We start from the raw sequence: 57,671 nt of genomic DNA on the forward strand, positions 1-57,671 counted from the left end.
CGGGTTTTGGGTAATTATGCTCATGTTGTAAAAGTCATCACCTTAGCACCGGAGTTAGATTTGACTGGTGAAGTAATTCCATATTTGCGTTCTCTGGGGATTACTGTCAGTTTAGGGCATTCTCAAGCAACAGCTGTCCAAGCGCAACGTGCTTTTGAGCAGGGTGCAACGATGGTAACCCATGCTTTCAACACCATGCCAGCGTTACATCACCGCGAACCAGGATTGTTAGGAGCAGCAATTATTCATCCTGATGTGATGTGTAGTTTTATTGCTGATGGTAAACACGTTTCGCCCACGATGCTGCAAATTTTACTTCGCGCTAGCTATCAAGAAAAAGGGCTGTTTCTTGTCAGCGATGCTCTTGCACCTTTAGGGCTACCCGATGGCGTGTATCCTTGGGATAGTCGGCAAATTGAAGTTAAAAACGGTACGGCACAACTGGCGGATGGCACTTTGTCGGGGACGACTTTACCCTTGTTGGTGGGAGTGCAAAATTTGGTGAAATGGGGAATTTGTGACGTAGAAAGTGCGATCGCTTTAGCTACTAATGCGCCTAGACAAGCGATTGGTTTACTAAGAATTGCCAAGAGTCAACCTGCTAATTTATTACGCTGGCATTGGGATGAGACTACAAAAGAATTAACTTGGCAACGATTATTTACTGTAAGCTGAAATGCAGGCTTGAGATTCGAATGACCAAATAATTACGAATTACAAATTAGTAATTATTTGGTCAAGTGGCGTGGGTTGGGGGGATTGAGTTTTATCTGAACCGTATTGGAATGACTTGTATATCCGATGAATTAGCAGATTAGCTTTTATGTCTAATTACAGCAAGCTCAAAGCCTAACTCTTGAAGAGCAAATACGCTTAATTGAAGAATGCTGTTGTCGAAATAGCAAATGCGTAGGCGTAGCCAGCCTTCGGCATCGCCGAAATAGCAAATGCTGTTGCCAAAAGAGCAAATGCGATCGCCTTATAGAAAACCTCAAAACAAAGCATAGACGCTCCTTCGGCTTGTCGTTAGACATCGCCTGTTCTGGAAGAGAGAGCGTTAGCGTAGCTTACCGTAAGTATCACTGTGTATATTTGACTTAAAGACAAAAAAGTATAATAGTGAGCATCAAACCCCTATTTGTTAAAATATATTTATCATTAAACAAAAATAACTTATCTTGTGGACTCTACATTTAACTGGAAACCGGAACAGACTTTACTAGAAAAAGTCACAAATCTGGCTAGTCAACGAGGACAATCTCCTGAATCAATTGTCAGTGAAGCTGTTAAGGTATATCTCGAAACCCAATTGCTAGAACCAGTTGATAATGCTGTGTCTGACCCATTAATTGGCTTATTTGCAGGAACACCTGATTTGGCTACAAATTCTGAAGATATTCTCCAACAGGAAATTACTGAAAAATCTGGTTGGACGTGGAAATAACCTCAGTGGTGGCTGATACGGGTTTTGTTGTAGCATTGTTGAACCGTTCGGATGCAATGCACAGTATTGTTGCAACAGTATATATACAACAAAAACAAATTCTGTTACCACAAACAGTATTGGCAGAATTAGCTTATTTAGTAGGACGTAATCCAGGTGTAGCGACAGTTATAGCTTTTTTGCAAGGACTATCTGCGAGTCGATTTAGTTTAATAGCTTTAACAGACCAAGATGTAATTCGTGTGGCAGAAATCTTGGATGAGTATGCAGATAGTCGGATTGATTTTGTAGATGCAAGTGTTATGGCTATAACTGAACGCTATGGTATTAAAAAAATATTTACCTTAGATCAGCGAGATTTTAGATTATTTCGACCTCAGCACTGCGATAGCTTTGAGATTTTGCCTTAAAGATAAATAATAGTTAACAAAAGAGCGATCGCCTTACAGAAAACCTCAAAAACAAAGCGATCACCTGTTGTGAAAGAGGGAGTGCGATCGCCTTGCAGAAAACCTCAAAAGTAAAACGATACTTATTGGTTGGTATCTCTATTGTGGCCGACACCAAAATGCACTCAAATAATCTTGATGGGGATCGAGATTAATAAATTTTGTAGCTGCCTCTTGCACTTCTCTTGCAGCGTGTCCCCAAAAAGCAACATGAACTCTGAAGCCATCATTAGTCAAATCATCTATGCAAGGCATATAATCTTTGTCGCCTGCTGCAATAACGATTATGTCATTTTCTTTATCGATTATTTTGCCTGAATCTTTTCCAATTTGGTAAGCAATCGCAGTATCGACTTTTTTCTCTTTACCTTTTGAACGTTCGTAGGTTTGAACATCAAAACCTTTGCTTTTAACGTAATCCCAGAAGGTATCTTTGGGCGGAGGTGATCCCCAAAGTCTAGTTCCGCCAATCTCTGACTTTTCTGTGCCGCATAAAAATTCATGCAAGCGACCGTAGTCCATATACCAGTCGTTATCAAATATTTTCAGATTGATTGCTTCATAGATATTACAAACTCCATCAATTCTCTTGTTTATAGCAGATAGCCGTCGGCCTTCTATAAAAAGGTTAGAATTGTCTACGTAGGTAAAAATTTTCATTTAGTGTCTTTACTCTCTTTGCTAAATGCACACTAACTATGTAATATAAAAAACTTATATTACTGGATTCTACTCTACTACCTGAAAATTGCTGTAAATTTCAATTACTCAAAAAATAATTCTTTACAATTTATTCTAAACCAACGTCATAACTTGCTCATATTCTTCTTTATGGCTTTGCAAAGCATCCCAAAGATCGACTTTTTGCTGAAGATTGAGCCAAAGTCTTGGGCCATTTCCTAAAGCTTTACCAAGACGTATTGCTATATCTACTGTAATTGAGCTTTGACCATTAATAATTTCCTGAATTGTTTGATTAGATACTCCTAAAATTTCTGCAAAATTTGCGGTATTAATATCTAAATCATCTAAAATATCTGCAACTACTTCGCCAGGATGTATTGGTCTTACTAATCTATCATCAGTAATATCTTGCCAATTATCCATAATTAATACTTCTTACTTAATAATTTGGTTAACCTTATTTAGCATGGTCTAGCCAATTAATATCATATTAACACAGAAGTTAATGATAATCTTCCAGATTGACATCATAAGCATCACCATCTTCAAATTTAAAAGTTATACGTCAGTTTGCTGATACCTTTATTGACCAAGTTCCTTTCCTATCTCCTTTTAATTCATGCAAATCATAACCGGGTAATCTAATATCTTCTACAATTATAGCAATCGCCAAAGCCGTTAGGACAGTTTGCGGAAAACGCGTTTTCAACAGCGTACTTTGTGATTTTATTGCTGTCCTAAGCTCACTGTCCGTTGCTATAACGCTGAGTCTATAACTTCAAGTCTGATTCTAATTTTCTTTTCTAAGTTTGCAGGAACTCCTTTATTAAAATTTTCTCTAAACAAATTTTCTAATGCTTTATTTTGAAATGTCTGAATCATTTATATTTCATTTTTTAACCTTATCTCATTGTTAAGGCAGGCATAACGCCTGCCCATGTAATCTTACTCTATCCCTTCAATCCGGTCTTCAACTTCTTGGTACAACTCGCGCAGACGATCTAAATTCTCCTCGCTAGTCTCCCAATAACCGCGTCCATTCACTTCCAACAAAGTTGATACAACCTTGCGGAAAGAATGGGGATTAAGGTTCAGCAACCGTTTTTGCATTTCTTCATCTTTGATGAAGGTTTCGTTAGTATCCTCATAAATCCAGTTATCCACAGCGCCGGCTGTCGCACTCCAACCCATTGTATTTACCAATCGTTTGGAGAGTTCGCGCACACCTTCATAACCGTGATTCAGCATCCCCTCGTACCATTTGGGATTTAATAATTTGGTACGCGCATCTAAGCGCACGGTTTCTGATAACGTCCGCACTTGAGCGTTAGCTGTAGTTGTATCTGCAATATAAGATGCTGGTTTTTTACCATCATTCCGTAGACTTGCCACAAGCTTAGTGGGATCGGAATCAAAGTAGTGGGAAACGTCCGTCAAGCTAATCTCGGAAGAATCCAGATTTTGGAAAGTTGCATCAGCAGTTTTCAATGTACTTTCAAAAATCTGTCGAGATTCGTCCATTATTCCGGGGTTATCGGAATTGAATGAGAAGGATTTCCGGTTGAGATACATGTCCTGTAACTCGGCTTCACTATCCCAAGTGCTGTTTTCTACCGCCAAGTTGATATTTGACGAGTAGGAACCAGAAGCGTTGGAGAAAACGCGAGTCGCTGCTTGACGCAGATTAATCCCCATATCCTCAGCTTGCTGCAAAGCATGTTTGCGAACAAAGTTCATTTCTAAGGGTTCATCTGCCTCAGCTGCCATCTTCACGCCTTGATCTAGGAGGTTCATTTGATTGATGAACAAGTCGCGGAATACACCAGAACAGTTGATTACCACGTCAATTCTAGGGCGTCCCAACTCTTCTAGAGATATCAATTCCAACTTGTTCACCCGTCCCAAGGTATCGGGAACCGGACGCACGCCCACCATCCACATAATTTGCGCTAGGGATTCACCGTAAGTTTTGATGTTATCGGTTCCCCAGAGGACGCAGGCGATAGTTTCTGGCCATTTACCTTCGTTTTCTGCCTTATTACGTGCCAAAAGCCTGTCTACGACAATTTTGGCTGATTGTACTGCTGCTGTTGTGGGGATGGATTGGGGATCAAGAGCATGGATATTTTTACCCGTGGGTAATACATCCGGGTTGCGGATGGGATCACCACCAGGGCCGGGTAGGATGTACTCGCCTTCTAAACCTCTGAGTAATGCTCCTAGTTCGTTATCAGCACAAACTTGCTGGAGGCAGAATTCCAAATACTCAAACAGGGGTTTGAGTGTGGCTGTGTCAACTTTGGGATAACCTGCTTTATGCAATGCTTCTACCCAAGGTTCCTTTTTGCCCATGTTGAAGAAATTCAACCGGGAAACTAGAGAAACTCGTCCTTCTGCGTCGGTTTGCTCTTGGACAAGGGCGGTAACTGCTGCACGGGTTGCTAAGGTGATATCTTGCAGTAATTGGACATCTTCTAAAATGCCTCTGTCGTTACTTTGGTAAATATCGTCAATGTTACGCCCAATGCTGTTGGCGATAATTCGCGGTAAACCAACAATTTCTTCTTCTTGACGATCTAAGCTGGCAATGTTGACCAGAGTTGCGATCGCTTCTTCTGCACTTGGTGGTTTCCCAATCACGTGTAACCCACAAGGCAACAACCGTGACTCAATTTCCATCAACCTGCGGTAGACATTGCCAACAATATTATCCCGCTCATCGCCACTCATCTGTTTGGCATCGGTTTCTGGCAGATTAATATCCTTATCCAGATTCACGATCCGGCATTTATCCATAATGCTGTTAACAATGGAAATGCCGCGTCCACTATCTTTTAAGGTTTGGTAGGAAGCAATTAACTCGCTGAGTTCCTTCAAACCTTTATACAAACCAGCATTTTCTGCCGGAGGTGTCAAGTAGGAAATTGTTTCAGCATAACTCCGACGTTTGGCAATTGTCGCCTCACTCGGATTATTAGCTGCATAGTAATACAAGTTGGGAATTGAGCCAATCAAGTTATCTGGATAACAATCACCAGACATCCCCATCTGTTTACCTGGCATGAATTCCAAGGAACCGTGTGTACCAAAGTGCAGTACAGCATCAGCTTTCCAAACTTGCTCTAGGTAAGTGTAGTAGGCAGCAAAACCGTGGTGAGGACTAGCTGAACGGGAGAACAACAGTCGCATCGGATCGCCTTCATAACCAAATGTGGGTTGGACACCGATGAAGACGTTACCGAATTGCTTACCATAAATCAGCAGGTTTTGCCCATCACTGTTGAGATGTCCGGGAGGTGGGCCCCAGTTTTCTTCTAGACGTTGAGAGTAGGGGGTGAGTGCCTCATACTCAGGAACCGACATTTTGTAAGCAATGTTAAGTTCAGGGCTGTTGTACTGCGCTTGGGCGTCATGGATGACTTCTTGCATCAACGCTTCGGCTGATTCTGGCAATTCGGGTAAGTCGTAGCCATTATTCTTGAGGGCTTTCATCACCTCATAGATGGAACCGAATACATCCAAGTAAGCCGCAGTTCCGACGTTGCCTTTATCTGGTGGGAAGCTAAAAACGGTGATGGCAACTTTCTTATCAAGCTTCGGCTTGCGACGGAGGTTAGCCCATTTTAAGGCGCGTTCAGCTACCGCTTCAACCCGATCGCGCAGGGCGATCGCTTTGCCTGTAGTCCCATCCCTACCCGATAAGATAATCGGCTCAATTGCCCCATCTAATTCCGGAATCGCAATTTGCAAAGCTACTTGAATTGGATGTAACCCTAAATCGCTATCCATCCACTCTTCTGTGGTTTGGAATACTAAGGGTAATGCCACCATGTAAGGACGGTTTAAGCGTTTAAGTGATTCAATTGCTTTGGGATGGTCTTGTCTAGCTGGCCCACCCACTAAAGCAAAACCAGTCAGCGATATCACTGCATCTACCAACTGTGTGTTGGTAGTCGGTTCGTAGAAGTAGGCATCCACAGGCTTGGAGAAATCCAAACCACCAGCAAACACAGGTAGTACTCGTGCGCCTAGTGCTTCCAACTCCTGCACCATTGCTACATAATGGGCATCATCCCCTGTAACTAGGTGAGTGCGTTGCAATACTAACCCGACACAAGGAGCTAGGGGATCTTTGAGATCGCTAGAAATATCCTTACGAGCTGTATACCAATTGAGGTACTCTCTAACATCTTCAAACATACTAGGAGCCAAAGGATGCCAAATCCCTAAATCGGGATAGACCACTGGCTGTTGATATGTCGAAGATGCAAAACTTTGTTTCTCTAAATCTTTTAATACATATTTATCAGCTAGCATCAACAAGAAGTTTTCCAGGTTTTCTGGAGAACCACCTAGCCAATACTGAAAACTGAGCATGAAATTTCGGGCATCCTGTGCCTTGTCCATTGGAAGAAACTTCAGCACTTGTGGTAGAGTACGCAAAAGCTTCAGCATCCCATCTTGGAATCCCGCACCGGATTTTTCTTTGCGTTTCCGCATGAATTGGGCGATCGCACTTTTTGACTGACCCAACTGTGCTAAGGAAAAGCTGCCCATTTTACTTAGGCGCATTACTTCTGGCATGGAGGGAAAGACAACGGAAACGTCTAAGCGATCGCGGTGTGGTTCTACTGCTGCTACTACTTTTTGTGCTAAGTCCTCGATGAAAATGAGGGAAGCGATGAAGATATTCGCACTCTCAATTTCTCGTTTGAACTCTTCGTAGTTCTCTGGGTCGCGGAGTTCCTCAATCAAGTACCCGCTGATTTCAATCGCCAAGTTGGGATTGTTCGCGTTAATCGTGCGAACCGCTTGCGACAATGCACTCTGGTACTGGGACTCAAGCACGACATAGACCACCTTGATTAAATTACGTCCGCGTAAGTTATCAGGCGCAATGTGTCTAATGGTGGACTTGACGTGTGTGAACATGCTTCTTCGGCTCCTTTGATGCGTGTTCTCTACTAGAAGTTCCTCGCGGCATCAGCAGCCCCAGGTAACTTCTTATTTTTCGGCAATATGTGTTTTTTATCAGAAAACACTTACCCATTGGGCATTTTCTCGTGTATCTGACACAAATCGATATAAAAAACAAAATATTTCTTTGTAATTGTTGACTATGGTTAAAAGTATTAGCTCACTTATTTGTAAATTTTTTGTAATATCTATATAGTTTTAATCGTTAAATAGTTATTTAAAGATGTTATCGGGCTAGAAATATTAGACGCTTCCAAAAGAATCGATAATCCACGTTTTCTAGATTATTCGATTTCTACATAATAGAGATTTGAGAGTGTTAGCGCACAGCTTGTCGTATCTTTGAAGCGATCCTGTTTTAATCAAAGACACTAAGAAACAAAGATAAAAATATCTAACCTTCGCGCACCATCCAAACCAATATTCCCAATAGTATTTCCACTGGGGGAACGGTATAATCGTTTAAATCAATACTCAGTGTTTGCCCTTCTAATTTCAAAAATCGCCAAGCCGTGCCACTGCTGACGCTGCCATAAATTGTCTTAATTGGTATATTATTAATTTCATTGAATTTTTGTGCAGCAATCATTTCTGCTGCGCATTGCCCTAAACCCGGTTTTAAATCACCTTTTTTCGCTTCTATAATCACGATGACAGGAGCTTCAATAAATATTTGTTCGGGTGAGCGGCTAATTAAAAAATCACACACTCCACTTAAGCCTAAATCCGATGCAACGGTAAAATCTTCACCCGAAAAAAAGCTGACTTTGCGTTCGAGAATTTTCCGAACTTCTACGAGGATAGGACTAATAATTAACTCTGAACGAGCTTTTTCTGAACCAGTCGCTGTTGCTAGTGGTAGTCCTTCGCTTAACGCTTCTTTGAGATAAAAACTAGGTTCTATGGACTGCGTTTCGGGTAAAAACCGTCCACTTTCAACCATAGTTAAGTTAAAGTCGCGTTTGACTTTTGAGAGCGAGAAGTCGCTATAAGACATTATCAATATGATTAAATATTAATCTATGAGTATTGATCCTATCGCGTTTATAGGTGTTTTGTTGGAAATGGGATCAATAAGAGCGATCGCCAACTTGCGGAATATAGAATTTAGGATAAATCACCGATTCGCGGATGATGTCACTGAGCTTGATTATCGTCTGTATTAGCTTGTAATTGCTGAAGCTGAATAGTTAAAACAGTAACGCGGACAATTAATGCAATGGCGTAACGCCCGCTGTAGGCGATCGCTACTCCTTAATTGAGCATATTTACTGCAATTTCTTGAGCTTTTTGTTCAATACCCTGTTCAAGCCCCTCTTGCAGAATATCTTGATAAATCACAGATTCGCGCATAATATTACTCGGCTTGATTACCAAGAGTTTTAGCCTGTAATTGTTGAACTTGTTCAATAGTTAAACCTGTGACATCTACTATTGTTTCAATATCGATACCTTTGTTAATCATTTTGATGGCAATTTCTTGAGCTTTTTGTTCAATACCTTGTTCTAATCCTTGTGCAAGCCCCTCTTGCAAAATATCTTGATAAATCACAGATTCGCGCATAGTATCACTCCGCAAAATTTTTTTAATCAACTCTTTATCTAATACTAGCCCAGCTAATAGTGCTGTTGATGCAGCAACATTGCTGCGGATTCGAGTGTCGTTTAGTGCTTCAATAACTTGGGCAACTTCTTCTAAAGTTCGTGTTTTATCCTCGGTTTGACTTAAAGCTGCAAACGCTAGCAAACCTGGAGAATTGAAAAATACTTCGGTTGGCTGTTCCCAAAGTCGAATTACTTCAAATCTGTGCAGACTATTTTCTAGAACAAATTCCGTTTGGTAAACTAGCTCAGAATCGCTTGGTTTGAGGTAAATCACTATCTGATGCATTCGTTTATGGGGAAATTTTCGATACACCCGCAAACGATAATCACTCATCCGAAACGGAATATCGGCTTTGGGTACAGTTTGGAATTCAAGATGGAGAACAACCTCATCCGACTGCAATAAAATTAGTGCATCGGCGCGGATGGGTTCGAGGGATAATTCAGATGGACTAAGTTCGGTAAGTGTAATTGGTTTACCGAGTAGCCATGTTGCAAAGTCGGCTGAAAATGACTCTGCGAGAAACTTGCAGACGTTATCGAACATAGCCTGCAATTATATCAGTAATGTTGTGCCTCTAGAATTAGGAACGAATTAGGTAATATTTGCCTCTTGACTAATAGCCCCTAACTCCTGACCATTAACTAATGACTCAAGTAGATATTCTCATCCTATCAAATGGCCCAGGTGAGGTAACAACCTGGGTGCGTCCAGTAGTGAAGGCGTTGCGGCAAGAACTAGGGAATGACCCTTCTGTAGTCAGGATTTCTGTGGTATTATCACCTTGCTCAAATGCCAGTGGTAAAGAAGCAGCGATCGCTCTTTCTTACCCAGAAGTAGATAGAGTTCAGGGAGCAGAGCATTTTTGGCAATTTTTGCTTTCGGGCAAAACATTTGAAAATTGGGACTGGAGAAGTCGAGGTGTAATTGTTTTCCTCGGTGGTGATCAAATTTTCCCCGTAGTCATAGGCAAAAAGCTCGGATATCGTACAGTGGTTTACGCCGAATGGTCAGCCAGGTGGCATAACTGGATTGACCGCTTTGGCGTGATGAAACCCGAAGTTGCTGCCCGTGTCCTTCAAAAATATACTCACAAATTCACCGTTGTCGGTGATTTGATGGTAGAAGCAGCAGGTGAAGTAGGGGAAAGCCTAGATTCCAATTCGCCTCTGCCTATCACTGCGTCACTCAAAACTGAATTGATTGGTTTACTGCCTGGATCAAAAGCGGCAAAATTAGCCCAAGGAGTACCATTAACTGTAGGCATTGCCGAATACGTTCACGCAAAAAGACCCCAAACCAAATTTGTGATTCCTGTAGCCCCAACTTTGGATTTACAAACTTTAGCTACTTTTGCTGATCCCCAAAAGAACTCTATTGCTGAAATCTTTGGCTTTGGCGGTGCTTGCTTAATTGTCCCAGAGGACGGTAAAAGCAAAGCATTGCTCAAAACAACAACGGGCTTAACTGTGGAACTGTGGCAAGAAAACCCTGCCTATGATTTATTATCCCAGTGCTGTATCTGCTTGACTACGGTGGGGGCAAACACTGCCGAACTCGGTGCTTTAGGAGTGCCAATGATTGTTTTGCTGCCAACACAACAACTTGACGCCATGCGTTCTTGGGATGGTTTACCTGGGTTGTTGGCAAACCTGCCAGGGGTAGGTACGCCCTTTGCTAAGGTAATTAATTGGTTATTTCTAAGATTTGTGAGACGCAAAGGTTTATTAGCATGGCCAAATATCTGGGCACAGGAAGAGATAGTGCCAGAACTTATAGGTAAACTTCAACCGCAAGAGGTTGGGGAAATGGTTGTAGACTTATTAGCCCATCCAGAAAAATTGGATGATATCCGCGCTAAACTCCGTAATATTCGTGGCGAAAGCGGTGCAGCTCAGAAGATAGCACAGATTGTTGGTGAGGAAATTGGAAAGTAGGGAGAGCAGAGAAACAATTCAAAATTCAAAATTCACTTTTTCCTCTACCTAATCGGAAGATTCTCCATCCCTGCGCCCAAGTTCATAAATGCCAGCGCCGATACAAGCTAATATGCCTGTACTAATTCCCCAGCTATCACCTAAACTAATTTCCAGACCCCAATTAAATAAAGCGCCGACTACCAAGAAAGGCAGGATGCTAAATAATGAGGCATAGAAAGCGTTTTGGGATTCTCTGGCTTTACGAGTCTTTTCAAATTCTGATTGGCTGGTGTAAAGCGATCGCTCGGCAAAGTTAAACCAGCGGTTGAGTTGCTCAATTACCCATTCACTGACTCTTGAAAAACCTAGATATAGCGCTAATGACCACAAACTCGCTCCAGCGATCGCGATCGTGTCTAACTCAAAGCGGAAAGGCAAAATTTCAGTCAGCATGGCTTATAGGAGTACTGCAAAGGGTTGACTTTAGCTTTCAGTAGATGCTAAATAAACCTCTTGTGCAATTTTAAGCATAAACGTTAACAAGATTTCAACTACTTGGCAACTCTCCAGCTCTTTTAAGCTAGGATACCAACATTGTTAATTCATCGGCTTACAATGTTAATGCATAGGTTTGCATTGTTAATGCATCGGTTTACAATGTTAATGCATAGGTTTGCATTGTTAATGCATCGGCTTACAATGTTAATGCATAGGTTTGCATTGTTAATGCATCGGCTTACAATGTTAATGCATAGGTTTGCATTGTTAATGCATCGGCCGCATTGTGAACACATCAACCTGCAAAATTAATCCAGATTTTGCAGCCCCATCGCAATCTTACTGTGTTTCTCAATTTGTCCCATCACTTGTTTTGCCCGTTGAATCACCACCGCTGGTAAACCCGCCAACCTTCCCGCTTCAATCCCATAAGACTTATCAGCGCCTCCCGGTTGGACTTGGTGCAAAAAGATAATTTGGTCGGGTAATTCCTTTACCGTCACCTGATAGTTAGCCACATTCGGCAGAATACTAGCTAGTTCATTTAACTCGTGATAATGAGTTGCAAAAATCGTTCGCGCCCGAATATCCACTGCTATATATTCTGCCACCGCCCAAGCTATGGAAAGACCATCAAATGTCGCTGTCCCGCGACCAATTTCATCTAACAGTACCAGCGACCTAGATGTAGCATGATTGAGAATATTTGCGGTTTCATTCATTTCCACCATGAACGTAGATTGACCAGTTGCAAGATCATCCATTGCACCTACACGAGTGAAAATGCGATCGCATATTCCCAATCTGGCAAACCTAGCTGGTACAAAACTACCAATTTGTGCCATTAGCTGAATCAATCCCACCTGACGCAAATAACAACTTTTGCCACTCGCATTTGGCCCAGTGAGAATGATTAAATCAGGATTGTCATTTGTCATTTGTCCTTTATCTTTGGTCATTTGTTCTTGGTCATCTGCTAATGACACATGACTAATGACTAATGACTCTTCTCCTAATTGAGTCGAATTTGGCACAAAAAAACCCGCAGGCAAAGACTGTTCCACTACCGGATGACGCCCATCAACAATGTTTATCTCCCTTCCTGGCAACATTTCTGGACGACAGTAACCTTGATGCACCGCCAACTCAGCTAACCCACACAACACATCTGCCGCTGCCACTGCACGAGACAGATTGCGAATTACTTCCGCCTCTTGTGCTACCTCTTCCCGCAACGCCGTAAAAATCTCATATTCCAACTGATTTAAATCATCCCGCGCCGTGAGAATCCGGGCTTCTCGTTCCTTCAAATCAGGGGTGATGTAACGTTCCTCATTGGTCAGGGTTTGCTTGCGGATGTAATTAGCGGGTACTTGGTCAGCTTTGGTGCGGGAAATACTGATATAATAACCAAAAGTTTTGTTAAATCCTACTTTCAGTGTCGAAATTCCCGTCTTAGCCCTCTCATCAACTTCTAAATTGGCAATCCATTGCTGATCCGCTTCTACAGTCGCCTTTCTCTCATCCAACAGGGAATTTACGCTAGGGCGAATTAATCCGCCTTCCTTGATTAGTATGGGTGGCGATTCGACAAGATGCGCGTGTAACTTTTGTGCTAATTCTTCCAACACACTTGGGACTTTCTGCAAAGCTTTCAGGAATGGAGAACGCGCCTCAGTTACTAAGCTGGATAATTCTGGTAAGCGTGAGAGGGAATCTGCCAAAGCTACTAAATCTCTAGCATTAGCTGTACCAGAACCCGCCCTTCCCGTCAAGCGTTCTAGGTCATAAATTTGGCGTAATAGCTGCCGCAAATCTTGACGCAGAGGCGTATTTTCCATCAATTCTTGGACGGTATCTTGTCGCGCCCGAATGCCTTTAATATCGAGTAGCGGTTGCAACAACCACCGCCGCAAAGCCCGCCCACCCATCGCTGTACTAGTTCTATCTAACGCCCAGAGTAGGGAACCGTGATAAGTGCCATCCCGGACGGTTTGGGTAATTTCCAGGTTACGGCGGGTTTGATTGTCAACAATTAGGTAGTCGGTGACAGTGTAGCTGCGAAGTCTTTGAAGGGTAACGGGGTTTTCTTTTTGGGTATCTTCTAAATATTCCAGAAGACCACCAGCTGCACGAACGGCGAGGGGAAGATGATCACAACCGAGTCCTTCGAGCGATCGCACCTTAAATTTCTGCAATAATCTCGGTCTAGCTTCAGCTTGGGAAAAGGGAACTTGCGATCGCAAACTATAGCAAAATGATGCTGGCAAACATTGGGGGAGATGCGGCGAAGTTTCTCCCGGACGTAGCAAACTACCCAAATCAGGCGCATTTGTTGGAACTAACACCTCTGATGGTTGCAAGCGCATTAATTCCTGTGTGAGATGTTCTAAATCACTACCTTGAGTCGTGAGAAATTCACCTGTAGAGATGTCTGCATAGGCTAAACCCCAATGATTTGCGGCAATTACTACTGCTGCTAGATAATTATTGCGACTGGATTTGAGCATTCCCTCTTCCAGTAAAGTGCCAGGGGTAAGAATGCGCGTTACCTCTCGCCGTACCAATCTACCAGCAGCTTCAGAAGCATCTTCTACTTGGTCGCAAATTACCACTGCATAGCCTTTTTCTACTAGCATCGTCGTGTAGCGTTCCCAAGCGTGGTGCGGAACACCAGACATCGCCACTCGTCCCTGTTCTCCAGCTTGCTTGCTAGTGAGGACTAATTCCAATTCTTGCGCTAGTTTTACAGCATCTTGGAAATAGCATTCAAAGAAATCTCCTACCCGATACAGCAATACGGCGTGAGGATATTTATCCTTCGTTTCGACATAGTGCAGATACATTTGACTTAGCTTGCTGCGGTCTACCTGTTGATGGTCGGAAATAAAAGTACTCGCGTCGGGCTTGTTAGATGGAGTTTCAGAGTGAGAAGCGGTCATAGATGCTATTGAGTTACGCACGGAAATTCCACAATATTTGATGATAACGTGATGTGAAAGTTGAGGGGCGATCGCTCAAGAATTTTTTACTCTTCGTTATATTAGCTTGCTGATGCACCCATTATTGCGGCTAGTGTAGGAAAAAGGCGAACGCAGTATGGCGAAGCTTGGCGAACCTTAGTTACATTCAATAACGCTAAAAGCTTCGGAGCGTGTGTCCTTCTAGTTCTTTTTTCATACTTGCCATTTTTTTAATTACGGGTAGTTGTCTTTAACTGGATATACAAAGTTTCTTTAGAAATTTGCTTTACATTCTGATATTGTGCGATCAAACGCTCAATTCCATCTTCCCTAAATTTTTCCCCAGAAAATTCTCTTAAAGCATCAATATCAGCATTTATTATAAGGCAGATCGGTTTTTTTTGTGGTTGTTTTAGTAGACAATTGGTAAGAAAGCGCCTTTAATAAAAGCTGAATTCGGATAGTTGAATGAATGCAGTAATCTTTTCCTTAAATCTGTCAGTGAGTAAGTGTGGAAGAAAGAACACAAAGAACAAAACTAGTAAGTCCCTCATACTGAATTGCTGGAAGTGGTTAGGAGTTGGATTTTTGGTGTTGGTGCTAATGTCGAGTCAGGTGTCAGCCCAGAAACCAACGAAACCTCTACGCGTGGCGACGGGATTTGCCACACCCTTTGTCTTTGAGAAAAACGGTCAAATCACTGGATTCAGCATTGATCTTTGGCGTAGCATCACTGACGAGATGAATGTTAAGTCCGAGATATTTGTCAATCCAACTACTCAGGATTTGCTGTCTGCTGTTAAATCTGGTAAGGCAGATGTGGGAATTGGCAATATATCTATCACTGCCGAGCGAGATAAAGACTTTGATTTCTCTCAACCGATGTTTGAATCGGGACTTCAGATTTTAGTACTAAATCATGAAAATGGTGTCAGATCAGTACCTAGTTTATTAGCAGTGATTTTCTCACCTGCCCTAATCCAGCTTGTTGGCATCATTTTGGTAATTATTCTTGTGCCAGCCCACATTGTCTGGTTTTTTGAGCGTCAGCGGACTGAAGGAATGATCCCAACTTTGTCCTACTTTCCTGGCATTTTCAAAGCTTGCTGGTGGGCAGCTGCAACCCTGGCTACCCAAGCTGACGAAATGCCTAAGAGTGTAATCGGACGGGTAGTAGCCGTAGTCTGGATGTTTACCAGTGTTGTTTTTGTTGCCTACTTCACGGCTACAGTGACTACTTCCCTAACGGTGGATCGACTACAGGGAAATATTAAAGGTCCAGACGACCTAGTATCCAAGCGTGTCGCTACTGTCATCAATAGTACATCGGCAACTTACCTGCATGAACAAAACATTCAGGTTCTAGAGTTCAATAAGGTTGCCCAAGCTTATGATGCACTCTTACAAGAAAAGGCAGATGCAGTTGTTTTTGACGCGCCTGTTCTCCTTTACTACGCGTCTGGTGAAGGCAAAGGAAAAGTGAAAGTTATTGGCAGTGTTTTTCGCAAGGAGAACTACGGCGTTGTCTTTGGGACAAATAGTCCCTATCGAAAGCCTGTTAATAAAGCCCTGCTAACACTACAAGAAAACGGCACTTATCAAAAGCTTTATCAAAAATGGTTCACCACCAATTGAAGAACAGATTCACTTTGGCTTTATGGTGCGATCGCTTCGACGCGTAGGTGCTGGGGTAGCTGGTTCATAAGCCTTGAGTCCCCCATCGCCCGTAAAAATTTCTACTTGAAATGTGCTACTGGTTTTGGCATAATATTCAGCCACAGTCTTAATTGTCGCATCTCCAATGGAAATCTTTCTAGATGCTAGAGTAGGCCATTCAGTAGCTAACTGCTTCAATTGTGTGGAATTCCAAAGTTCACCCACTTGAGTTTCAAAAACTCCCCAAGGTATAACTCCATCCGCTACTTTCACTAAAATATTACCGAAAGCTTGAGCAATTTCATATCGCTTAGAGTTAGCTTGTGCAATGTGATTACCAGTTTCTATAATTGTTGCTATTGGTAGTATAAACTTTGCACCTTGTTTTTCTTCTTCCTGAAAACGGGCTTCAACTCTTTTTTTATTCCATTTATCATTATCAGAGCCACAAGTCTCTTTACCAGGTACACCTAAGTAGACGCAAAGTATGGATGTGTCAATAATCAAAACCTTTCTCATATCTCATTTTACTTATTATCAGAAAGGCTCTTTTCAATTGCGCCTTTAGTTGCTAATCTGCCCAAAGTCCCTGATGCTAGTAAAAGAGGAAGATTTTCAATATCTTCAAGTAGAGTAAGTTTGCTTTCTCCAGTTTCAGTATCGCGGTGTGCAACAACCACAAAAGGCACTATCTCTGGGCCTAAAGCATCAAGTAAAGCTGGATTATGGGTAGTAAGTAAAATATCGATTTTTCTTTTGCTGCCAATTTCCCGTAGTATTCTGACTAGTAATTCTGCACGCGAGGGATGAAGCCCGTTATCTATTTCTTCAATTACCAGTTGACTACCTTCTGGTTGGGTAAGCAGGGCTGTGAGAATTGCTATAAAACGTAAGGTTCCATCAGACATAGTTTTAGCATCTATTAGTATTATTTCCCCAGGTTTCCATTCTTCTTCACAATAAAGCATCGCATCAGTTTTAAGTCTACCAACTGGTTCTGCAAATACTTTTTTAATATCGCCTTCTGGAAAATCTTTGATATATGCTGATAGAGTTGATTCGACTTTGGCTTTTTGTTCAGCATCCAACGCTGCTAATACACCAGCAATATTAGAACCATCACTCTCTATATTTTCAGAAAGACGTGAATAATCACGCATTTTAGAAGGAATAGGATTAAAGATTAGAATATTTTCTAGATGGTGTATTATACAATCTTTAAACTGCTGTCTGATTGGTAAATATTTATTATATATTTTTTCAACTTCTTCACTTTTAATTTCTAATACTGGAAGAATTTCATCTTTATTTAAAAAATTATTAAATTGTCGAAATTCATCTAGATCAATCTGAGAGTCTATTTGTTTTAATCCACTTTTACTAGAGGAAATATAATTTCTTGTAAAAATTTTATTGACATAACTAGAGATACTAGTTTCACTAAGTGATTGAAATTCAATATATTCTTCTCTAACTTGGACTATATGTAATGTACTTATATTAATCACATATAAATAATCTGTTTGTTCATCCTCACCCTGAACTAATATCTTTAATGTAAACTCAGTTTCCTTCTCTTCTGATTTTCTTACAGCCCATTCTACACCACCGCGAAGAGATGGAAGTGTTTTATCTCCTGCTAAAGCTGCTTCAATATTCTCACCTCTAGCAATTCTTTGTAAAAATTCCAAAGCTTCAACCACATTAGATTTACCACTTGCATTTGTACCAATCAAAACAGTCAAAGGGTCAAGTGGAAGCTCTGCATAACGGAAACTTTTCCAATTTTCTAGGATGATTTGCTTAAGCATGACCCACTCCAAAAATGCTAAAAATTTACTTTTACTATTTCGATAGAGTAATACGAAAACTTTGCACTCCTCTGCGTTTAAATTTCAACCTTCAATTCCTTAAGGTTGATACCAGCAATTACGGGAATCGTTAACCCCAAACGTAACCGTAGCGCCAGCCAGTCACTTAAAGCTTCTCTTAATTCCCGCCTACACCCTTCTAGTATTTTATGATTTGCCCAGACTCCTTGTAAGCTTGGAACTTCACCCCAATAAATTTGATCATCTTCAATGATCTCATAAACCGCTAGTTCCATTGCTTGGTCAATATAGCTTGCCAGCATAGCAATTAAAAAATCCAGTACCTATCTAAATTTAGTTCTTACCAGTGGCGATCACACAAGGTTTTTCATCCTTCGACGTCCCAGCAAAAACAGCACAGCCAGCAGACAGAGTAAAAAATTGCGTAATTACTTTATCTAACTGGCTAAATTTCACTGCGCTTTTAGAGAAAACTGCGATCGCCCAAATTTAACTGGATTTTTTCAGCACTGATCTTCCCCGTCTTCATTGTCAGTTTTTTCACTTATATATTGAATTTTAACTATAAGTTCCTGCTCTCTCAGTAATGACTTTTACAGGTTCTGACTCAATATCATCTATCTTATTAAACTCTCCAGCCCGCCAGCTATCTGTTATATCCTTGATAAAACTAGCAATAGGAATCGCAATTAATAAACCCAGCACTCCCCCCAACTTTGCCCCCAACAACAAAGAAATCACCACCCACACGGGATTTAAACCAGTCAAATTGCCGAGAATTCGAGGTGCAATAAAATTAGAATTAACTTGGTCGATCGCAACAGCTACACCTAAGACTTCCACTCCTAACCAAAAATTTTGCAGCGCCACCAACAAACTTACTATGGCGATACCTACTCCCGTACCAAAGGGAAAGAGAGAAAATAAACCAATACCGATGCCAAAAAGTAGAGCCAAGGGAACTTGCAACGCCAAAAACACTAGTGTAATTGTCACCCCTAACACAGCTCCCAATGTTGCTTGACCGATAAAGTAATTGTGGAAATCCTCTTGCAGTAATTCCCGTACTTTAAACCCAATGTTAGGGGGAAACCACTGAAAAATTCCGTCCCAAAGACGTTCGCCGTTTAATATTAAATAGATAGTCAGCACTACCGCCAGCAGAACGTTAAGGACAATACCAATGGTATCGACGGCAAAACTGAGAATTCTACCAGTGAAGGATTGAAGTTGGTTAGATAATCGGTCGAGAACTTGGGTAAATAAACCACTTAAATTAATGGGAAGCTGTTGTTGACTTAATGCCCAATCCTGGAAAGCTTGCAGCTGCTGAGTACCAGAATCAATCCAACTGGGCAAAATATTAGCTAGCTCATTGAGCTGTTGGATAATCAGGGGAACCAAAGTGATGCCTAAACCCACTAAAACCACCACAGTCAAAAGCAACACTCCTGCGATCGCCAGGTTGCGTTTTACCCCTTGTTCCTGGAGAAACTGGATTGGATAGTTCAAGACAAAAGCCAGTAGGATGGCGGCGGCAATAACGCTCACCAAGGGTTGAAAATATTGCACAAGCTGGAGCAATAGCCAACCATTGAGAATGGCAATAGGAAATGCCAATCCTATAGTTAACCATCGCGGGAGTTTGTTTGCTGATTGCATTAGTGGTGACTCCACAAAATCTTGAAGTTTATTTGGGCTTTTAGCTACTAGACTCATAAAAAAGCATATCGCTATCTAAAAGATAGGGCTATCAGTCAACAAACTATAGAATATTAAATTATTTAGTTAGGTAAACTGAGAATCAAACTCTTTTTGTATACGGTGGATGTAGTAGTACGATGGCGTACCCGCTCTTTTTGGTGGCGATAAGCGAAGCTTAAGCCTTCTCCTTTGGAGACGCTAGAGCGAACGGCTATCGCATTGTCTTCTATTATATTGACCTGACACACCTAATCTCATTCCTGCCAAAATAGCAATGACAAAAACCCATAGCCCAGACTAGTACCGCAAGGCAAAAGTCACTCATTCACTCATTCACTTATTCAAAAGTATTATGGAATAAGCTCTTTAGGGATTTTAAATGGTTGCTCGTCTTGGAAAGTGACGCTCCTGCGTCGCTTTAAGCGAAGCTATGCCGTAGGCTTTACGCTGCGCTAACTGATGCCTACCTTGGGCTACGCTACGCCAACCGCCATCGCTTTAGTCGATTTCTTAGCTATAAAAATTAAGCAGACAAATATTTTTGGCAATTAATATCAATTTTCTGCCTGCAATAACCAAAAGCCGCTATAAGTCATCCCAGAATCATCGGGTTGAACTAACAAAAAATGCAATCCTCGGCTTTGCTGCTTGCGTTGTTCAAATGCTTGGGCTGCTGTTGTAACTTCTGAATCTTCAAATGTGGCAACAATCCACCTATCCACCAAGCTAGCTTCTAATATTAAGCCATCCGGTGCGCCAGAAATGTAGTTCAAGCTTACAGGACGGGCTTGCTGCAACCACCGTGCTAGGCGCATTGATTGCCGTCCACCATAAATTACTACACCAGGAACAGGGACTGTTGATGCTAAACCCAAATTGATTGGTTTGAAATGTTCTGGGATGTGCAAAATGGGAATGGGGCGATCGCTAAATCTCGTTTCTACGTCACTAGCAGCCAGAGTCGCAAAACGCCATTGTTCTCCCCAGAGGTTTTCTGGTAATGGTGCTGGGGGTGGTTTATCCAGCGCTGACGGATACTGCTTTTCTTCTAACCACTGCTTTAACGCCAAAGTGTGGCGGGTAGGTTCGACATTAATACTTAAATTGCGTCCAGCCGCTTCAATTAAGCTTAGAGACTGCGGACGAAATACCTGAATTACATCTGGCAATTTTTCACCAGCAGCTAGCTCAAGTTGAGTCGCAACCCAATTAGAGTTTGCTGCTGACTGGAGACAGGTAGCTTCATACTTAAAGCTGCGAGTTGTGTCACAAATCAACAACTCCCAGAAAATTTGTTCAGACGCATTTTGTGAGGGACGACGATAAAAATCAACCTGCCAAATTTTCATAATTATGTGGGCATGGGGCATGGGGCATGGGGGGATGGGAGAAATCGGTGAGAGTTAAAACTGAAAGTTTCATGCTCAGAGGTTCAACGTTAATGTTCAGAGGCTTAACGTTCATGTTCAGAGGTTCAACGTTTATGCTCAGAGGTTCAACGTTGATGCTCAGAGGTTCAACGTTGATGCTCAAAGGTTCAACGTTGATGTTCAGAGGTTCAACGTTGATGTTCAGAGGTTCAACGTTGATGCTCAGAGGTTCAACGTTTATGCTCAGAGGTTCAACGTTGATGCTTAAAGGTTCAACGTTGATGCTAATTCTCCCATGCCCAATGCCCAATGCCCAATGCCCCAAACTTAATTTAAAAAGCCTGAATCCATTCTTTGACTGAATATTCAGTCCATATCCCATTTTTCCAGTAAGGATCATTTTCAATCAACTGGCGCACAGTAGCTTCGTCTTCGGCTTCGTAAATGCCAAAAACTTTTGTGACATCCTTGGTGGGGCCAATAGTAATCAGCACACCGGATTCTTTCTGTTTTGCTAATCCGTCTAAATGAGCTTGACGGTGGGGGGTACGTTTTTCGAGAACGTCTTCGCAGTAACTTCCCCAGAGTACATATTTAGGCATAATTCCTTGTTACTCCTACTGATTAATAAAATATTGTTTGCTTTCACCCCAAATTTTCTCTAGAAAAAAAGAGTTAGTACCATGCCAAACTCAAAGTTTAGACTCACTTTATTGCCTCAATAAATCACGAAAACTAGGATGATAAACACTATAATGGATTTCTGCTCCTATTGATTCTAAATGTAAAAATTCTCGCCACTTGTCTAAAATTACCTTGATTTCATACTCATCTACATCTAATCTTTCTGCTATTATTTCTATTGATATTGATTTCTCGTAAACTAAGATTTTTCTCTGGAATTTGAATACAGGAATTGAGTAATTTAATTATTGGATGTCCTATAACAAATGAGTTCGCCGAAATAACAAATGACTTCGCCAAAATAACAAATGACTTCGCCGAAATAACAAATGACTTCGCCGCAGGTATGCGGCTATAAAGACAAAACCCACCTCCGTGGGTTTCAAATTTCTTGAGTTTGCGTAGTACGGGAAGCGCGATAGGCGGCCTACCCTGCAGGTTCCCAGGTTGAACCTGGGAACTAGACCAAAAAACAGACGCGATTAATCGCGTCTCTCCTAACTCCTGTACAAACGCGATTAATCGCGTCTCTACTCCTAACTCCTGTACAGACGCGATTAATCGCGTCTCTACTCCTAACTCCTGTACAGACGCGATTAATCGCGTCTCTACTCCTAACTTCTCAGGTTAACGCCGAATTTTTCCACCAAGGCTTCGCGGACTTTATTGTGTACTGGTTCAACTTCGGACTCAGTAAGAGTGCGATCGCTAGCCCGATAAACTAAACGAAACGCCAAACTCCGCTGTCCTTGGGGGACATTTTCGCCCCGATATTCATCAAATAATTCTACCGATTCGAGCAAATCTTTACCCGCTTTGCTAATGACTTTTTGAATTTCCACAACTGAGATTTTCACAGGTGCGAAAAAGGCGATGTCGCGATCGCTAGCTGGGTAAGTAGAATAGGGCTGGAATGTTGGGACAAGCATTTCATCTTGTTCTAGAGAATCTAAAAGCACATCTAGATCCAACTGGAAAACATAAACGGAATCTGGTAAGCCTTTTTCTCGTCGCAATTGGGGATGGAGTTGCCCAAAAATACCCAGCCTGTTACCTCGAATCCACAGGGAAGCGGTGCGTCCTGGATGTAAGCGATCATCCTGGCGATCGGGTTGAAATTCGATTTGCAAGCTAAGTTGCCGAAATACACTTTCTAAAATGCCTTTGGCTTCAAACCAGGTGATGGGTTCTTCGCGTCCACTTTTTGACCATTTGCCAACAGAAATATCGCCTCCCACAATCCCAGCAAGGGCTTCTGTTTCTTGCAAACCGTCTTCTTCTCGCCAGAAAATTTGCCCGATTTCAAAGCCGTTAAGGGCACCATTACCCTGTTCTAAATTGTATTGAAAGGCATCAATTAACCCAGATATCAAATCGGTTCGCAGCGCTGAATATTCGACAAATAAGGGATTTGACAGTACTATCTTTCTGTCTTCTCCTGGTTTGACTAAAGAATAGTGGATTAATTCTGTCAACCCTTCAGCCCGCAGGAAAGCTCGTAACTTGCGAATCAGTTCCTCATCTAAAGGCAGATAGCCAGCTTCTGCTTTTTCTGGTAAGGTATCACAGAATTTGTTGTAGCCATAGAGACGGGCAATTTCTTCAATTAAATCAATTTCTCGCTCTAAGTCGCGGTAACGATATGGTGGTACGGAAACTGACCATGTACGTTGATGTGTAGTATCTTGTTCTGGGACATCGGCTGAAGGAGTTAACTGACATCCCAAGGCAGTCAGGATGCGCTCAACATCTTGTTCTTGGAGTTCTCCTGTGTCCTCTCCCAATTCGATTGGCCCCAGTATCTGATTAACTCGGTCTAAACGCAGTGCGATGGAACGACTCCAGGTAGATGGATGGGGGCGGGTGTCGGCAATTTCCTGATGGATAAGAATTCCACTAGCCAATTCGCTAATTAAGCACAAGGCGCGGCGATTAGCTATTTCCAACTCAGCCCGGTTAACTCCCCGTTCGTATCTACCAGAAGCTTCACTTCTTAATCCTGCACTCCGGGAAGAACGGCGAATTGCTACGGAATCAAACAACGCTGCTTCTAAAACTAAACTTTGAGTCCCTTCATGGACTTCTGTTTCTTGTCCACCCATAACTCCCGCTAATGCAACGGGTCTATCGTTAGCAGTAATTAATAAATTTTGGGTTGATAGGGTACGAGTTTGTCCATCCAGGGTTTTGAGGGATTCTCCAGCAGTAGCAAAGCGGACGCCAATTGTTAAATTTTCGCTACCTGCAACAGATTGTAGGCGACTCAAATCAAAGGCGTGCAGTGGTTGCCCCCATTCCAACAAAACGTAATTAGTAATGTCCACTACATTACTTATGGGACGTACCCCAGCAGACCGCAAACGCTGTTGCAGCCATTCGGGAGATGGAGCAATTTTAACCTGTTCAATTACCGTACCAATGTAGGCAGGACAAGCTTGCGTGTCGGCGATTTTTAAAGCTAAATTTCCGGCATTTTTAGCAATAGAAATTTCACCTGGTTCAGGAATGCTCAACTTTCCACCAGTTAAAGCTGCTACTTCCCGTGCTACGCCTACCATACTCAAAGCATCAGCGCGATTAGCAGTTGCTGTCAGGTCTAAAATTACATCATCTAGACCCAACAACGGACGGACATCACTACCCAATGGTAAATTTTCCTGAGTAAAAATATGAATTCCGTCTACATCGGTGGGCAAACCGAGTTCCTTTAAAGAACAAATCATGCCCTGAGATGCGACACCACGCAGTTTCGCAGGTTTAATTTTTAAATCGATGTTGGGTAAGTAAGTACCCGTAGTTGCCACTGGCACATAAATATCTGCCTTGACATTGGCAGCACCACAGACAATATTTAAAGTCTCATCTGCACCGATATCTACTTGGCAAACACTCAATTTATCGGCGTTGGGGTGGGGTTGACGCTCAAGCACTTTCCCGACAACAACGCCATTTGCCCAAGTGCGGCGGTCTTCAATCTCTTCTACCTCAAACCCCGCCATTGTCAGGGTTTCAGCTAATTCTTCTGGATTAAGTTTTATCTCTACTAGTTCGCGCAGCCAATTTAGAGAAATACGCATGGAATGTGATTGTTTTAGGAATCGTCTTTTGCTCTAATTTTAGGGTGTTTACTAGCGATCGATGGCTACTCGTCCCGCAAGGCGTACCCTTTCACTTGAACAATCCTACTACGTTAGACTAGCAGAACAATCTCTGTTGCTAATCTTTTCTTGGCGTCTTGGCTTCTGTGAATGTGGGAGATATGTTTGAGCCAACTAGATATACTAGCCCGCTTATTCGCCACCAGTTTCTAAATTTTGGAAAGAAGTTAACAGCATTAGCGATCGCAGAACTTGAATCTTTAAAACTCGATAAAACCTCATCATTAATATTTTGTCACTCAAAAGACTACAAAAATCAAGCTTGACTCTTTTTTGTAGTGGAATTGCATTGTATTGTAGTACTCAAAAGAGATAAATTTGCCCTGTTTGAGCCGAAAAAGCACTACTAAAACTGCCTCTAAAGCATTCACCATAAGGATTATCGGGCAATTTTGCTGAAATCTGCCTGAACAATATCAAAAGAATGGCCAATCCCATCTAAATTTTATTCATTTGAAATGTAAATCTGATTTTGTATAGTTTTGCTAGGTGTGATACTTGCTGTTTTTATCAGTATTTCTTTATTGAAGATGAAAGTTAAAAAATGCTTTCATTCTTGTCGTTAATCTTCCTATTGATGGAGGAATTTTAGTTTGAGTAATAAGTAATAGGAGTTTAATTCTAATGGCAACTTCTGACAATAGCAATCAAACTGCCGGGTCACAAGGTAGTAGCAATACTTCAACTGGTAATGGCAATTTTTCTTTCAGTGATGGCAAATGGCAGTCTACCAATGGCAGCAGTTTAGATGGTGGCGGTAGCTTTGGTGGCGCTGCTAGTGGTAGTAATATCTTCGCTTCCTTCATTGGTGGTGGCAACTCATCCACAATCAGTAAAGATGGAAAGTACGCCTACAATTACCAGCGACCACTCGACGAGCGGGCTTTAACTGATACTAATAATCCGTTCAATCAACTGATCAAAGTCCTTGGCGGTGATACCAGCGCATTAGGTGGTAGCAACCCTTTTGCTGGTGTTAGCACATCTGGTAGTGGTAGCAACCCCTTTGCTAGTGGTAACGCATCTGGTGGTAGTGCCTCTAATGCTAACAATACCGCCGCTAGCGGCAACCTTCCTGGTAACTTACCATTTGGCAGCACTCCCCCCTCCAAGGAAAGTGGTAGCAACCTACCTGAAACAGGCAACGGTCTACCTGTACCTTATAACAGCGACAACTGGGTATTTGATATTCAAAACTTAGATGGTGCAAATGCTACTGGTAACAGTGGTCAAGGTAACGGCAACTGGTTATATGGTAGTAACAACACAACCGATGGTAATGGTAACTGGAATTTTGGTAGTAGCAACACAACCAACGGTAACGGTAACTGGAACTACGGTGATGGTGGCAAAACTGAAGGTAATGGCAACTGGAGCTTTGGTAACGATAACACAACCTCCGGTAATGGTAACTGGAATTTAAGCAATAACAACGACATCTTTGGTAATGCCAATATACAGACTAGTAGTAACAATGACATCCTTGGTAATGGCAACACTGCTAGTGTAACTAACAGCAATCTCCTTGGAAATCGGATTGAAGCCAGTGGTGATGGCAAAACACTCGTTGGTAATGAAGGCTGGAATTTTCCTGTTAGTGGCGAACTGATATCGCTAGGTAGTACTACGCCCAACCAAGCTATCGGCACTGATGTCAGCAGTTTACTCAGCAGTCCTGACCTTGTAACATCCGCCATGTCAAATCCAGGCTACAACAACCCAAATTATGATTTCTCTGCCATATCCTAAAACTTTGTAGCAGACAAAAGCCAGTTTTTGCATCGGTTAGCCTGTCTATTGTGCTGCATTTACAAGCTTCCAGGCTATTTGCAATTAATTAATGTGGGTTCAGCCCAATACTACTCGGTTAATAAATTTAATTGATTTATCTTCACTAGCTCAAAATCGTTAGGTTTGGTGGTTGATTTAAGTCAAATGCATAAAGACTATTTTCAATAATTCGGCGCGAGTAAACGGTTTGGTGAGATATCCAGATGCCCCGACCAATTTCGCTTTTACTTTGTCTACAATTCCTTTACTCCCGGTAACAAAAATGATGGGAGTCTTCTGAAAAATTGAATTATTTCGTATAATTCGACACAACTCATAACCATCGATTCCTACCATATTTAAATCCAACAAAATTAAGTCCGGTTTGTGCCTGATAATTGACAAAGCGGCTTTTAGTGGATCGTTGATAGTCACTACAGAAAAATTTTCATTTTCTAAGAAATGGCTAATTTCTTTGAGAATTGTGGGGCTATCATCTACAGAAACGATTTTATGGAATTTTTGTGCTGTTACAGTAGCAGTCGTTACTCTTTGGGAAGCAAGATTTATGTTATTTGATATTGTTGGTTCCTGAAAGTTTTCTTTAGGAGGAGCAGAAATCTGTGGTAATCGTTGAACAGCAGCTATATTCTCTTCATAAATATCTGGGTAAGAGTTGACGGTAGTACTTAGTTTTTCTTTGGTATCAACTAATGTAATTAATTTTGAGAAAAGTGTAGGCGTAGCCCGTCGTAGACATCGCTCTTCAAATATCTTTGGTAATTTATCAAATGGTGGATCAGGTTCATGCAAGATAATCCCGCCATTAACGATGTAAGGGTATAAATTGCGAGCCAGTTGGATTTCATCTTGATTCAAAATCGCAGCTAGATGACACAGGCTGAAACCCTTCATCCAACTAGTTAAATCTGGCTGGATATGTGGTAAATCTTTTTCCTCAAGTTTGCTATTAATCAACAGATATGGACGTTGATATGGAGAGGAAATTTTAGGAACAAAAGTCTGCCAATTCTGTAATCTTACTTGGCAACGTTCTAGAATTTTTTCTACATCTAGCCGACAAATTTTTGGCATTCTATTAAGTGGTTCTGTTAATTCATAAGTCCCTTCTTTGATTAGCAAAAATGATTCAATCACTTCTTTAACTAATTCTTGAATCAGCACTGCTGCTTGTGTAGAATGTAGATGTTGTTCACTAATAAGCCAGGATATAGCCTGATACTCAGGAGGGTGGCTTCTCGAATTCCTGTTATGTTCGATTAACTGACTGTGTGAGTCACGTTCAAACATCAGACGTAATTGAACACGAACCTCGCTGGTAAGTAGTGGAATTTGGTGGCTAAGGCGACGCAAATGACGTTCTAATCGCTCAAAGGGTTCCACTGAATGGGTAGCGTAAGTTATTTTGCCCTGTTCTAGGTAAATTGACCAAGAAACTGAGTTACTTAATGCTTGTAAACAAGTACTGTCGGAGCAATTGGATAACTGTCTTAACAAACTTAGAGGACGTAGTTTGGTGAATGCACCTGAATTATTCATATTTTTCAACTTTTTTGCGGAATCAACAACCGAACATTTGTAAATTGAAAATATCAGCTATGAAATACTCTCTTCTTTGTAATATTTCTCTACTCACAAATTATTTCTTTTAAAATATGTATATATATTAAAAATTATAAGTTTTATAACTAATTCGTTACATTTAGCACATTCTACTTGATTTATCTCAGAAAACAAGTAAGTGGGTATGAATAAAGGTAAATACTTATCATGGCTAGAGTAATAGTAGATGTTGCTTGCTTCAGAATTTTACTCACTACCGACAACTATTGAATGAAGGCTATAATAATGACGTTTATTTATGCCCACTCTTTTAAAGAGACAAATTCGATTCAAAGTTCGCGCAGTTACACTGGTATACTTCTAAAGCTAATGATCTTAATTATGGTTAATCAGTTTTCTATAAAAAAACGATTCTCCTACATAAAATCTTTAAAAACTTATCTAGGAAAGTTTACGTATTTATTGTACTGTAGGTTTAAGGGATATAAATTTTTGGTAGATACATTACAACAGATAATGCTGGGTTTTGATAAACTCTTTTTTGCTAAAGTAAGCTGTACTCAAGTTATTCTTAAATTTATAGTGAACTTCATGAAAATAATTTGTTTAATAAAGATTACAGCATCTACCACTAGATACTATATCCTTTAGTCGCTGAGACCACTAAAATTATATACTCTGAGAAAAGGGAAATAAAGCTTTGGACTTTAACATAACACAAAAAGTTATGCATGATACATTAAGACTTGATGAAGTAGTAGAATTTGCTGAGAACCCAGAACCACGTTGTCCTTGTGTGCTCTTGCTAGACACATCTGGCTCGATGCAAGGAGAGCCGATTGAGGCTTTAAATCAGGGTTTACTAAGTTTAAAGGATGAATTAGTCAAAAATTCCTTGGCCGCAAGACGCGTGGAAGTGGCGATCATAACTTTTGATAGTAATATCAATGTAGTACAAGACTTTGTGACTGCCGATCAATTCAATCCGCCTATTTTGACAGCACAGGGCTTGACTACGATGGGTGCAGGAATTCATAAAGCTTTAGACATAATTCAAGAGCGTAAATCTCAGTATCGTGCTAATGGTATTGCCTACTATCGTCCTTGGGTATTTATGATTACCGATGGAGAACCGCAAGGCGAATTAGATAATGTGGTAGAGCAAGCAGCCCAGCGCCTACAAGGAGATGAAGCAAATAAACGCGTAGCATTTTTTACAGTAGGTGTAGAAAATGCGAATATGACGCGTTTAAATCAAATAACTGTGCGTACCCCCTTGAAGCTCAAAGGATTGAATTTTATCGAGATGTTTGTCTGGCTGTCAACTAGTATGTCAGCTGTTTCCCATTCGCAGGTGGACGAACAGGTAGCACTACCGCCAATTGGTTGGGGGACTGTTTAATTAAAAATCGCAGCTTGATGTTTACACAGCTAGCTGTTGTCAAAAAATCTATGAACATATCAAAACAGATTGCTCAATGGCAGATTGTGGCTGCGTCTGTATGTGGTACAAGTCACTTAAAAAACAAGCAGTTATGTCAGGATGCTCATCACTGGCAGATATTGTCAGATAATGTTTTAGTGGCGGCCGCAGCAGATGGCGCGGGTTCTGCTAGCTTTGGGAAAGTGGGAGCGATGGTTGCTGTGGAGACAGCAATAGAAAACATTTCCACCAAAAAACTCACCCGAAAAATTTTGACTGATGATGCCTATGTGCGATCGCTCTTAAATGATGCCATACTAGCTGCCAAAAAAGCTGTGGAGGGTGAGGCGGCTACTTGTAACAAACAGCCTCAAGATTTAGCAACTACCTTAATTATGATGGTTGCCACACCAGAAGTTGTAGCTGTGGTACAGATAGGTGATGGTTTGGCAGTGGCAAAAGATAGCATGGGCAACCTCCTGGCACTGACTATGCCTGAGAGCGGCGAATACATTAATCAAACCACTTTTTTAACTTCGCCTAATGCCTTAGATACAGCACAGATGAGAGTCTGGCGCACAGACATAGTAAACGTTGGTATAATTACTGACGGATTACAAATGTTGGCTTTGAATATGGTTGTTGGCGAACCTCATAAACCGTTCTTTTTTCCGCTGTTTGAATTTGTCGCCAATACCGAGGACAAGACACTAGCAAAAGAGCAATTGGTAAAATTTTTACGCTCAGAGCGGATTACGCAACGCACCGATGATGATTTAACGCTCATTATAGCCGCATTCAACGACTCATGAGCAATCAATTTACAGGTTTCACATCTTACAATAACTTCCGTTAGCGGTAATTTCATTATGCAGGTACTACGTTGTTCCCCTAGAAAAGAAATCCTCAGTCTCAATGTTAGTTTGGGGCGTGGGGGTGAAGCTTGCGTTTATGCAGTGCCATCCAATAACGACTTAGTGGCAAAGATTTACCACAAGCCAACCGCTGCCCATGCTGATAAACTCCAGGCGATGCTTGCCAACCCGCCAGAAAACCCTACGGCTAGTTTAGGGCATATTTCTATCGCTTGGCCAGAGGATTTATTACGGGCAGCAGATGGCAAAAATAGCATCCTGGGCTTTTTGATGCCACGTATTCAAGGAATGCGTCCAATCATCGACTTTTACAACCCCAGAACCCGTCGCCAACACTGCCCCCTATTCAACTATCAGTACCTGCTCCGCACGGCTCGTAACCTGGCGGCGGCTTTTGCAGCTTTGCACGCTAGTGGATATTGCATTGGTGATGTAAATGAGTCCAATATCCTCGTCAGTGATACAGCACTGGTGACTTTGATAGACACAGACTCTTTCCAAGTAACCAACCCAAAAAACAATGTTGTTTATCGTTGCCCAGTAGGTAAACCAGAGTTTACCCCACCAGAACTACAGAATAAAACTTTTGCCCAGCACGATCGCGAAATCTCTCACGATTTATTTGGGTTAGCGGTGCTAGTATTTCAACTCTTAATGGAAGGCACCCACCCATTTTCGGGGATTTTTCAAGGTGCGATTGAGCCACCACCTTACGAAGCACGCATTGCATCGGGTCATTTCACTTACAGCCAAAAGCGTTACGTACCCTACCTGCCTACACCTATTGCCCCCCCTTGGGAAATTCTCCATCCCAGCTTACAGAAATTATTTGTCCGTTGTTTTGAAGAGGGTCACAATAACCCACTGCTGCGCCCCAGTGCCCAGACTTGGCTCTCAGCAATAGCTGAAGCCGAAGATTCCTTGATTACCTGTACGACAAATCCCCAGCATCGCTACAACAACCACATGCGTAGCTGTCCGTGGTGTGAACGTACCGTGCGATTAGGCGGACGCGACCCCTTTCCATCACATCGGGCTATAGAAGCTAGAGAACATCTACAACCGCGAATCAAACCGAAAAAGCACTACACCCAGACACCGCGTTTGCCACAGCGAGCCATGTCATCGCACCTAGCTAATTATTGGCAGCCAGTAATTACGCCAAGCCGTTCATATTATAAACCTTCCAAAAAGTCAAAATTGTACCCGATTATTTTTTGCTTGCTGGGTTTTGGTTTTTTGGGATATGCAGACGTAATGATTAAATTTACTCAGCCGTTGGTTTCGCAAAATGCTTACACCCAACAGGCATTGAATTCTCGCCAGCCAAATAACAAACTCAGCTTCGCTGATTACTATCAACAGGGTGACGCTGCTTACAAAGAGCGAGACTATGAAAAAGCAATTGTCAACTTTACCCAAGCAATTGAACAAGACCCTACACATGCCAGAGCTATTGTCAATCGTGGCAATGCCCGTTATAACCTGAAAGACTACGAAGGAGCAGTTGTAGATTATAGCCAAGCTCTCAAAATTAACCCCAATCAAATCAAAGCTCTTGTAAATCGGGGCAATGCCCGCTATATGCTCTCTGAATATAGCAACGATCCTGATATAGAGTATAATCTTGCGATCGCCGACTATAATCGAGCCATCGGTCTGGATAATAATGAAATTGAAGCTTATATCAGACGGGGAATTGTCCGCACTCAAATGGCTAAATACAGCGGGGAATCTCAACAAGCTTACAAAAGGGCGATCGCAGATTTTACTCAGGCAATAAAACTTAATGTATCCAAAGCAGAAGCTTTCTTTCAGCGGGGCGTTGTTTATTATCAAATTGCTCAATATAGTAGCAATTATCAGCAAGAATATAATCAAGCGATCGCTGACTTTAACCAAGCATTAACTATTAGTCCCAAACTAGCAAAAGCGTATCTCAAACGAGGTATGGTTCGCTATGAATTGGCACAATATGGCGGTAGTGAATCTAATAAAAACCAGACGAAAGCCATCGAAGATATACAAGCATCTGCTAAAATCTTTCTTGAGCAAGATGATATGGATAATTATCAGCAAGCACTCAGTAACATGTGTGTAGTCGTAGAAAATAAATGTGACCCTTTATTCCAAGGCTCAAGTAATCCAGAAAAAACTAACTAAAAACAAGTAACTTTTATTACTTGTATATTATTGGTTTTGATTTCAGAAATCAAGCCTGACTAGGGTTAGCTGGTGCTAATCCTAGTTATTTTATGGATGACATTTTTATTAAATTGAGTAATTTATTTTCCTATTTATAGATATTCATAGAGCTTTTATATAGAAAAGATTTTAATTTATATTTCCTTCATAATTTTGCCGAAAATTATAGTTAGATTATTGACGGAGAAAAAGAAAACAGAAATCAATTTTTCTCTATCTAAGTGCATCCTCTTCATGTCGAGAAAGTCAAATAATATCCCTACAAATCTCCGAGGTAATTGCATGAAAGCGGTGATTTTGGCTGGAGGGCTTGGTACACGCCTCAGTGAAGAAACTAGTATCAGACCCAAGCCGATGGTTGAGATTGGTGGTAAGCCAATTCTCTGGCACATAATGAAAACTTACTCCGCCCACGGCATTAATGACTTCATCATTTGTTGTGGTTACAAAGGTTACGTAATTAAAGAGTATTTTGCTAACTACTTCTTACACATGTCAGATGTTACCTTTGACATGCGATTTAACCAGATGAACGTGCATTCTGGTTATGCCGAACCCTGGCGTGTCACTTTAATAAATACGGGTGATAATACAATGACAGGCGGACGCTTAAAGCGAATTAGTGAACATCTTGGTAATGAAACTTTTTGCTTCACCTATGGTGATGGTGTAAGTGATATTAATATCACCGAGCTAGTTAACTTTCATAAACAGCAAAATACCTTAGGAACACTCACGGCGGTTCAACCAGCCGGACGTTTTGGAGCTATTTCCTTAGGATATGAGCAAACTAAAATCACCAACTTTCGAGAAAAACCTGAAGGTGATGGAGCTTGGATTAATGGCGGTTATTTTGTGCTAGAACCAGAAGTAATCAATTTGATTGCTGATGACTCTACGGTGTGGGAGCAAGAGCCATTAGAAAAGCTAGCTGATATGGAACAGCTAGCTGCTTTCAAACATGATGGTTTTTGGCAACCGATGGATACTTTACGCGATAAAAACTATCTAGAGGGGCTATGGAATAACAGTCAGGCTCCTTGGAAAGTATGGTAGAAAGAGAGTTATGAGTTATGAGTTATGAGTTTTAACTCCTCACTCCTAACTACTAACTCCTGACTTTATAGATTTACTGTAATTTCAAATACAATAATACTAATGTATGATTTTACAATTATAGGTGGGGGAATAGTTGGACTCTCGACAGCGTTGGCTTTAGGAAAACGCTATCCCAATGCCCGTATTTTAGTACTCGAAAAAGAGAGTCAATGGGCATTTCACCAAACAGGCAATAATAGCGGGGTGATTCATTCTGGTATTTACTACAAGCCAGGGAGTTTCAAAGCTAAATTTTGTCGTGACGGTTCTCGTTCAATGGTAGAATTCTGTAGAGAGCATGGAATTGACTATGAAGTTTGCGGTAAGGTAATTGTTGCAACTGACTCTCAAGAGCTACCACGCTTAGAAAATCTCTACAAACGCGGCTTAGACAATGGCATAGAAGTCCAGAGAATCAGTCCCGAAGAAGTCAAGGAAATTGAGCCTCATGTAAGATGTGTAGGTGGAATTCGGGTATTCTCAACTGGTATTGTTAATTACAAGCAAGTTTGTTTCAAATACGCCCAGCTAATTCAACAGCAGGGTGGGGATTTATACCTGAATACAAAAGTTCTAAAAATCTCCCCAAGTGGTAAAAATCAGGTACTGGAAACAAACAACGGTAGCTTTGAAACACGCTTTGTAATTAATTGTACTGGATTGCATAGCGATCGCACTGCCAAATTAGGTCAAGTTGAACCCCAAGCAAAAATTGTCCCCTTCCGGGGAGAATACTACGAACTCACACCAGAAAAACGCTATCTGGTCAAGACACTAATCTACCCAGTTCCCAATCCAGATTTCCCCTTCCTGGGTGTCCACTTTACCCGGATGATTGATGGTAGCGTCCATGCAGGGCCAAACGCGGTTCTGTCGCTCAAACGCGAAGGTTACAAAAAAACCGACTTTGACCTGCGGGATTTTGTTGAAGTCATCACCTATCCCGGTTTCTGGAAGTTAGCAGCAAAACACGCTGATGAAGGTATTCAAGAAATCATTCGTTCCTTTAGTAAAGCAGCCTTCACTAGAAGTTTGCAAAAACTAATTCCAGAAGTTCAAGCAGAAGATTTAGTTCCCACCCATGCAGGAGTCCGCGCTCAAGCCTTAATGAACGATGGCAAGCTTGTAGACGACTTTTTGATTGTTTCCGGTCAAAACTCCATCCATGTTTGCAATGCTCCTTCTCCTGCTGCCACATCGTCTCTAGAAATTGGCAAAGCGCTTGTGGCAGAAATTCCTCAACTCTCGCATTTAGACAGTGTAGTAACTGCATAGATAGTATAGCTATTACTTCCGGGGCTGCTGAATTAAGGGATGAATCTTGTATGGTGGGCATCTTTGCCTGGAAATACAAGGCAAGATACCCATCCCACAAGAATAAAAGTGTAGTGCATCAATTAAGAACCACTATAGAGTGCTGTAAGCCTGCAAAAGGTTTTAGTAACTACGTAATGACTATTAGCCTAGTCATATACAGCGCTTCTGTGTTGAGTTCAATGACCTAACCCCCAACCCCTTCCCTACAAGGGAAGGGGAGTAAAATTCAAAGCCTCTCTCCTCTTAGGAGAGAGGTTTGGAGAGAGGTTATTGCATACAAACGAAAAATATAGCGGTTCCCTTCTCGATGCACACGCTGTAGGGCGTATATCTGTGCGCCCCTACTAAACGAAGAATTTAACTCATCAATACAAAGGCATTAACTACAATGAAAATATTAGTAACTGGAACAGAAGGCTATCTTGGTTCGTTATTACCTTCTCTGTTAATTGAACGGGGACATGAAGTTATTGGTCTAGATACCGGTTTCTATAAAGTTGGTTGGCTATACAACGCTAATGGGGTCACACCCAAAACCCTCAATAAAGATATCCGCAACATCACCCCTGAAGATTTGGAAGGTGTCGAAGCAATAGTTCACATGGCGGAACTCTCCAACGACCCAGCTGGACAATTGGCACCCAATATTACCTACGAAATTAATCATATAGGTTCACTTCGTCTAGCTAGTCTGGCTAAGGCTATGGGTGTGCGTCGTTTTGTATATATGTCTTCGTGCAGTGTCTACGGTGTTGCTACCGCAGGTGATGTCACAGAAGAATCCCCAATTAATCCTCAAACAGCCTACGCAGAATGCAAAACTCTGGTAGAAAGAGATGTCAGACCACTCGCTGACGATGATTTCTCTCCCACCTTTATGCGGAATGCCACAGCCTTTGGTGCTTCTCCCAGGATGCGCTTTGATATTGTTTTAAACAACTTAGCAGGCTTGGCATGGACTAGCAAAGAAATCAAAATGACCAGTGATGGTACACCTTGGCGTCCATTAGTCCACGCACTGGATATTTGCAAAGCAATAGTCTGCGCTTTAGAAGCACCACGGGACATTGTACACAACCAAATCTTCAACGTGGGAGATACAGCAAACAACTATCGCGTCAAAGAAATCGCTGAAATTATTGCTGATATTTTCCCAGATTGTAAATTGTCCTTTGGTAACAACGGCTCAGATAACCGCAGCTACCGGGTATCCTTCGAGAAAATCAACACAATCCTACCCGGATTTAAGTGTGATTGGAATGCCCAACTTGGTGCCCAGCAGCTATTTGATTTATTTAGTCAAATACATATGGCTGAAGATACATTTTTATTTAGAGGATTTACTCGTTTAAAACAGCTAGAGTATCTAATTCGTACTGAACAAATTGATAAAGATTTCTTCTGGAATAAAAAGTAGCTAGACTTAGCTATTAGTATGTAAATAAATAATCTAATCATAGAAATTATTTGAAATTTTCATATTAATAAAGTGGAAATTACGAAGCGATTAAATCAGGATTTACATATTAATAGCATCAAGTTTTCAAAATTAATAATATTTGAGTCAGACTTTTTTCACCCATCAAATTATTTGCAATCAGTGAGTTGAAATTTATGGCGATCGCAAAATGTCGTTTCAGTGGTCAACCTCTGCACCAAACCTTTATTGATCTAGGAATGTCACCTTTAGCCAATGCTTATCTTAGGGCAGAACAGCTAAATAATGCCGAAAAATTTTATCCTCTCCATGTTTATGTCTCTGAAGACACTCTTTTAGTTCAATTAGAACAGTTTGAAACTCCCGATTACATTTTTAGCGACTATGCTTACTTTTCTTCTTACTCAGTAAGTTGGCTAGAACATGCCAAGGCTTACACTGATATGATGGTAGAAAAGTTTAACTTTAATCATCATACTCAAGTTATTGAAATTGCCAGCAACGACGGCTACTTACTACAATATTTTTTAGAAAAAGGAATCCCAGTTTTAGGAATAGAACCAGCGGCAAATATTGCCAAGGTTGCTGAAGATAGAGGCATTCCTAGTATCAACAAATTTTTTGGAGTTGAAACTGCCAAAGAACTTGTGATCCAAGGAAAACTGGCTGACCTTTTAATAGGCAATAATGTTTTAGCTCATGTACCGGATCTAAACGATTTCATTGCTGGGATGAAACTCATTCTCAAACCCAATGGCATTTTGACAATGGAGTTTCCTCACATTTTACAACTCATTCAAAAAAATCAGTTTGATACGATTTATCATGAGCATTTTTCTTACTTCTCATTCCTGACTATCGAAAAAATTTTTGCAGCACATAACTTGCAACTTTTTGACGTAGAAGAATTACCAACTCATGGCGGTTCACTAAGAATTTATGCCAAACATGATCATGCTGATAATCCCAGTATTAGTGAACGAGTTAGCCATTTAAAAGCAAAAGAAATTGCTGCTGGACTGCATCGGATAGAGACTTACATTACATTTGCTGAAAAAGTCAAAGAAACAAAGCACAAGCTATTAAATTTTCTCTTGACGGCTAAAGCAGAAGGTAAATCAATCGCTGGTTATGGCGCACCAGCTAAAGGCAATACATTGCTCAATTACTGTGGGATTGGTAAAGATTTTATCGATTACACAGTAGATTGCAATCCCTACAAGCAGGATTTATTTCTACCTGGAACTCATATTCCTATCTTTGAACCAGATAAAATCCGCCAAACCAAACCAGATTATGTCCTAATTTTACCTTGGAATCTCAAGGAGGAAATTATGGAACAAATGGCATTTATTAGCGAGTGGGGTGGACAGTTTGTAGTGCCAATTCCTGAAGTAAAAATTTACCCATGTTCTGTTCCGGATAAGCTTTTAATAGCGTCGTAATTACTAAATATAAGTCAGATAACGCCTCTAATTATTAATTTTTATTTGTTTTACTAATAAACAAAATTTAATAAGTAATTAAAAGGCGTATATCCTAAAAAAGTTTTGTTTTCAAAAACAAAAATAAAGACCGGAAAGCATCTCGTTAATTACTCAGTTGCTGTTTTTACTGATTCTTATTAACTAAAGATTTAAACTCAATATGAATAAATTACTTACCATTGGTATTCCTACATTCAATCGTGCCCAGCTTCTAGATCAACAACTTACTTGCATAGCTAAAGCTATTAAAGGATTTGAGTCTGACTGCGAAATCTTTATTTCTGATAACTGTTCTACAGATAATACCCAAGAAGTAATTAAAAAGTGGCAGTTAGCTCTCAATAATGTCACATTTACATCCAATAAAAATAGTGAGAATATAGGCGTAATGGGTAATATTGCCTGTTGCTTAAAAGCCCCAACTAGTAAATATGTTTGGACAATTGGTGATGATGATCCCATTCAGGAAAGAACTCTAAATTATGTGTTAACAACACTGAAAAAACATTCAGATTTAGCACTAATGTTTTTAAACTTCTCTGGTCGCCAAAAACGAACAGGTCAACTTGTTGTAGAACGCTGGTTGAATAGTGATAACGACGAGCTAAGAGTTGATGGTAAAGCTGTATTTCAAGGTTATCTGAAGGAAAATTTTGGTGGTGTACTTTTTATATCAGCAGCAATTTATCGTACAAATATAGTACAACAAGCTTTACAAAAGTGGCCATCTGCTACTAGTAATTGGGCATCTCAAGCATATTGGACTGGGTTTTGTGCTGCTCATGGAAGTGTCATTGTCACTAAAGACACTTATTTAGAATGTACTATGGGGGCTAGTCTTTTGGATCTTGATCCAACATGGAATTTTAGAATGCGATATGCGTATATACCTGAAGTTTATATAAAACTACTAAAAGTAGGATATCCTCAGAAATTTTGTCAGGAAATGATTTGGCAGAATTTCCAGCAAAAAACTGACTTGAAAATCTTATTAGGTGCTTTAAAACGTTGGCCTTTATTGACAATAAAGATATTTATTCCTTACCTGCGTTTGTTAAGCATATCAGCTTGGGCAATTCTTTTTCCACCCAAGCAGCTAAAGACTAGCCAGTAATTTAGTATGTTGATTGCCAAGCTATTGTTAACACTAGTTCTTGGTGATAACTAATCATATACCAATTTAACTACTATTTATTCCCATGCATAAATTACTGACCATTGCCATACCAACTTATAATCGTGCTGAGTTACTTAATAAACAGTTAGCATGGCTGGCTCAAGCTATTAAAGGTTTTGAAGATGACTGTGAAATTTTAGTTTCTGATAATTGTTCAATAGATAATACTCAGGAAGTGATCCAAAAATGGCAACTAACACTTAGCAATATCACATTTAAATCAAATAAAAATTTAAAAAATTTAGGTGTAGTCAAAAATATTATGTATTGCCTAAATTCTACAACAACAAAATATGTTTGGACAATTGGTGATGATGACCCAATTCAAGATAGAGCCATTGCTTATGTAATTAGCAAACTTAAGCAACATGAAGATTTATCATTATTGTTCCTTAACTTTTCCGGTCGTAACCAAATAACTGGTTCACCAGTCCATCCACCAACAATTGTTGGTAATCGCTGGTTTGATGTTGATAGTGAAGATGGTGGTGGTGATGGTAAAACTATATTTGAGCATTGTTTTTCAAAAAGTATCGGCGCAGTCATTTTTCTGACTGCTACAGTTTACCGTACTGACCTAGTAAAGCGTGCTCTACAAAGTTGGCCAGACGCTGAAAATAACTGGATATCTTTAGCATATTTAGCCGGATATTGTGCTGCTAATGGTAGTGTAATTGTCACTCAAGAGACTTATTTAGAATGTATTGTTGGTGTGAGTTATTGGCAGAAAGAACCAAAATCTGCACTGTTAATGCAATACAAACACATACCCGAAGTAATTTTAAAGTTGGAGAAAAGTGGATATTCTAAGCAGTTTTGCAGGCGGATGCTTTTGCAGAACGGCAAAGAAGTTAACGTGAAAGTTTTTTTGGGTGCTTTAAGAAGATGGCCTATGTCCGCCATCAAAACAGTAGTTCCATTTTTGGCTTTAGTCAGCTTGTGTGCTTTTGACGTGATGGTTTCTAAAGAGTTCAGATTAGCAGAATCAAATGAAATATCTACTCAAGAAATGCGGAGTTATGAGCCATAAGCTACTGATTTTGTGAAAAATATACATCAAAAACTAGGAGGAATTTACACCATGTTGAACGCAATTAAACACAAAATATCTATGCTGTCTTCTGATTTTGAATACTACCTAGCCCGTTGGAAGCATAGCAGAAAATTGCCAGTATTAGAAGAAGGCGATCGCTACATTCTCAATACTCTTAAAAAAGATGGCGTTTGTGTCACAACCCTGGCAGATTTAAAGTTCAACTCTAGCTCGGAACTGCTCAAAGCTGCTTACCATGAATTGTCTCAGATGGAAAATTTAAACAACGACCATATAGAGCAAAAGTTGCCACAAATTTACACAGTTACAGGGTTACCAGAATTTTATGCCTGGGGAATCGAGAAAAGGCTACTCAATATTATCGAAAATTATATCGGTCTTCCCATTGCTTTTCACGGTGTACATTTACGTAAAGATTTCAAAAATAAACATCAGTTTGGGACGCTGCTATGGCATAGTGATGCAGAAGACCGTCGGATTATCAAAATTATTATTTACTTGAATGATGTAGAAGAAAAAACTGGGCCTTTTGAATACATTCCCCGCTCTTTAACTCCCTTATTTAGTTGGAATTATTTTCGGCTTTACTACAAACTTTGGAAAGCAGGCTATATGGGTATCGATGATCAAGAAGTAAAACCAGTCATCCCCAAATCAGCTTGGAAATCCTGCCCAGGCCCAGCAGGTACAGTCATTCTTGTAGATACGAAAAATGCTTTGCATCACGGCACAGTCCGCACAGAAGACCGATCAACACTATTCTTGTGTTACACCGCCAATCCCCCCGAACGACCAGACCTCTGCACCCAATACTGGAATGATACTTATCCCAGAGCAGAGTTACGCTCTTCATTAGATGCAGTTAAAGTTTCGACTTAAAAACGTAAATTACTCTTTTCTTACCAGAAGAATATCTAATTTAAGTAACCGCAGAGAGAAGTTGGAGCGGGGGCTTCCGCCGATCTGAACTTCGGTGGGCGCAGAGAACACAGAGGAAGAGAAGGAAAGGGGTTACACCCTATGAAATTTATAGGTTTAGGACTGACATCAAAATATCTCTGAAACTCTCATATCTTTGCGCCGCGCCAGGTGCTACCCTACGGGAACGCTAAGAGCGAACAAGTCGGGGAACCCGCCCAACGCACTGGCTTCTCTGCGCCTCTGTGGTTCGTTTATTTTCTGGCGCAAACACTAAACAGTGAGCAAGTATTTTCTGTACTCAACATTCATCTCCAAGGAATTATATGATTTTTACCGAAACCGCACTCAAAGACGCATTCATTATTGATTTAGAAGAAAAACCAGATCACCGTGGTTTTTTTGCCCGGTCTTTCTGCGCTGAAGAATTTGAAGCACACGGATTAAAGCCAACAGTTGCCCAATGTAACCTGTCTTTTAACTACAAAAAAGGCACTATCCGAGGAATGCACTATCAAATTCTTCCAGCAGCAGAAACGAAATTAATTCGCTGTACTAAAGGTGCTATCTATGACGTAATTATTGATATGCGTCCTGAATCTCCCAGCTTTTTATCACACATCGGTGTAGAACTAACCCCAGAAAACCGCCGCGCCTTGTATGTTCCTGAAATGTTTGCTCACGGCTATCAAGCACTCACAGATGAGACTGAAGTCGTATATCAAGTGGGTGAATTTTACACGCCAGGGTATGAGAGAGGTTTACGCTATGACGACTCATTCTTTAATATTGATTGGCCTCTAGATGTGACTGAAATATCTGAGAAAGATTTAAATTGGCCTTTGTTGAGAATGATGACTGTTGGCGGTACAGCTTCCAGATAACTATAGGCTTTTTGTTTACGCCTCTATGTGAGAGTAAAATAATTAATTTAGGTAGAAATAAATGCCAAATACAATTCTATCTCGTGTCGGTAATACTATTTCTTTTGTCTCCAAAAAAGTCCAAGCACGCATTAATTATGCTAAGACTTTGCAAGTTGTTTCTTTGAAACCCAAACAGCCTTCCAAAGGAAATGTACTTCTTTCTTATCGGATTGAACCATTTCTCATCAAACCAGGTCAACCTATCCCCAATGACCAGAGTTGGAACTGGGAATGTCTACTAATCGCCCAAACTTTTTTAGACCTGGGCTATAACGTTGATGTTATCCAGTTCCACAATGATAAATTCGTTCCTCAAAAAGACTACGCATTTTTCATTGATATCCGTCATCGTCTAGAAGCACTTGCACCAAAACTGAATAAAGATTGCATCAAGATTTTCCACGTTGACATTGCTAATATGGTATTTCGCAATGCAGCTGAATGCAACAGACTTCTAGAACTCCAACAGCGCAGACGAATTACCTTACGTCCCCAGCGATTTGAGACGCCCAACTTGGGAATTGAATATGCCGATTACGCTACCGTATTGGGCAATAATTTCACAGTTGATACATTCAAATATGCAAATAAACCAATGTATCGTATTCCCATTTCTTCGTCACTCGTTTATCCCTCTCCTGACGAGAAAGACTTTGAAGCGGTAAGAAAGCGTTTTCTGTGGTTTGGTGGTAGTGCTTTAGTTCTCAAAGGATTAGACTTAGTTTTAGATGCCTTTGCCCAAATGCCGGAATACCATTTAACAGTTTGTGGCCCGGTAAGTAATGACAAAGAATTTGAGCAAGCTTTCCATAAAGAACTGTATGAAACACCTAACATTCACACCTATGGTTGGATTGATGTTAGCAGCCCTGATTTTTTAAAGGTTACAAAGAATTGTTTGGGACTTGTTTATCCTTCCGTTTCTGAGGGACAGGCAGGAGCAGTAATAACTAGCTTGCAAGCCGGATTAATTCCGATTTTAAGTTACGAATCTGGTGTGGATGTTCATGATTTTGGTGTAATTTTCGATAATCTTTCCCTTGAAGAAATTAAGGCGAAAGTTAGAAGTATTTCTAATTTGCCTGTTGAAGACCTAAAGCTTATGTCTCGGAAGGCTTGGGAATATGCGAGAGCAAATCATACCAAAGAAAAGTTTGCCCAAGCCTACAGAAATGCTGTGGAGCAAATTATCGAAAATCACAGCCAGAAAAAACAGACTTGTTCTATAGCATCTAGCAAACAACCAGTTAGCATTTAGTCCTGGCGATTAGAAATCGCACGCCAGTTGCTCATGGGGGAAACCCCCATCGCCTTTGGCGTCTCCCTTTGGGAGAAGACCGCACTGGCTTGGCTATACAAACCAAGTGCGCTTGCGCGGACTGATGAGAATTAAGAGTTTCAAACCCGCGCAGGCAAGTTTTGCCTGTATAGCCGTGACTTATGGTCACTTGGTGCAAGCTAATCCTAATTCACCATGAAAATGTACTTAATATTTAGCTGTAACAAATTATTAAGTGCAAATTTATAGAGAATTTGTATCACAATAAACAGTTCTATAAAGGAGTTTAGTTCATGATTATTATTGATCGCGCCTTACAAGCCCGTGCAGCAGCAGGCAATCCCATCAAAGTGGGAATGATTGGTGCTGGTTTTATGGGTCGAGGAATTGCCAACCAAATTGTTAATTCAGTGCCAGGAATGGAGTTAGTTGCTATCTCCAATCGTCAAATTGATGCAGCTAAACAAGCTTATTCGGAAGCCGGAATTGAGGATATTCAAGTTGTTGCAACTGTCAGCGAGTTAGAAGATGCGATCGCTAACGGTAAATATGCAGTCACAGAAGACGCTAAGTTACTGTGTCGGGCCCAGGGCATCGATGCATTAATTGAAGTCACAGGTGCAGTGGAATTTGGCGCTCAAATCGTTATGGAAGCGATCGCCCATTGCAAACATGTGATTATGATGAATGCCGAACTCGACGGCACCATTGGCCCGATTCTGAAAGTGTATGCCGATAAAGCAGGCGTCATCCTCAGCGCTTGTGATGGCGATCAGCCAGGGGTACAAATGAACCTCTACCGATTTGTGAAAAGCATTGGTTTAACTCCCTTATTGTGCGGTAACATTAAAGGACTCCAAGACCCCTATCGCAATCCCACCACCCAGGAAGGATTTGCTAAACGTTGGGGTCAAAAGCCCCACATGGTGGCCAGCTTCGCTGACGGAACCAAAATTTCCTTTGAGCAAGCGATCGTTGCCAATGCCACAGGCATGAAAGTTGCCAAACGGGGAATGCTAGGATATGACTTCAGCGGTTATGTCGATGAAATGGCCCAGATATATGATGTTGAACAACTCAAGGAGCTGGGCGGCATTGTCGATTATGTAGTTGGAGCAAAACCAGGCCCAGGCGTATATGTATTTGCCACTCACGATGACCCCAAGCAACGCCACTATCTCAACTTATACAAATTAGGCGAAGGCCCGCTTTACAGCTTCTATACTCCTTATCACCTCTGTCATTTTGAAGTTCCCCTGTCCGTAGCGCGTGCTGTCCTATTCGGTGATGCCGTTATGTCTCCACTCGCAGGCCCGCTAGTAGATGTGATCACTACCGCCAAAATTGACCTGAAAGCAGGAGAAACCTTAGATGGCATCGGCTACTACATGACCTACGGACAATGTGAAAATTCCGATATCGTTCAACAGCAAAATCTCCTACCAATTGGTTTAGCTGAAGGCTGTCGCCTAAAACGAGATATTACTAAGGATCAAGTCCTCACATACGAGGATGTAGAATTGCCTGAAGGCAGACTTTGCGACCAACTACGAACTGAGCAAAACACTTATTTCGCTCCAGAAAAAATCTTGGTAGCAGTTGGGTAATATCGGTTTCAAAAATATTTGCAACAAATAAATTGGCTGTAGGGGCGTACAGCTGTACGCCCCTACATATTTGTCGCAATAATTTCGTAAAGAGGATAGAAGTTATACTGCTGAACACTACTGACTTTTCATGTTATCTGGAACCTAACCCCCTCCCTACTAAGGAAGGGGGAAAATTCAAAGCCTCTCCCTTATTAGGGGAGAGGTTTGGAGAGAGGTCTTCTCTATCCCGTGTAAAGTAAGCTGAACACTAAAGTTGTTGATAGTAACTTGCTGGGGAGCGTTGAAAAAAACCTGATCGAAACTTTAGGTCAAATTCATGAAAATTGCTCTAGTCCATGATTATTTAACCCAGCGAGGTGGGGCAGAGCGTGTGTTTGAACTGCTTTGTAAGCGCTATCCCGAAGCAGATATTTTCACATCTTTGTACGATCCCCAAAAAACTATTGATCTAGGCGATCGCATAGTCAACACAACCTTCTTGCAAAAGATTCCCGGTGCAGCAAAATATTTCAGATCGATGGCTCCTCTATATTTTCCTGCCTTTCGTGCCTTGGATCTGCAAGACTACGATTTAATTATTAGCAGTAGCACCAGCTTCGCCAAAGCAGTGCGAAAAAACCCTAATGCACACCACATTTGTTTTTGCCATAATGTCACCCGTTTCTTATGGGATACAGCAACTTATTTAAGAGAGTATGGAGACTATAGATATTTTGCTCCTTTAATTGAACAAGTATTCCAAGTAATGAGAAAGGTAGACCTAAAATATGCACAGGAACCTGACCTTTACATTGCTAATTCTAGTGTTGTTGCCCGCCGTATTGAAAATATTTATGGCAAAAAGGCAATGATGGTTAACTATCCAATTGATACTAGTAAATTCGTTTTTTCCGATATAAAAGATGAATATTATCTGGCCTCAGCCCGGATGATCAGTTATAAGCGACTTGATATAATAGTCGAAGCTTTTAATTGGCTGGGATGGCGGTTATTAATATCAGGTGACGGGCCAGAACAAGCACACTTAAAATCTAAAGCATTACAAAATATTGTGTTCTTGGGACACGTAAGTGATAGAACCCGCAAAGACTTGTTTTCCAAAGCCAAGTCTATTATTGTCGCAGCCCTAGAAGACTACGGATTAGTTCCAGTAGAGGCTAATGCTAGTGGCACACCAGTCATCGCTTATGGAGCAGGTGGAGTATTAGATACTCAAATCCCAGGTGAAACAGGAGTTTTTTTCAAAAGGCAAACACCCGAATCTTTACAAATTGCATTACTAGAAGCCAAGGGCATTTCTTGGGATTACGATCGCATCCGTAATCATGCAGTAACAAACTTTTCAGAGAATGCATTCTTTAGTAAAGTTGAGCAAATTATTAACCAAGCTTGTGGTATGCATCAATTATTCATTTGATTTCTTAATCTCTTTCCACAAGAAGATTATCTATTTATTTTTCTCTCTCCTCCTTGGCGGTTTAAAAAATAGGTATTCTTCGGAGTATCTCTTAGCGTAAGTCTTAAAGACAAGGATAATAAAAGTGGTTCAAACTAGTCTAAATCCTCATATAGCTCCAGCTTCTGAAAATGAACCAAGTTACGGACAAATGTTTGCCGTATTTGTCCGGAGATTTCCTTGGTTTTTAGCAGTATTTATTAGTTGTATTGCTATTGCAACCATAGTAAATTTTAAGACAAAACCTACTTATAGAAGTTCAATGCAACTGCTAGTAGAACCTAACTATCAAGGTAAGACAGAAGGTGCTGGGTTAGACAACCAGTTTACTGATTCTAATGTGGTCATAGATACTGCCACCCAGCTTAACTTGATGCAGAGTTCGGGACTTATCCAAAAAGCAGTTGATAAACTTCAGTCTGATTATCCAGATATAACTTCAGCTGAAATTAAAGCTTCTTTGGTCTTAACTCAATTAAGGAGCAAAGAAGATAATGTCGCTACTAAAATCTTTCAAGTGGAATACACTGCTGGAGATCCAGTGAAGACACAAAAAGTTCTGGGTGCAATTCGACAAGTTTATGTGGAATATAACAAAGAACAACAGAATTCGCGTTTACAAAAAGGTCTGCAAATTATCAGGGAACAGTTAAGTAAAGCCAGTGAAGAAGTAAACGCAGCTGAGACAAATTTACAAAGGTTTCGCAGAAACCAGAATTTAATTGATCCAGAGTCACAGGCCAAAGCGATTGAGACAGCCTTGAACAATATTGCCCAAGAGCGACAGACAACTCGTTCTCAGTATGGGGAAGCTTTGGCACGCCAAAAATCTTTGGAAGAACAACTTAACCGTTCTCCTCAGAATGCTCTAGTTGCTTCTCGCCTGAGTCAGTCTGTTCGCTACCAAAGCTTACTGAACGAAATCCAAAAAACAGAACTAGCACTAGCACAGGAACGCTTACGCTTTACAGATGAGACTCCGAGTGTGCAAAAACTCAAAGAACAGCTTCAGAGTCAGAAGGAATTATTGCAACAAGAGGTAGGAAGAACTTTAGGTGGAAAGTCTGCTAGTGCATTCACTTCTGGAGATTCTCTTCTCGAAAAAGGACAGCTCGGTGAAATTGATCTCAGCCTTGCTGGTCAGCTAGTGGAAACGCAGACAAATCTAGTTGCTTTAACTGCTCGCGATCAAACTTTGGCTAAGAAAGAGAACGAACTGCGTTTTGAAATCAAACGCTTCCCGCCTCTGTTGGCTTATTACAATCGGATGCTACCACAGTTGCAATTTAGTCGTGAAAGGTTAGAGCAGCTTTTAAGAGCAGAACAGCAATTGCGGCAAGAACTTTCCAAGGGTGGATTTAATTGGGAAGTTGTAGAAGAACCCCAAAAAGGCGCACAATTAGGCCCAAATCTCCAGCAGAATTTGCTCTTAGGTGCTGTGGTTGGGTTTATGTTAGGAGGGATTGCTGCCTTTATTCGGGAATCGGCGGATGATGCAGTTCACACTACTGCTGAAATAGAAAAGCAAATGGCCATGCCGTTGTTGGGAACAACTCCCAAGTTACCGCCAGCTAAACCCCGAGAATCAATGATAAAGTTGCCTTTTGGGAAGCCAGAAGTTCTCGCCCCCTGGACAATTCAGGTATTGCAATCTCCACCGCGTTGGGAATCGCTGGATTTGATTTACAAAAACATTGAGCTTTTAAATACTGTTACTAACTTGAAATCTTTGATGGTCACCTCGGCTTTGCCGGATGAGGGTAAGTCAGCTTTGGCGTTGGGTCTGGCAATGAGTGCTGCCCGTTTACACAAAAGGGTACTACTGATTGATGCCAACTTACGCGATCCCAGTCTGCACCAACAACTGAATCTTCCTAATGAACAGGGGCTTTCAACTCTATTGGCTAGTGATGCAACTCTACCTAACCAGATTAGTCTTCAATACTCAGGCTCCGCTTACATCGATATTTTGACCGCCGGCCCCAAACCTGCTGACCCAGCTAATCTGTTGAGTTCCCCTCGGATGATCCAATTAATGGCAGCATTTGAGGAAAACTATGATTTGGTACTCATAGATGCTCCTCCAGTTCTCGGCTTGGTGGATGCCATGCTTACCGCATCATCTTGTCGTAGCGTGGTCATGGTGGCAAGCATTGGTATTGTAACGCGAAGTCAGCTCACTCAAGCTACAGCTATGTTAAGTAAGTTAAACCTGATTGGAGTTGTAGCTAACGGGGTATCAAACTCTAGCAGTAATTACGTACCTTATACTAAACAACAGCAATTAGCCCTGCGACAAGCTGTAGAAAAGTAGCTAGTACCCTAGATGATAGATCCCCGACTTCTTAGAGAAGTCGGGGATCTTGTATTTCGCATTTATAACCAAAATTTCATTTTGTTGTGATCAGGAAAAATTCAGTATATTTATGCTATCTTTATGGATTATCAGAGAAATCACTGGCTCTTTAAAGAGTAAATAAAGAATTTATTTGAGCGATCGCTATTTCTACATAGTCTTATATTCTAGAGATTAAAGCACCTTAAAAAAGGCTAGAAGACAACAGGGGACTGGTTTTGTTAATATCGACACAAAAAACAACTCAGCGCAATTAAACGTAGATATAGATTCATGGGTAATTTCCCTCTACACTTCTCTACTGTCAGTAGTTCCCGGAAAATCATGATTTACCCATGAATGTTAATAGTAGCGGTGATTGCTACCAATGTAATTAGTATCTGTCTAATTTGTATATCTCTACACCAGCAGAATTCTGCACGATATGTGCTTGGCTGAGTGGCAAAAAATAATAACATATTTTTGCCCTCAATTCTCTCCAACTTTTTGGACTTACAACAAGATGCGGATTTGGGTCAAAGGCATTGATAGCCTTTGATAACTCTTCAGCAATTCACTCCTGTATAAACCCAAAGACATTATGACAACTTCAATAATTCCAACTCTAGAGAATTTATATGATCTAACCCAGGAACACCAAGATAATCGTGGGTACTGCACACTCCAGTGGCGACGGGGTAAACTGTTGGTGAAGCCGCCTGGACGAGTTAAACAACCATATCTACCTTCATTAGATAATAAGCGATCGCTAGTAGAATGCTTACAACATTCTCCTGTAAGTTTGGTAAGCATAGATCCAAAACTGGGTGAGGCTTTGCTCAGGTTTTGGGCAGATGCATGTGAAGAAGCTCAAAAACCAATATTCCTAAGCATACCCGCTGGCAATAAACTGCCTAACCAACCCTTGAGACAATTGCAGCGACTAATTGATTGGATTGCTGCTTTAGTGTTGCTGCTATTAGTAAGTCCAGTCATGTTGGGATTAATTGTATTAATGCAAGTTTACTCGCCAGAGTCACTTTTTTGTCGTGAGTGGCGTGTTGGAGAACGGGGTAAACTCTTTCAAGCGATTAAGTTTTGTACAACTGCAAAGCAGAACATCACACCGCTAGGGCGTTGGATGCGTAAATATGGTCTTGACAATTTGCCCCAGTTATTGAGTGTGCTGCGGGGTGACATGAGTTTGACTCGATCTTATTGTTGGACTTTAGAAGATGCAGTACAGCTAAATAAACTACCAGAAATTAAGGCTTCATGGGAAGTAGAGGCACAGTCTCACCTGTTACATCTGGATAGCCAAACACTGTAATTTATCTGTGCGGTAACTGATAATTTCATCTGCCGCACTGAGGCTACAGCAAAAATTGCTTACCTAGCATCTATAGCGGTCTATCTACCTTGCCAAACTATTATGATAAAATCCATGCATTTTCAACTTCCTCAACAACTCCGTAGTTTGCTCAAAGCTAGCAGCTTTTGGCAGGACAACTATTTGATATTGCGAGAATTTAAACACTTTCGCAAAATTGCAACTTTAGCTCTGATATTCTCGATTTTTGCAGCAACTTTTGAAGGTGTGAGTATTGGTTTTTTACTTTCCTTTTTGCAAAGCTTAACTAGTCCCAACGCTCAACCTGTTCAAACAGGAATACACTGGTTTGATATCTGGATTTTGGGAGCTAAGACATCGGCAATTAATCGTCTGTATCGCGTATCTTTGCTGATTTTATTGAGTACTTGGTTACGTGCAACCTTTAATTACTTTTCCCAAGTATACACTGAATTATCTCAACTACATCTTGCCGATCGCTTACGTAAGCAAATTTTTGAACAGTTACAAGCCTTGTCACTAAGTTACTTTGCCAAAACTCGTTCTGGTGAACTAATTAACACAATTACCACAGAAATTGAAAGGATCAGACAGGGTTTCAGTGGTGCAGCCTTTTTAGTAACTAGAGGACTAACAACCTTTGTTTACTTAATATCAATGTTTTTGATATCATGGCAACTGACGCTGATATCAGCATTATTATTTACACTTTTAGGTGTGGGGTTGTCAAATCTGAATGCTAGAGTCAGAGAATCAAGTTTTGGCATGACAACTGCTAATGCTAATTTTACATCAACAGCCATAGAATTTATTAATGGTATTCGCACTGTTCACTCCTGTGGTACTCAAGAATTTGAGCGCCAGCGTTACTACAAAGCTAGCGACAAGGTAATAAGTACTACAACGAAGGTTGTGTTCACCTGGACACTTGTTAAGCCAATTGCCGAAGGGGTAGCGACTACGGTATTAATCGGAATGATTATTTTGGCGTTCACTAGCCTTGTTACCAATGGAACACTACAAGTTGCTTCTTTACTAACCTTTTTCTTTGTGCTATTTCGCTTCATACCATTTGTTCAAGATATTAATGGCACGAGAGCATATCTCAGCACTTTACATGGTTCAGCAGACAACATTAAAAATCTTTTGCAAACTGATGATAAATATTACTTTAAAAATGGCAAAATTGAGTTTAAAGGGTTAAAAAGGTCAATAGATTTAGTATCTGTAGATTTTGGCTACGATGATGAAAATATAGTGCTACATAATATTACCCTAACTATTGAAAAGGGAAAAATGACAGCATTAGTCGGAGCATCTGGTGCTGGTAAAACAACCCTTGCTGATTTAATTCCCAGATTTTATAATGCTACAGATGGATATCTTTTCATCGATGAAGTTGATGTACGACAGTTTGAAATTAACTCCTTACGTCGCAAAATAGCTGTTGTCAGTCAGGATACTTTTATCTTCAATACTAATGTTTGGGAAAATATTTCTTACGGGACTCCAGAAGCTACTAATGATGAAATCGAAGAAGCTGCTAAACTAGCAAATGCACTAGAATTTATTTTGGAAATGCCAGAAGCTTTTAACACCCAATTAGGAGATCGGGGTGTCAGGTTATCTGGAGGACAAAGACAGCGAATTGCTATTGCGCGAGCTTTACTGCGGAACCCAGAAATTTTGATTTTGGATGAGGCAACTAGCGCCTTAGATTCTGTATCTGAGCGCTTAATTCAAGATTCATTGGAAAAGCTATCTATTGGCAAAACAGTGATTGCGATCGCTCACCGTCTTTCTACTATTTCTAAAGCAGATAAAGTTGTAGTTTTAGAACAGGGACGGATAGTAGAGCAAGGTAAGTACCAAGAACTCTTGGAACTCAAAGGCAAGCTTTGGAAATATCATCAAATGCAGTATGAAGTAAGGCAATCAGATTAGAAACAATATTCAAAGGTTTGTCAGATTTAATTAAATCAATTTACCAAAATCCTTGCAACACATGAATCGGCTGTACACCCCTACAGCCGTACACCTCTAACTATATATTTATATCAGTAGTTTGTGAAATAGTAACGCAAAAAAATAATATTATAATGCCTATTGTCTTTACAAATAAGTTATTAATAAATATTAAACTTAGTGCTATATGCTGAACATTAACAGAAAATATGTACCAGAAAATATTTGACAAAGACCTGATTTATCAATGCTCCAATTTTGAGGTAGGTGAAGGCGGAGGTGTTGAAACTTATTTAGCTTCTCTGTTTGAGCATCGACCACCTGATGTTAGCGATCGCGTGATAAAATCGCTTAAGAATGTTGACCAAAGCCAGTTCAAACTCCTGCATATCCACAGCCCAGATTTACTATTGCAGCTTACAGGCGAATGTCCTACCATCTTCAGCGTTCATAATCACTCATTCTACTGTCCTAGTGGCACAAAATATTTAGCAGGGCAGCAGACAATCTGCGATCGGAACTTTTCTTATTTAGGATGTACCTGGGGCAAAATAATAGATAAGTGTGGTAGCCGTAGACCTTTAAGAAGTTTTCAAGAATTTCAAACCACTCATCAGTTTTTAGATGTATTAAAAAAGATAAAAATTACTTTCATTGCTAATAGTGAATATGTGCGGCAACAATTGATTCAAAATGGTGTACCCCCAGAGCAAACTGTAACCCTACACTGTGGAATCTCTGTACCGCAAACAGCAACTGCACCTCTAAGTTTAGAAGTCCACCAAAATCATAGAATTTTGTTTGTGGGACGGATTGTTTCTGATAAAGGTCTAGAATGGTTACTCAAGACCTTAATACATACAGACCCGCAAATTCAACTTGATATCGCCGGTGAAGGCTGGGAACGACTCCGCTTAGAAAAGTTAGCAAACACCCTCAGATTGAATAACCGGATCACTTGGCATGGCTGGTGCGATCACGATAAATTAAATAAACTTTATCAACAGTGTTTTGCAGTCATCTTTCCCAGTGTCTGGCCTGAACCTGCCGGTCTTGTAACTTTAGAAGCCTATGCTCGTTATCGACCTGTAATTGGTAGTGCAGTTGGAGGTATTCCAGAACATTTACAAGATGGAGAAACAGGTATTCTTGTTCCAGGCAATAATATCAAAAAGCTGGCTGATGCCATTAATGAGTTATATCTAGATCATCAAAAAAGCCGATACATGGGTGAACAAGGTCATGCTTTATTGATGAAGGAATTTACAATGGATACTCATCTAAAAAATCTGCGGACAATTTATGCAAAAACAATAGCAGAATTTCCTTCTAGAATTAAAAAATTATATAGTATCCCTCAAGTTAAATAAGTTTAGTTTGGTCAAAACATCAAATGGTGCATCTTTTACCTATGAAATATAAAAGGAGAAAAATATGTCATTGCATCAAGAATACCAACAACCTTTAGTTAGCGTTATTATCCCCACCTATAATCGACCAGAGTATCTCAAGCAAGCGATCGCTAGTGCTATTAAACAAACTTATCAAAATATTGAAATTATTGTTTCAGATAATTATAGTTCAGAAAATCCCCAAGCACTTGTCGCGTCTTTTGGTGATTCACGCATCAGATTTTGGCGGCATCAGCAAAATGTGGGTATGTTAGCTAATCAGCAGCATGGCTTCAAGATGGCGCGAGGTAAATATGTTGCTAGTCTCCATGACGATGATATGTGGAATGAAGACTTTTTAGCAAAGCTTGTACCACCACTAGAAGCAAATTCTGATTTAATTATCGCTTTTTGTGACCAATATATTATAGATGCACATGGGATAATTAATAATATTGGAACTGAAGAAAATACACGCGGTTATAAGCGGGACAAATTAGCACAAGGGATTCATCAACCTTTCTATAAAATTGGGTTGATAGATAAAAGTATACCCACTGCGGCAGCTTGTGTGATTCGGAATAATTTTGTGGATTGGGATAGTATTCCTTCAGAAGTTGGCGGCATGTGGGATTTATATTTAACTTACCTTTGCTGTATATCTGGTCGTGGTGCTTACTACTATCCAGAAAGGCTGACGCGATATCGTGCCCATGAGCAAACTGATACCATGCTCAGTGGTAGTCGAGATGTGCAGGCAAAAATTCGCAAAGCTAAAAGCGAAATAATTTGTTATAAAGTCTTTATGGAAGATACTCGTCTACAGCAATTTAGGACGTACTTTCAACATAAATGGTTAGAAGCTAATACAACTTTGGGAATTGGTTTACTGCGAAGTGAACAGATAGCAGCAGCACGTCATTATTTTTGGCAGGCATTGAAAAAACAAAAATTTAATATGCGAACTTTAGCGGCACTCAGTCTTAGTTTTACTCCGCAATTTTTAGCAAATAAGTTAATAGGAATATCAAAATAATACATCATCATATCTAATTTGTGGAACTTATTTGTTAAAGAACCGCAAAGAGCGCAAAGAACGCCAAGGTAAGAAAAGAAAATTATTCTTTAACTCTTTCTCTGCGCCTCTGTTCATGCGTGAGCTTTTATCATTAAGGAAGATAGTAGATGAAACTTTGTATTGTTACCCATAAAATCAAAAAAGGTGATGGTCAGGGACGGGTAAACTATGAGGTTGCTAATGAAGCAATTCGTCGTGGTCATCAATTGACATTATTGGCTAGTGAAGTCGCACCAGAACTAGAAGACAATAGCCAAGTTAATTGGATTAAAATTCCAGTCAAAGGCTATCCCACAGAATTTGTGCGTAATTTCATATTTGCCCAAAAAAGCGCAGATTGGTTGCGTCAAAATCGCTCTGGCATTGATTTAGTTAAAGTCAATGGAGCAATTAATATGGCTGCGGCTGATGTGAATGCTGTACATTTTGTCCACAGTTCATGGTTGCGATCGCCTGTTCATATTTCCCGCAATCGCCGAGATTTATATGGTTTTTACCAATGGCTGTTTACGGCTTTTAATGCTCGTTCGGAAAAACAGGCTTTCCAAAAAGCGCAGGTTGTGGTGGCTGTATCCGAAAAGGTAGCTCAGGAATTAGTCAATATTGGTGTACCGCGTTCTCGGATTCGCGTAATTGTCAATGGCGTTGACTTAGAAGAATTTGCCCCTAACCAAAGCGTAGGCGTAGCCCACCGTAGGCATCGCCAAAAATTAGGTTTACCGGAGAATGTCACCCTAGCATTGTTCGCCGGAGATATCCGCACACCCAGAAAGAACTTAGATACCGTATTGCACGCCTTGGTGAAAGTTCCCAATTTACATCTGGCGGTGGTAGGACATATCGAAGGTAGCCCTTTCCCACAACTAGCAGCATCATTAGGCTTAAACGAACGCGTGCATTTTGTGGGATATCGACGTGATATCCCCGAAATTATGCGATCGGTAGATTTATTTGTTTTTCCTTCCCGATACGAAGCTTGCACTCTCGTATTGTTAGAAGCACTTTCTTCAGGATTGCCAGTAATTACTGCCACAGCTACCGGAGGTGCAGAGTTGGTGACACTAGAATGTGGCATCGTCTTACCCGACTCAGATGATATCGATGCTTTAGCTGTGGCGTTGATGTCCTTGGTGAGCGATGTCTCGTTGATGCAACAAATGGGTCAAGCCGCTCGCTCTGTAGCAGAACAACATAGCTGGACTACTATGGCACAAACTTATGTGGATCTATTCGAGGAGTTAAGCAAGAATGCGGAACACCGTTCTGATACCGACTTATCGCCGTCCACAAGACCTCTCACGCTGCCTTTTGGCGCTACAGGAGCAAATTAAACCAGTTGATCAGGTGATAGTGGTTGTCCGCGATACGGATGCAGAAACTTGGCAATTTCTTGCCCAATACAAAGCGCACAACTTACCACTGCATATCGTGAAAGTGACACAACCGGGGGTAGTAGCAGCCCTTAACGCTGGACTAGCAGCAGTGGAGGGTGATATTGTTTCCATTACTGATGATGATGCTGCACCCCATGCGGATTGGTTAGAGCGCATCGCCGCTTCCTTTAGCTGTGATAGTCGCCTCGGTGGTCTGGGAGGGCGTGATTGGATATACCACGGCAGCAAACTAGAAGACGAATCCCGCTTAGTAGTCGGACAGTTGCAGTGGTTTGGGCGAGTGATTGGCAACCATCATCTGGGAGTGGGAGAACCCCGCGAAGTCGATATTCTCAAGGGCGTAAACATGAGTTTTCGTACCCATGCAATCGGGCAACTGCGCTTTGATCAGCGGATGCGCGGTACAGGAGCGCAGGTACATTTTGAAATGGCATTCACTCTGGCATTAAAGCGGGCTGGTTGGAAGATAATTTATGATCCTAACGTTGCTGTAGACCACTATCCGGCACAACGTTTTGATGAAGATCAGCGAAACAACTTTAATGAAATTGCCTTTATTAATTTAGTCCATAATGAAACTTTAGTTTTACTAGAGCATCTGTCATTTATCCGCCGGATTGTATTTTTGTTCTGGGCAGTATTCGTGGGTACATGCGATAGTTTGGGCTTTGTACAATGGCTAAGATTTTTGCCTAGCCAAGGGCAGTTGGCGGGTAAAAAATTGCTGGCATCCTGGCGTGGACGTTGGCAGGGATATAAAGAATTCAAAATTCAAAATTCAAAATTCAAAATTAATTCAATTTCTTCTTAGCTCTAGTTCTCAGGTTGTATCTGGAAATTAAGATAGGTGGGCTGCTGCCTCTAGAGAGCCAGTACAAGAGGTAAAACCTCAAATGACTGCATTTCCAGGCTGGAGCCAGGGAACGAGTTGATTTATTTATGTGTACATCTAAAATTGAATGAATTCTAAGCAAATACTTTTCAATAGTTTTTTACAAGAAAACTATTCTCCCGAAGAGCGATCGCTACAGGGTTGGATGGCGATCGCAGGGTTTATATTACTGACTGTAGTTTGCTATTTTGCTGGTGCTACTGCGGCATTACGCCTAATTTTCCCGGTGACAGCTTTAGTAGTAGCCCTATTTTTATACTTGCGGCATCCCATTCTCTATATCAGCTTTACTTGGTGGATCTGGTTTCTCACGCCCTTAGCTACTCGCCTAGTTGACTATCGGGTGGGCTGGGACGCTACCCGTCAAATGCTTATAGCACCCTATTTAGTGGTGTTTGTCACCATAGCAACTTTCTTACGACACTTTCCTAGCACCCTGCATCGGGGAGGTTTGCCATTTATTTTGGCTTTTATCGGAGTATTCTACGGCTTTTTGGTAGGTCTTATTTATAACCAACCGATTCCTGTAGCACGCGGTCTGCTGGATTGGCTTAGTCCAGTGATTTTCGCTTTTCACTTATTTATAAACTGGCGAGATTATCCTAGCTATCGCCAGAACATTCAGCGAACATTCCTCTGGTGTGTTTTGATTTTAGGAGCTTATGGCGTATATCAATTCGTCGTAGCTCCGGAGTGGGATAGGT

Annotated in this window: 47 protein-coding genes (2 of these 47 cut by a window edge); 30 read left to right on the forward strand and 17 right to left on the reverse strand. The window is 40.9% G+C overall.

Annotated features, from left to right (window positions below):
* On the forward strand, positions 1 to 675 hold the 3' portion of the coding sequence (gene nagA, locus V7L29_RS28535; protein WP_334737612.1) for an N-acetylglucosamine-6-phosphate deacetylase. The gene continues 495 nt to the left of window position 1, outside the view; only the last 675 of its 1,170 coding nucleotides appear in the window; its start codon lies off the left edge, out of view; the stop codon is at positions 673 to 675.
* Positions 676 to 873: 198 nt separating this feature from the next.
* On the opposite strand, the gene V7L29_RS28540 is transcribed toward nagA, so the two are convergent.
* Positions 874 to 1,005, reverse strand: coding sequence for a hypothetical protein (locus V7L29_RS28540; RefSeq protein ID WP_334737572.1), 132 nt, complete (start codon positions 1,003 to 1,005; stop codon positions 874 to 876).
* A gap of 175 nt (positions 1,006 to 1,180) precedes the next feature.
* Here V7L29_RS28540 and V7L29_RS28545 point away from each other — a divergent pair, with 175 nt between their 5' ends.
* Positions 1,181 to 1,444, forward strand: a complete 264-nt coding sequence (locus tag V7L29_RS28545) for a hypothetical protein (RefSeq protein WP_334692122.1) — start codon at positions 1,181 to 1,183, stop codon at positions 1,442 to 1,444.
* A complete protein-coding gene (locus V7L29_RS28550) occupies positions 1,435 to 1,854 on the forward strand; it encodes a type II toxin-antitoxin system VapC family toxin (protein ID WP_334737573.1) in 420 nt (139 codons plus the stop codon). The genes V7L29_RS28545 and V7L29_RS28550 overlap by 10 nt, the downstream gene beginning before the upstream one ends.
* Positions 1,855 to 1,992: 138 nt before the next feature.
* Here V7L29_RS28550 and V7L29_RS28555 read toward each other — a convergent pair whose 3' ends face one another.
* The 4 genes from V7L29_RS28555 to V7L29_RS28570 all read right to left on the reverse strand — a co-directional run bounded on the left by V7L29_RS28555 (position 1,993) and on the right by V7L29_RS28570 (position 8,551).
* Entirely contained in the window at positions 1,993 to 2,553 is a 561-nt protein-coding gene (locus V7L29_RS28555; RefSeq protein ID WP_334737574.1) for an NYN domain-containing protein, read from the reverse strand.
* 135 nt (positions 2,554 to 2,688) lie between these two features.
* Positions 2,689 to 3,000: a HigA family addiction module antitoxin gene (locus V7L29_RS28560; protein WP_334737575.1), complete on the reverse strand. Its 312-nt coding sequence runs from the start codon at positions 2,998 to 3,000 to the stop codon at positions 2,689 to 2,691.
* A 522-nt stretch (positions 3,001 to 3,522) separates the two neighbouring features.
* Positions 3,523 to 7,509: a magnesium chelatase subunit H gene (locus tag V7L29_RS28565; RefSeq protein WP_334737576.1), complete on the reverse strand. Its 3,987-nt coding sequence runs from the start codon at positions 7,507 to 7,509 to the stop codon at positions 3,523 to 3,525.
* Positions 7,510 to 7,948: 439 nt separating this feature from the next.
* Positions 7,949 to 8,551 carry a hypothetical protein gene (locus tag V7L29_RS28570; RefSeq protein WP_334692130.1) on the reverse strand — a complete coding sequence of 201 codons (603 nt, stop codon included), beginning with the start codon at positions 8,549 to 8,551 and terminating at the stop codon, positions 7,949 to 7,951.
* A gap of 25 nt (positions 8,552 to 8,576) precedes the next feature.
* Between V7L29_RS28570 and V7L29_RS28575 the strand changes: the two genes are divergently transcribed.
* Positions 8,577 to 8,720, forward strand: coding sequence for a hypothetical protein (locus V7L29_RS28575; protein ID WP_334737577.1), 144 nt, complete (start codon positions 8,577 to 8,579; stop codon positions 8,718 to 8,720).
* A gap of 191 nt (positions 8,721 to 8,911) precedes the next feature.
* Here the strand turns inward: V7L29_RS28575 and V7L29_RS28580 are convergent, their stop codons facing one another.
* A complete protein-coding gene (locus V7L29_RS28580) occupies positions 8,912 to 9,706 on the reverse strand; it encodes an Rpn family recombination-promoting nuclease/putative transposase (RefSeq protein WP_334737578.1) in 795 nt (264 codons plus the stop codon).
* Between the two features lie 101 nt (positions 9,707 to 9,807).
* Here V7L29_RS28580 and V7L29_RS28585 point away from each other — a divergent pair, with 101 nt between their 5' ends.
* Complete coding sequence (locus V7L29_RS28585) at positions 9,808 to 11,097, forward strand: lipid-A-disaccharide synthase (RefSeq protein WP_334737579.1); 1,290 nt, start codon at positions 9,808 to 9,810, stop codon at positions 11,095 to 11,097.
* Positions 11,098 to 11,145: 48 nt separating this feature from the next.
* On the opposite strand, the gene V7L29_RS28590 is transcribed toward V7L29_RS28585, so the two are convergent.
* Both V7L29_RS28590 and mutS read right to left on the reverse strand, forming a co-directional pair.
* Positions 11,146 to 11,532 carry a hypothetical protein gene (locus V7L29_RS28590; RefSeq protein WP_334737580.1) on the reverse strand — a complete coding sequence of 129 codons (387 nt, stop codon included), beginning with the start codon at positions 11,530 to 11,532 and terminating at the stop codon, positions 11,146 to 11,148.
* Between the two features lie 353 nt (positions 11,533 to 11,885).
* On the reverse strand, positions 11,886 to 14,519 hold the full coding sequence (gene mutS / locus V7L29_RS28595; RefSeq protein ID WP_334737581.1) for a DNA mismatch repair protein MutS: 2,634 nt from the start codon (positions 14,517 to 14,519) through the stop codon (positions 11,886 to 11,888).
* 612 nt (positions 14,520 to 15,131) lie between these two features.
* Here mutS and V7L29_RS28600 point away from each other — a divergent pair.
* Positions 15,132 to 16,175 (forward strand): transporter substrate-binding domain-containing protein, encoded by a 1,044-nt coding sequence (locus V7L29_RS28600; RefSeq protein ID WP_334737613.1) that lies wholly within the window; start codon positions 15,132 to 15,134, stop codon positions 16,173 to 16,175.
* A gap of 9 nt (positions 16,176 to 16,184) precedes the next feature.
* Here V7L29_RS28600 and V7L29_RS28605 read toward each other — a convergent pair whose 3' ends face one another.
* From V7L29_RS28605 to V7L29_RS28615, 3 genes are all read right to left on the reverse strand, one after another.
* Positions 16,185 to 16,715 carry a hypothetical protein gene (locus V7L29_RS28605; protein ID WP_334737582.1) on the reverse strand — a complete coding sequence of 177 codons (531 nt, stop codon included), beginning with the start codon at positions 16,713 to 16,715 and terminating at the stop codon, positions 16,185 to 16,187.
* Positions 16,716 to 16,723: 8 nt separating this feature from the next.
* Entirely contained in the window at positions 16,724 to 18,007 is a 1,284-nt protein-coding gene (locus tag V7L29_RS28610; protein WP_334737583.1) for an AAA family ATPase, read from the reverse strand.
* A 77-nt stretch (positions 18,008 to 18,084) separates the two neighbouring features.
* Positions 18,085 to 18,330: a type II toxin-antitoxin system HicB family antitoxin gene (locus tag V7L29_RS28615; protein WP_334737584.1), complete on the reverse strand. Its 246-nt coding sequence runs from the start codon at positions 18,328 to 18,330 to the stop codon at positions 18,085 to 18,087.
* 44 nt (positions 18,331 to 18,374) lie between these two features.
* On the opposite strand from V7L29_RS28615, the gene V7L29_RS28620 reads away from it, so the two are divergent.
* Entirely contained in the window at positions 18,375 to 18,521 is a 147-nt protein-coding gene (locus tag V7L29_RS28620; RefSeq protein ID WP_334737585.1) for a hypothetical protein, read from the forward strand.
* A 65-nt stretch (positions 18,522 to 18,586) separates the two neighbouring features.
* Here the strand turns inward: V7L29_RS28620 and V7L29_RS28625 are convergent, their stop codons facing one another.
* The 5 genes from V7L29_RS28625 to pheT form a co-directional block, all read right to left on the reverse strand.
* Positions 18,587 to 19,690: an AI-2E family transporter gene (locus tag V7L29_RS28625; protein ID WP_334692140.1), complete on the reverse strand. Its 1,104-nt coding sequence runs from the start codon at positions 19,688 to 19,690 to the stop codon at positions 18,587 to 18,589.
* 596 nt (positions 19,691 to 20,286) lie between these two features.
* The gene (locus V7L29_RS28630; protein WP_334737586.1) at positions 20,287 to 21,081 is read right to left on the reverse strand and encodes a Tab2/Atab2 family RNA-binding protein; all 795 of its coding nucleotides are present in this window, start codon (positions 21,079 to 21,081) and stop codon (positions 20,287 to 20,289) included.
* Positions 21,062 to 21,427 (reverse strand): hypothetical protein, encoded by a 366-nt coding sequence (locus V7L29_RS28635; RefSeq protein WP_334737587.1) that lies wholly within the window; start codon positions 21,425 to 21,427, stop codon positions 21,062 to 21,064. Before V7L29_RS28635 ends, V7L29_RS28630 begins: the two co-directional genes overlap by 20 nt.
* A gap of 7 nt (positions 21,428 to 21,434) precedes the next feature.
* Complete coding sequence (locus V7L29_RS28640) at positions 21,435 to 21,704, reverse strand: YciI family protein (protein ID WP_334692143.1); 270 nt, start codon at positions 21,702 to 21,704, stop codon at positions 21,435 to 21,437.
* Between the two features lie 696 nt (positions 21,705 to 22,400).
* Positions 22,401 to 24,863, reverse strand: a complete 2,463-nt coding sequence (gene pheT, locus V7L29_RS28645; protein WP_334737588.1) for a phenylalanine--tRNA ligase subunit beta — start codon at positions 24,861 to 24,863, stop codon at positions 22,401 to 22,403.
* 705 nt (positions 24,864 to 25,568) lie between these two features.
* On the opposite strand from pheT, the gene V7L29_RS28650 reads away from it, so the two are divergent.
* Positions 25,569 to 26,693, forward strand: coding sequence for a hypothetical protein (locus V7L29_RS28650; protein ID WP_334737589.1), 1,125 nt, complete (start codon positions 25,569 to 25,571; stop codon positions 26,691 to 26,693).
* Between the two features lie 177 nt (positions 26,694 to 26,870).
* On the opposite strand, the gene V7L29_RS28655 is transcribed toward V7L29_RS28650, so the two are convergent.
* Positions 26,871 to 28,274: a response regulator gene (locus tag V7L29_RS28655; RefSeq protein ID WP_334692146.1), complete on the reverse strand. Its 1,404-nt coding sequence runs from the start codon at positions 28,272 to 28,274 to the stop codon at positions 26,871 to 26,873.
* Positions 28,275 to 29,025: 751 nt separating this feature from the next.
* Between V7L29_RS28655 and V7L29_RS28660 the strand changes: the two genes are divergently transcribed.
* The 22 genes from V7L29_RS28660 to V7L29_RS28765 form a co-directional block, all read left to right on the forward strand.
* Positions 29,026 to 29,700 (forward strand): vWA domain-containing protein, encoded by a 675-nt coding sequence (locus V7L29_RS28660; protein WP_334692147.1) that lies wholly within the window; start codon positions 29,026 to 29,028, stop codon positions 29,698 to 29,700.
* 50 nt (positions 29,701 to 29,750) lie between these two features.
* Positions 29,751 to 30,533, forward strand: coding sequence for a PP2C family serine/threonine-protein phosphatase (locus V7L29_RS28665; RefSeq protein ID WP_334737590.1), 783 nt, complete (start codon positions 29,751 to 29,753; stop codon positions 30,531 to 30,533).
* Between the two features lie 57 nt (positions 30,534 to 30,590).
* Positions 30,591 to 32,759 (forward strand): tetratricopeptide repeat protein, encoded by a 2,169-nt coding sequence (locus V7L29_RS28670; protein WP_334692149.1) that lies wholly within the window; start codon positions 30,591 to 30,593, stop codon positions 32,757 to 32,759.
* Positions 32,760 to 33,083: 324 nt separating this feature from the next.
* Positions 33,084 to 33,857: a glucose-1-phosphate cytidylyltransferase gene (rfbF, locus tag V7L29_RS28675; protein WP_334737591.1), complete on the forward strand. Its 774-nt coding sequence runs from the start codon at positions 33,084 to 33,086 to the stop codon at positions 33,855 to 33,857.
* Positions 33,858 to 33,959: 102 nt separating this feature from the next.
* On the forward strand, positions 33,960 to 35,174 hold the full coding sequence (gene lhgO / locus V7L29_RS28680) for an L-2-hydroxyglutarate oxidase (RefSeq protein WP_334692151.1): 1,215 nt from the start codon (positions 33,960 to 33,962) through the stop codon (positions 35,172 to 35,174).
* A 430-nt stretch (positions 35,175 to 35,604) separates the two neighbouring features.
* Positions 35,605 to 36,633, forward strand: a complete 1,029-nt coding sequence (locus V7L29_RS28685; RefSeq protein ID WP_334692152.1) for an NAD-dependent epimerase/dehydratase family protein — start codon at positions 35,605 to 35,607, stop codon at positions 36,631 to 36,633.
* Between the two features lie 197 nt (positions 36,634 to 36,830).
* Positions 36,831 to 38,099 (forward strand): class I SAM-dependent methyltransferase, encoded by a 1,269-nt coding sequence (locus V7L29_RS28690; protein ID WP_334692153.1) that lies wholly within the window; start codon positions 36,831 to 36,833, stop codon positions 38,097 to 38,099.
* A 202-nt stretch (positions 38,100 to 38,301) separates the two neighbouring features.
* A complete protein-coding gene (locus tag V7L29_RS28695; protein ID WP_334692154.1) occupies positions 38,302 to 39,255 on the forward strand; it encodes a glycosyltransferase family 2 protein in 954 nt (317 codons plus the stop codon).
* 85 nt (positions 39,256 to 39,340) lie between these two features.
* Positions 39,341 to 40,348 carry a glycosyltransferase family 2 protein gene (locus V7L29_RS28700; RefSeq protein WP_334692155.1) on the forward strand — a complete coding sequence of 336 codons (1,008 nt, stop codon included), beginning with the start codon at positions 39,341 to 39,343 and terminating at the stop codon, positions 40,346 to 40,348.
* Between the two features lie 51 nt (positions 40,349 to 40,399).
* Positions 40,400 to 41,251, forward strand: coding sequence for a phytanoyl-CoA dioxygenase (locus V7L29_RS28705; protein ID WP_334737592.1), 852 nt, complete (start codon positions 40,400 to 40,402; stop codon positions 41,249 to 41,251).
* 365 nt (positions 41,252 to 41,616) lie between these two features.
* A complete protein-coding gene (gene rfbC, locus V7L29_RS28710) occupies positions 41,617 to 42,174 on the forward strand; it encodes a dTDP-4-dehydrorhamnose 3,5-epimerase (protein WP_334692157.1) in 558 nt (185 codons plus the stop codon).
* A 61-nt stretch (positions 42,175 to 42,235) separates the two neighbouring features.
* Positions 42,236 to 43,474 carry a glycosyltransferase gene (locus V7L29_RS28715; protein WP_334692158.1) on the forward strand — a complete coding sequence of 413 codons (1,239 nt, stop codon included), beginning with the start codon at positions 42,236 to 42,238 and terminating at the stop codon, positions 43,472 to 43,474.
* 314 nt (positions 43,475 to 43,788) lie between these two features.
* Complete coding sequence (locus V7L29_RS28720; RefSeq protein WP_334737593.1) at positions 43,789 to 45,102, forward strand: NAD(P)H-dependent oxidoreductase; 1,314 nt, start codon at positions 43,789 to 43,791, stop codon at positions 45,100 to 45,102.
* Between the two features lie 319 nt (positions 45,103 to 45,421).
* Positions 45,422 to 46,522, forward strand: coding sequence for a glycosyltransferase (locus V7L29_RS28725; protein ID WP_334737594.1), 1,101 nt, complete (start codon positions 45,422 to 45,424; stop codon positions 46,520 to 46,522).
* Between the two features lie 124 nt (positions 46,523 to 46,646).
* Positions 46,647 to 48,875 (forward strand): GumC family protein, encoded by a 2,229-nt coding sequence (locus V7L29_RS28730; protein WP_334737595.1) that lies wholly within the window; start codon positions 46,647 to 46,649, stop codon positions 48,873 to 48,875.
* Between the two features lie 622 nt (positions 48,876 to 49,497).
* Positions 49,498 to 50,226, forward strand: coding sequence for a heterocyst development glycosyltransferase HepC (hepC, locus tag V7L29_RS28735; RefSeq protein WP_334737596.1), 729 nt, complete (start codon positions 49,498 to 49,500; stop codon positions 50,224 to 50,226).
* 114 nt (positions 50,227 to 50,340) lie between these two features.
* A complete protein-coding gene (gene hepA, locus V7L29_RS28740; protein ID WP_334737597.1) occupies positions 50,341 to 52,191 on the forward strand; it encodes a heterocyst formation ABC transporter subunit HepA in 1,851 nt (616 codons plus the stop codon).
* A 230-nt stretch (positions 52,192 to 52,421) separates the two neighbouring features.
* A complete protein-coding gene (locus V7L29_RS28745; protein WP_334737598.1) occupies positions 52,422 to 53,582 on the forward strand; it encodes a glycosyltransferase family 4 protein in 1,161 nt (386 codons plus the stop codon).
* Positions 53,583 to 53,646: 64 nt separating this feature from the next.
* Positions 53,647 to 54,639: a glycosyltransferase family 2 protein gene (locus tag V7L29_RS28750; protein ID WP_334692165.1), complete on the forward strand. Its 993-nt coding sequence runs from the start codon at positions 53,647 to 53,649 to the stop codon at positions 54,637 to 54,639.
* A 149-nt stretch (positions 54,640 to 54,788) separates the two neighbouring features.
* The gene (locus tag V7L29_RS28755; RefSeq protein ID WP_334737599.1) at positions 54,789 to 56,012 is read left to right on the forward strand and encodes a glycosyltransferase family 4 protein; all 1,224 of its coding nucleotides are present in this window, start codon (positions 54,789 to 54,791) and stop codon (positions 56,010 to 56,012) included.
* Positions 55,930 to 56,886 (forward strand): glycosyltransferase family 2 protein, encoded by a 957-nt coding sequence (locus tag V7L29_RS28760; protein ID WP_334737600.1) that lies wholly within the window; start codon positions 55,930 to 55,932, stop codon positions 56,884 to 56,886. Before V7L29_RS28755 ends, V7L29_RS28760 begins: the two co-directional genes overlap by 83 nt.
* A gap of 148 nt (positions 56,887 to 57,034) precedes the next feature.
* Positions 57,035 to 57,671, forward strand: the 5' end (the start) of a protein-coding gene (locus V7L29_RS28765; protein ID WP_334737601.1) for an O-antigen ligase domain-containing protein. The gene runs 794 nt beyond the window's last position; the window shows 637 of its 1,431 coding nt (coding positions 1-637); its start codon is at positions 57,035 to 57,037; the stop codon falls past the right edge of the window.

This window comes from Nostoc sp., from assembly GCF_036916575.1.
In the GTDB taxonomy this organism is placed as follows: Bacteria; Cyanobacteriota; Cyanobacteriia; order Cyanobacteriales; family Nostocaceae; genus Nostoc.

Bases quoted from the DNA above. Each gene is read 5' to 3' on its own strand.
- V7L29_RS28540 (WP_334737572.1), bottom strand. From the start codon at position 1,005: ATGCTTTGTTTTGAGGTTTTCTATAAGGCGATCGCATTTGCTCTTTTG.
- V7L29_RS28555 (WP_334737574.1), bottom strand. From the start codon at position 2,553: ATGAAAATTTTTACCTACGTAGACAATTCTAACCTTTTTATAGAAGGC.
- V7L29_RS28560 (WP_334737575.1), bottom strand. From the start codon at position 3,000: ATGGATAATTGGCAAGATATTACTGATGATAGATTAGTAAGACCAATA.
- V7L29_RS28565 (WP_334737576.1), bottom strand. From the start codon at position 7,509: ATGTTCACACACGTCAAGTCCACCATTAGACACATTGCGCCTGATAAC.
- V7L29_RS28570 (WP_334692130.1), bottom strand. From the start codon at position 8,551: ATGTCTTATAGCGACTTCTCGCTCTCAAAAGTCAAACGCGACTTTAAC.
- V7L29_RS28575 (WP_334737577.1), top strand. From the start codon at position 8,577: ATGAGTATTGATCCTATCGCGTTTATAGGTGTTTTGTTGGAAATGGGA.
- V7L29_RS28580 (WP_334737578.1), bottom strand. From the start codon at position 9,706: ATGTTCGATAACGTCTGCAAGTTTCTCGCAGAGTCATTTTCAGCCGAC.
- V7L29_RS28585 (WP_334737579.1), top strand. From the start codon at position 9,808: ATGACTCAAGTAGATATTCTCATCCTATCAAATGGCCCAGGTGAGGTA.
- V7L29_RS28590 (WP_334737580.1), bottom strand. From the start codon at position 11,532: ATGCTGACTGAAATTTTGCCTTTCCGCTTTGAGTTAGACACGATCGCG.
- mutS (WP_334737581.1), bottom strand. From the start codon at position 14,519: ATGACCGCTTCTCACTCTGAAACTCCATCTAACAAGCCCGACGCGAGT.
- V7L29_RS28605 (WP_334737582.1), bottom strand. From the start codon at position 16,715: ATGAGAAAGGTTTTGATTATTGACACATCCATACTTTGCGTCTACTTA.
- V7L29_RS28610 (WP_334737583.1), bottom strand. From the start codon at position 18,007: ATGCTTAAGCAAATCATCCTAGAAAATTGGAAAAGTTTCCGTTATGCA.
- V7L29_RS28615 (WP_334737584.1), bottom strand. From the start codon at position 18,330: ATGCTGGCAAGCTATATTGACCAAGCAATGGAACTAGCGGTTTATGAG.
- V7L29_RS28625 (WP_334692140.1), bottom strand. From the start codon at position 19,690: ATGCAATCAGCAAACAAACTCCCGCGATGGTTAACTATAGGATTGGCA.
- V7L29_RS28630 (WP_334737586.1), bottom strand. From the start codon at position 21,081: ATGAAAATTTGGCAGGTTGATTTTTATCGTCGTCCCTCACAAAATGCG.
- V7L29_RS28640 (WP_334692143.1), bottom strand. From the start codon at position 21,704: ATGCCTAAATATGTACTCTGGGGAAGTTACTGCGAAGACGTTCTCGAA.
- pheT (WP_334737588.1), bottom strand. From the start codon at position 24,863: ATGCGTATTTCTCTAAATTGGCTGCGCGAACTAGTAGAGATAAAACTT.
- V7L29_RS28650 (WP_334737589.1), top strand. From the start codon at position 25,569: ATGGCAACTTCTGACAATAGCAATCAAACTGCCGGGTCACAAGGTAGT.
- V7L29_RS28655 (WP_334692146.1), bottom strand. From the start codon at position 28,274: ATGAATAATTCAGGTGCATTCACCAAACTACGTCCTCTAAGTTTGTTA.
- V7L29_RS28660 (WP_334692147.1), top strand. From the start codon at position 29,026: ATGCATGATACATTAAGACTTGATGAAGTAGTAGAATTTGCTGAGAAC.
- V7L29_RS28665 (WP_334737590.1), top strand. From the start codon at position 29,751: ATGAACATATCAAAACAGATTGCTCAATGGCAGATTGTGGCTGCGTCT.
- V7L29_RS28670 (WP_334692149.1), top strand. From the start codon at position 30,591: ATGCAGGTACTACGTTGTTCCCCTAGAAAAGAAATCCTCAGTCTCAAT.
- rfbF (WP_334737591.1), top strand. From the start codon at position 33,084: ATGAAAGCGGTGATTTTGGCTGGAGGGCTTGGTACACGCCTCAGTGAA.
- lhgO (WP_334692151.1), top strand. From the start codon at position 33,960: ATGTATGATTTTACAATTATAGGTGGGGGAATAGTTGGACTCTCGACA.
- V7L29_RS28685 (WP_334692152.1), top strand. From the start codon at position 35,605: ATGAAAATATTAGTAACTGGAACAGAAGGCTATCTTGGTTCGTTATTA.
- V7L29_RS28690 (WP_334692153.1), top strand. From the start codon at position 36,831: ATGGCGATCGCAAAATGTCGTTTCAGTGGTCAACCTCTGCACCAAACC.
- V7L29_RS28695 (WP_334692154.1), top strand. From the start codon at position 38,302: ATGAATAAATTACTTACCATTGGTATTCCTACATTCAATCGTGCCCAG.
- V7L29_RS28700 (WP_334692155.1), top strand. From the start codon at position 39,341: ATGCATAAATTACTGACCATTGCCATACCAACTTATAATCGTGCTGAG.
- V7L29_RS28705 (WP_334737592.1), top strand. From the start codon at position 40,400: ATGTTGAACGCAATTAAACACAAAATATCTATGCTGTCTTCTGATTTT.
- rfbC (WP_334692157.1), top strand. From the start codon at position 41,617: ATGATTTTTACCGAAACCGCACTCAAAGACGCATTCATTATTGATTTA.
- V7L29_RS28715 (WP_334692158.1), top strand. From the start codon at position 42,236: ATGCCAAATACAATTCTATCTCGTGTCGGTAATACTATTTCTTTTGTC.
- V7L29_RS28720 (WP_334737593.1), top strand. From the start codon at position 43,789: ATGATTATTATTGATCGCGCCTTACAAGCCCGTGCAGCAGCAGGCAAT.
- V7L29_RS28725 (WP_334737594.1), top strand. From the start codon at position 45,422: ATGAAAATTGCTCTAGTCCATGATTATTTAACCCAGCGAGGTGGGGCA.
- hepC (WP_334737596.1), top strand. From the start codon at position 49,498: ATGACAACTTCAATAATTCCAACTCTAGAGAATTTATATGATCTAACC.
- hepA (WP_334737597.1), top strand. From the start codon at position 50,341: ATGCATTTTCAACTTCCTCAACAACTCCGTAGTTTGCTCAAAGCTAGC.
- V7L29_RS28745 (WP_334737598.1), top strand. From the start codon at position 52,422: ATGTACCAGAAAATATTTGACAAAGACCTGATTTATCAATGCTCCAAT.
- V7L29_RS28750 (WP_334692165.1), top strand. From the start codon at position 53,647: ATGTCATTGCATCAAGAATACCAACAACCTTTAGTTAGCGTTATTATC.
- V7L29_RS28755 (WP_334737599.1), top strand. From the start codon at position 54,789: ATGAAACTTTGTATTGTTACCCATAAAATCAAAAAAGGTGATGGTCAG.
- V7L29_RS28760 (WP_334737600.1), top strand. From the start codon at position 55,930: ATGCGGAACACCGTTCTGATACCGACTTATCGCCGTCCACAAGACCTC.